Origin of the sequence: Massilia sp. ST3, assembly GCF_018119405.1 — a bacterium.
In the GTDB taxonomy this organism is placed as follows: Bacteria; Pseudomonadota; Gammaproteobacteria; order Burkholderiales; family Burkholderiaceae_D; genus Telluria.
Window position 1 is genome coordinate 1 of record NZ_JAGPWC010000031.1, and the last position, 57,671, is coordinate 57,671.

Annotated in this window: 44 protein-coding genes, 1 tRNA gene and 1 pseudogene (1 of these 46 running past the window's edge); 23 read left to right on the plus strand and 23 right to left on the minus strand. The window is 66.5% G+C overall.

The features are described 5' to 3' along the window. Nucleotides 1-512 precede the first annotated feature (512 nt). From galT to KBW98_RS12535, 4 genes are read left to right on the plus strand one after another with little or no spacing between them, the layout of a single operon-like run. Nucleotides 513-1,607, plus strand: coding sequence for a galactose-1-phosphate uridylyltransferase (galT, locus tag KBW98_RS12520; protein WP_211520478.1), 1,095 nt, complete (start codon nt 513-515; stop codon nt 1,605-1,607). Continuing rightward, nucleotides 1,604-2,695, plus strand: coding sequence for a Xaa-Pro peptidase family protein (locus KBW98_RS12525; protein WP_211520479.1), 1,092 nt, complete (start codon nt 1,604-1,606; stop codon nt 2,693-2,695). Before galT ends, KBW98_RS12525 begins: the two co-directional genes overlap by 4 nt. Nucleotides 2,696-2,697: 2 nt before the next feature. Beyond that, nucleotides 2,698-3,795: a galactokinase gene (gene galK / locus KBW98_RS12530; protein WP_211520480.1), complete on the plus strand. Its 1,098-nt coding sequence runs from the start codon at nt 2,698-2,700 to the stop codon at nt 3,793-3,795. Beyond that, a complete protein-coding gene (locus tag KBW98_RS12535) occupies nt 3,782-5,614 on the plus strand; it encodes a glycoside hydrolase family 2 protein (protein ID WP_229429153.1) in 1,833 nt (610 codons plus the stop codon). Before galK ends, KBW98_RS12535 begins: the two co-directional genes overlap by 14 nt. A 283-nt stretch (nt 5,615-5,897) precedes the next feature. On the opposite strand, the gene KBW98_RS12540 is transcribed toward KBW98_RS12535, so the two are convergent. The 7 genes from KBW98_RS12540 to KBW98_RS12570 all read right to left on the minus strand — a co-directional run bounded on the left by KBW98_RS12540 (nt 5,898) and on the right by KBW98_RS12570 (nt 11,034). Further along, entirely contained in the window at nt 5,898-6,407 is a 510-nt protein-coding gene (locus KBW98_RS12540; RefSeq protein WP_211520481.1) for a hypothetical protein, read from the minus strand. Between the two features lie 162 nt (nt 6,408-6,569). Continuing rightward, complete coding sequence (locus tag KBW98_RS12545) at nt 6,570-6,968, minus strand: VanZ family protein (RefSeq protein ID WP_211520482.1); 399 nt, start codon at nt 6,966-6,968, stop codon at nt 6,570-6,572. Between the two features lie 77 nt (nt 6,969-7,045). Continuing rightward, on the minus strand, nt 7,046-7,444 hold the full coding sequence (locus KBW98_RS12550) for a hypothetical protein (protein ID WP_229429154.1): 399 nt from the start codon (nt 7,442-7,444) through the stop codon (nt 7,046-7,048). A gap of 802 nt (nt 7,445-8,246) precedes the next feature. Then, on the minus strand, nt 8,247-9,014 hold the full coding sequence (locus tag KBW98_RS12555; RefSeq protein WP_211520483.1) for an SDR family NAD(P)-dependent oxidoreductase: 768 nt from the start codon (nt 9,012-9,014) through the stop codon (nt 8,247-8,249). 52 nt (nt 9,015-9,066) lie between these two features. After that, complete coding sequence (locus KBW98_RS12560) at nt 9,067-9,576, minus strand: TPM domain-containing protein (protein ID WP_211520484.1); 510 nt, start codon at nt 9,574-9,576, stop codon at nt 9,067-9,069. Further along, entirely contained in the window at nt 9,576-10,421 is an 846-nt protein-coding gene (locus KBW98_RS12565) for a YgcG family protein (RefSeq protein WP_211520485.1), read from the minus strand. Before KBW98_RS12565 ends, KBW98_RS12560 begins: the two co-directional genes overlap by 1 nt. A gap of 1 nt (nt 10,422) precedes the next feature. Next, nucleotides 10,423-11,034: a LemA family protein gene (locus KBW98_RS12570; RefSeq protein WP_211520486.1), complete on the minus strand. Its 612-nt coding sequence runs from the start codon at nt 11,032-11,034 to the stop codon at nt 10,423-10,425. 147 nt (nt 11,035-11,181) lie between these two features. Between KBW98_RS12570 and pyrF the strand changes: the two genes are divergently transcribed. Continuing rightward, on the plus strand, nt 11,182-12,003 hold the full coding sequence (gene pyrF, locus KBW98_RS12575) for an orotidine-5'-phosphate decarboxylase (RefSeq protein ID WP_211520487.1): 822 nt from the start codon (nt 11,182-11,184) through the stop codon (nt 12,001-12,003). 158 nt (nt 12,004-12,161) lie between these two features. Here the strand turns inward: pyrF and sbcB are convergent, their stop codons facing one another. The 4 genes and pseudogenes from sbcB to KBW98_RS12595 all read right to left on the minus strand — a co-directional run bounded on the left by sbcB (nt 12,162) and on the right by KBW98_RS12595 (nt 21,023). Further along, the gene (gene sbcB, locus KBW98_RS12580) at nt 12,162-13,610 is read right to left on the minus strand and encodes an exodeoxyribonuclease I (RefSeq protein WP_211520488.1); all 1,449 of its coding nucleotides are present in this window, start codon (nt 13,608-13,610) and stop codon (nt 12,162-12,164) included. Between the two features lie 66 nt (nt 13,611-13,676). Next, nucleotides 13,677-14,483, minus strand: a pseudogene (locus KBW98_RS12585) (GGDEF domain-containing protein); the annotation flags it as partial. Between the two features lie 101 nt (nt 14,484-14,584). After that, nucleotides 14,585-16,582 (minus strand): acetate--CoA ligase, encoded by a 1,998-nt coding sequence (gene acs, locus KBW98_RS12590; RefSeq protein ID WP_211520490.1) that lies wholly within the window; start codon nt 16,580-16,582, stop codon nt 14,585-14,587. A 145-nt stretch (nt 16,583-16,727) separates the two neighbouring features. After that, nucleotides 16,728-21,023 carry an EAL domain-containing protein gene (locus tag KBW98_RS12595; RefSeq protein ID WP_211520491.1) on the minus strand — a complete coding sequence of 1,432 codons (4,296 nt, stop codon included), beginning with the start codon at nt 21,021-21,023 and terminating at the stop codon, nt 16,728-16,730. A gap of 250 nt (nt 21,024-21,273) precedes the next feature. On the opposite strand from KBW98_RS12595, the gene KBW98_RS12600 reads away from it, so the two are divergent. From KBW98_RS12600 to KBW98_RS12620, 5 genes are all read left to right on the plus strand, one after another. Beyond that, the gene (locus KBW98_RS12600; RefSeq protein WP_211520492.1) at nt 21,274-21,879 is read left to right on the plus strand and encodes a TIGR00645 family protein; all 606 of its coding nucleotides are present in this window, start codon (nt 21,274-21,276) and stop codon (nt 21,877-21,879) included. Between the two features lie 22 nt (nt 21,880-21,901). After that, nucleotides 21,902-23,437: a fumarate hydratase gene (locus KBW98_RS12605; RefSeq protein WP_211520493.1), complete on the plus strand. Its 1,536-nt coding sequence runs from the start codon at nt 21,902-21,904 to the stop codon at nt 23,435-23,437. A gap of 61 nt (nt 23,438-23,498) precedes the next feature. Next, the gene (gene murI / locus KBW98_RS12610) at nt 23,499-24,350 is read left to right on the plus strand and encodes a glutamate racemase (RefSeq protein ID WP_211520494.1); all 852 of its coding nucleotides are present in this window, start codon (nt 23,499-23,501) and stop codon (nt 24,348-24,350) included. A 170-nt stretch (nt 24,351-24,520) separates the two neighbouring features. Next, nucleotides 24,521-24,596 (plus strand) — tRNA-His (locus KBW98_RS12615). A gap of 150 nt (nt 24,597-24,746) precedes the next feature. Then, nucleotides 24,747-26,384: a sensor domain-containing diguanylate cyclase gene (locus tag KBW98_RS12620; RefSeq protein ID WP_211520495.1), complete on the plus strand. Its 1,638-nt coding sequence runs from the start codon at nt 24,747-24,749 to the stop codon at nt 26,382-26,384. A gap of 11 nt (nt 26,385-26,395) precedes the next feature. Here KBW98_RS12620 and KBW98_RS12625 read toward each other — a convergent pair whose 3' ends face one another. The 5 genes from KBW98_RS12625 to KBW98_RS12645 form a co-directional block, all read right to left on the minus strand. Continuing rightward, nucleotides 26,396-26,797, minus strand: coding sequence for a YXWGXW repeat-containing protein (locus KBW98_RS12625; RefSeq protein ID WP_211520496.1), 402 nt, complete (start codon nt 26,795-26,797; stop codon nt 26,396-26,398). Between the two features lie 273 nt (nt 26,798-27,070). Next, entirely contained in the window at nt 27,071-27,415 is a 345-nt protein-coding gene (locus KBW98_RS12630) for an energy transducer TonB (RefSeq protein ID WP_211520497.1), read from the minus strand. Between the two features lie 73 nt (nt 27,416-27,488). Further along, entirely contained in the window at nt 27,489-29,264 is a 1,776-nt protein-coding gene (locus KBW98_RS12635) for a methyl-accepting chemotaxis protein (RefSeq protein ID WP_229429155.1), read from the minus strand. 356 nt (nt 29,265-29,620) lie between these two features. Then, nucleotides 29,621-30,610, minus strand: coding sequence for a tRNA dihydrouridine(20/20a) synthase DusA (gene dusA / locus KBW98_RS12640; RefSeq protein WP_211520498.1), 990 nt, complete (start codon nt 30,608-30,610; stop codon nt 29,621-29,623). Nucleotides 30,611-30,754: 144 nt separating this feature from the next. Beyond that, complete coding sequence (locus KBW98_RS12645; RefSeq protein WP_211520499.1) at nt 30,755-37,495, minus strand: DUF4214 domain-containing protein; 6,741 nt, start codon at nt 37,493-37,495, stop codon at nt 30,755-30,757. Between the two features lie 473 nt (nt 37,496-37,968). Here KBW98_RS12645 and KBW98_RS12650 point away from each other — a divergent pair, with 473 nt between their 5' ends. The 9 genes from KBW98_RS12650 to KBW98_RS12690 all read left to right on the plus strand — a co-directional run bounded on the left by KBW98_RS12650 (nt 37,969) and on the right by KBW98_RS12690 (nt 47,233). Continuing rightward, on the plus strand, nt 37,969-38,706 hold the full coding sequence (locus KBW98_RS12650; RefSeq protein WP_373888936.1) for a WbqC family protein: 738 nt from the start codon (nt 37,969-37,971) through the stop codon (nt 38,704-38,706). 3 nt (nt 38,707-38,709) lie between these two features. Then, on the plus strand, nt 38,710-39,672 hold the full coding sequence (locus KBW98_RS12655; RefSeq protein WP_211520500.1) for a hypothetical protein: 963 nt from the start codon (nt 38,710-38,712) through the stop codon (nt 39,670-39,672). Nucleotides 39,673-39,676: 4 nt separating this feature from the next. After that, complete coding sequence (locus KBW98_RS12660) at nt 39,677-40,633, plus strand: hypothetical protein (protein WP_211520501.1); 957 nt, start codon at nt 39,677-39,679, stop codon at nt 40,631-40,633. Then, nucleotides 40,630-41,091 carry a GNAT family N-acetyltransferase gene (locus KBW98_RS12665; RefSeq protein WP_211520502.1) on the plus strand — a complete coding sequence of 154 codons (462 nt, stop codon included), beginning with the start codon at nt 40,630-40,632 and terminating at the stop codon, nt 41,089-41,091. Before KBW98_RS12660 ends, KBW98_RS12665 begins: the two co-directional genes overlap by 4 nt. Beyond that, a complete protein-coding gene (locus tag KBW98_RS12670; RefSeq protein ID WP_211520503.1) occupies nt 41,088-41,846 on the plus strand; it encodes a bifunctional 2-polyprenyl-6-hydroxyphenol methylase/3-demethylubiquinol 3-O-methyltransferase UbiG in 759 nt (252 codons plus the stop codon). Before KBW98_RS12665 ends, KBW98_RS12670 begins: the two co-directional genes overlap by 4 nt. Nucleotides 41,847-41,852: 6 nt before the next feature. Then, a complete protein-coding gene (locus KBW98_RS12675) occupies nt 41,853-44,045 on the plus strand; it encodes a glycosyltransferase family 41 protein (RefSeq protein ID WP_211520504.1) in 2,193 nt (730 codons plus the stop codon). Beyond that, entirely contained in the window at nt 44,042-45,214 is a 1,173-nt protein-coding gene (locus KBW98_RS12680; RefSeq protein ID WP_211520505.1) for a DegT/DnrJ/EryC1/StrS aminotransferase family protein, read from the plus strand. The genes KBW98_RS12675 and KBW98_RS12680 overlap by 4 nt, the downstream gene beginning before the upstream one ends. A gap of 224 nt (nt 45,215-45,438) precedes the next feature. Continuing rightward, nucleotides 45,439-46,290 (plus strand): flagellin, encoded by an 852-nt coding sequence (locus KBW98_RS12685; protein WP_211520506.1) that lies wholly within the window; start codon nt 45,439-45,441, stop codon nt 46,288-46,290. A 91-nt stretch (nt 46,291-46,381) separates the two neighbouring features. Continuing rightward, nucleotides 46,382-47,233 carry a hypothetical protein gene (locus KBW98_RS12690; RefSeq protein WP_211520507.1) on the plus strand — a complete coding sequence of 284 codons (852 nt, stop codon included), beginning with the start codon at nt 46,382-46,384 and terminating at the stop codon, nt 47,231-47,233. Between the two features lie 103 nt (nt 47,234-47,336). On the opposite strand, the gene KBW98_RS12695 is transcribed toward KBW98_RS12690, so the two are convergent. The 7 genes from KBW98_RS12695 to KBW98_RS12725 are packed head-to-tail and all read right to left on the minus strand — an operon-like array spanning nt 47,337 to nt 53,634. Further along, entirely contained in the window at nt 47,337-49,430 is a 2,094-nt protein-coding gene (locus KBW98_RS12695; protein ID WP_211520508.1) for a flagellar biosynthesis protein FlhA, read from the minus strand. Continuing rightward, a complete protein-coding gene (flhB, locus tag KBW98_RS12700) occupies nt 49,427-50,560 on the minus strand; it encodes a flagellar type III secretion system protein FlhB (RefSeq protein WP_211520509.1) in 1,134 nt (377 codons plus the stop codon). Before flhB ends, KBW98_RS12695 begins: the two co-directional genes overlap by 4 nt. Next, on the minus strand, nt 50,550-51,329 hold the full coding sequence (gene fliR / locus KBW98_RS12705) for a flagellar biosynthetic protein FliR (protein WP_211520510.1): 780 nt from the start codon (nt 51,327-51,329) through the stop codon (nt 50,550-50,552). The genes flhB and fliR overlap by 11 nt, the downstream gene beginning before the upstream one ends. Nucleotides 51,330-51,343: 14 nt before the next feature. Beyond that, nucleotides 51,344-51,613 carry a flagellar biosynthesis protein FliQ gene (fliQ, locus tag KBW98_RS12710; RefSeq protein WP_211520511.1) on the minus strand — a complete coding sequence of 90 codons (270 nt, stop codon included), beginning with the start codon at nt 51,611-51,613 and terminating at the stop codon, nt 51,344-51,346. A gap of 18 nt (nt 51,614-51,631) precedes the next feature. Further along, entirely contained in the window at nt 51,632-52,408 is a 777-nt protein-coding gene (fliP, locus tag KBW98_RS12715; protein ID WP_211520512.1) for a flagellar type III secretion system pore protein FliP, read from the minus strand. Continuing rightward, nucleotides 52,405-52,764 carry a FliM/FliN family flagellar motor switch protein gene (locus KBW98_RS12720; protein WP_211520513.1) on the minus strand — a complete coding sequence of 120 codons (360 nt, stop codon included), beginning with the start codon at nt 52,762-52,764 and terminating at the stop codon, nt 52,405-52,407. Before KBW98_RS12720 ends, fliP begins: the two co-directional genes overlap by 4 nt. Next, nucleotides 52,765-53,634 (minus strand): flagellar motor switch protein FliM, encoded by an 870-nt coding sequence (locus tag KBW98_RS12725; RefSeq protein WP_211520514.1) that lies wholly within the window; start codon nt 53,632-53,634, stop codon nt 52,765-52,767. A gap of 319 nt (nt 53,635-53,953) precedes the next feature. On the opposite strand from KBW98_RS12725, the gene KBW98_RS12730 reads away from it, so the two are divergent. The 4 genes in view from KBW98_RS12730 to fliH are tightly spaced (at most 28 nt apart) and all read left to right on the plus strand, a layout consistent with a single transcriptional unit that may run on beyond the window. Beyond that, the gene (locus KBW98_RS12730; protein ID WP_211520515.1) at nt 53,954-54,301 is read left to right on the plus strand and encodes a flagellar hook-basal body complex protein FliE; all 348 of its coding nucleotides are present in this window, start codon (nt 53,954-53,956) and stop codon (nt 54,299-54,301) included. A gap of 28 nt (nt 54,302-54,329) precedes the next feature. Continuing rightward, nucleotides 54,330-56,063, plus strand: coding sequence for a flagellar basal-body MS-ring/collar protein FliF (gene fliF, locus KBW98_RS12735; protein WP_211520516.1), 1,734 nt, complete (start codon nt 54,330-54,332; stop codon nt 56,061-56,063). Then, on the plus strand, nt 56,047-57,072 hold the full coding sequence (locus KBW98_RS12740) for a FliG C-terminal domain-containing protein (protein ID WP_211520517.1): 1,026 nt from the start codon (nt 56,047-56,049) through the stop codon (nt 57,070-57,072). The genes fliF and KBW98_RS12740 overlap by 17 nt, the downstream gene beginning before the upstream one ends. Further along, nucleotides 57,069-57,671 carry the 5' portion of a flagellar assembly protein FliH gene (gene fliH / locus KBW98_RS12745; protein ID WP_211520518.1) on the plus strand. The gene runs 90 nt beyond the window's last position, so 603 of the gene's 693 nt are visible here — the first part of the coding sequence; it begins with the start codon at nt 57,069-57,071; its stop codon lies off the right edge, out of view. The genes KBW98_RS12740 and fliH overlap by 4 nt, the downstream gene beginning before the upstream one ends.

Here is a 57,671-nt window from a genome sequence, read left to right on the forward strand (position 1 = left end):
CCCCACCCCCCCCCCCCCCCCCGCCCCCCCCCCCCCCACCCCCCCGGGGGGGGGGGGCGCCCCCCCCCACCACCATCCGGCACCGCCAATGCTCATCGTTCACCTGTTTGAATTGGGTCCTCCACCCACTGAAGATCCTCACTCTTCATCGCCTGTACCGCCGCCGAGCCACTGCTCAGCCTGTAAGCGTTTGGCTCGCCAAAATGTGTAAATTTTTCTAATCGTCGTGTAGGAATTGAACTACACTGGAGGTGTGTGTTAGCGCTACCTTTCGCGTTCTCCTAGGAGAGTCAAGCAGTTGCACGAAGGGGGCCGACCGCTCTGCGGACAGGGTCATTGACGCTCGGAAAATGCCTCGTGTCTGTACAGAAAATGTGGCGAAAACAGCATGTTAGGATCGGTTCTCACTCGCGAGGGCATCGATCGACATGCCTCGATCGGACGTGCTCGATCCACGTGCTCGATACGATGTGCTGTTCGCGCCGGACGTGACCGACAATTTATTGATTGCCATGCATAGCAAAGACCTCAAGAAACCGGACGGACGCAATCTCACTCTCTACAGCAACCAGCCGATTCCGGACGGGCTCGTCGCGCCCAGTCCCTTCGCCGAACCCCAGCATGCGAATCCGCACCTGCGCTGGCATCCGCTGCGCGGCGAATGGGTGACCTACGCGGCCTTCCGCCAGAACCGCACCTACCAGCCGCCGCCGCAGTACAACCCGCTGGCGCCGACCAGGGATCCGGAGCATCCCACCGAGATGCCGGCCGGCGACTACGAGATCGCGGTATTCGACAACCGCTTCCCGTCGCTGGCCCTGGAGTCGCACGACCCGCCGACCGTGACGGTGCCGACCGCGCCCGCCAACGGTCATTGCGAGGTGGTGGTGTTCACCCAGAACCCGGACCGCGGGCTGGCCCACCTGCCGCTGTCGCGCATCTCGCTGCTGCTGGCCGTGTGGGGCGACCGCACCGTGCGCATCGGCAGCCAGCCGCACATCCATTACGTGCTGCCTTTCGAGAACCGCGGCGCCGAAGTGGGCGTGACCCTGCACCATCCGCACGGCCAGATCTATTCCTATCCTTTCGTACCGGCCGTGCCGGCGCGCATGCTGGCCCAGGAACGCGAGTACTTCCTCCAGCACGGCACCAGCCTGCTGTGCGACATGGCGCGCGACGAAGCCGCCGACGGCAAGCGCGTGCTCTACCAGGACGACTATGCGATCGCCTTCGTCCCGGCCTGCGCCCGCTATCCCTACGAGGTGTGGGTGATGCCGACCGCGCCCTGCAAGGACTTCGCGGCCCTGACGCCGCCCCAGCGCGACGGCCTGGCGCGCGCGCTCAAGACCGTGCTGCTCAAGTTCGAGAACCTGTGGAACCGGCCTTTCCCTTACCTGATGGCCTGGTACCAGGCGCCGACCGACGGCGCCGAGCATCCGGAAACCCAGTTGCACTGCCAGTTCTATCCGCCTTACCGCACCCGCGACCGCCTCAAGTACCTGGCCGGCACCGAGCTGGCGGCGGGCATGTTCGCCATGGACGTGCTGCCCGAAACCACCGCTTACGAGCTGCAGCAGGTGGAGGTCAACCTGGAGGAAGCCGAATGATGGGCGTACAAGCGCGCACCGCCGAGGTCAGCGACAAGCTGGCCGTGCTGCGCGCCGCGCTCCAGCAGGCGGGCGCCGGCGCCATCCGGCTGCGCGGCATGGACTGGTTCGCCTGGGTCACCGGGGGCGGGTCGAGCGCGGTGCTGCACGCCGCCGAGACCGGCGTGGCCGAGGTGCTGGTGACGCAGGACGAAGCCTGCGTGCTCACCGACGAGATCGAGGCCGAGCGCCTGCGCAACGAGGAAGTGCCGCCGGGTTTCACCTTCCACATCGAGCCCTGGGCCGAGCCCGAGCTGCGCGCGCGCTTTGTGGCGAACGCCGCCGGCGGCCGCGCGGTGCTGTCGGACCGGCCGGCGAACGGCGACCAGCCGCTGCCGCTGGGCCTGCGCCAGCACCGCATGGTGCTGGGGCCGGCGGAACAGGACCGCTATCGCACCCTGGGCCGCGAGGCGGCCGAGGCCATGAGCGAAGTGCTGCGGCGCGCCCGTCCGGACTGGACCGAGTACGAGCTGGCCGGCGCCGGCGCCGACGCCCTGTGGCGGCGCGGCATCCACCCGGCCCTGGTGCTGGCTGCCGGCGAACGGCGGCTGCCGCTGTACCGCCATCCGACGCCGTCGCACGAACGCATCGGCAGGCGGGCGATGCTGGTGTTCTGCGCGCGCCGCCACGGCCTGTATGCGAACCTGACCCGCTTCGTCAGCTTCGGCGCCGCGCCCGAGGCCCAGCGCGCGCTGATGGACGTGGAGGCGACCGGCCTGGCGTCGGTGGTGCCGGGCAAGTCGCTGTCGGCGGTGTACCACGCGCTGGCCCAGGCCTACCGCCATGCCGACCGCGACGAGGCCATCCGCGAGCACCACCAGGGCGGCATCACCGGCTACCTGGCGCGCGAGATCGTCGCCACCGCCAGTACCGCCACCCAGCTGGAGCCCGGCATGGCGTTCGCGTTCAACCCCAGCTTCGAGGGCCTGAAAATCGAAGACACTTTCCTGCTCGGCCCCGATGGGCTCGAGAATCTCACGTTCGACCCGGCCTGGCCGGCGCTGGACGTACATGGCCGCAAGCGGCCGCTTTGGCTGGAGGCGCAATAACGATGCTTACGACTGACACCTTTTTTGGCGGCGCGCCCGAGGTGAATGCCTCGGCCCCCGGACGTGTCAACCTGCTGGGCGAGCACACCGACTACAACGACGGCTTCATGCTGCCGGCCGCCACGCCGCAGCGCACGCTGGTGGCGATGAGCCGCAGCGGCGACGACCATTTCCACTTCTATTCGCCGACCTTCGACGCGACCGTCACCTTCGCCCGCGACGGCAGTGCGCCGCAGGGCTACGGCAGCTATATCGAGGGCTGCATCCGCCTGGTGCAGGCGGAGGGTATCGAGGTGCCGCCGCTGCGCATCTATGTCGAGACCAACCTGCCGGTCGGCTCCGGCCTGTCGTCCTCGGCCGCGCTCGAGGTGGCGACCCTTCGCGCGCTGCGTTCGCTGCTGGGCTTCGAGCTCGACGATGTCAGGCTGGCGCAGATCGCCCAGCGCGCCGAGATCGAGTACGCGCACGTGAACTGCGGGATCATGGACCAGATGGCGTCCAGCCTGGCCGACCAGGAGACCATGCTCTTCATCGACGCGCGTTCGCTCGAGCACCGCCTGGTGCCGCTGCCGCCGGACGCCGAGGTGATCGTGATCGACTCGGGCGTGGCGCGCAAGCTGGCCGCCAGCAAGTACAACGAGCGCCGCGCCGAGTGCGAGGAAGCGGCGCGCAAGCTGGGCGTGCCGGCGCTGCGCGACGTCACCGATCCCGGTTCCGTGGAAAGCCTGCCGTCGCCGCTGCGCGAGCGGGCCCGCCACGTGGTGCAGGAAAACCTGCGCGTGCTGGAAGCCGCCGGCGGCGTGAGCGCCGAGCGTTTCGGCGAACTGATGGACGCGTCGCACTTCAGCCTGCGCGACGACTACGAAGTATCGATTCCCGAACTCGACGAGCTGTGCGCGGCCTTGCGCGCGGCGCCGGGCGTGCTCGGGGCGCGCCTGACCGGCGCCGGTTTCGGCGGCGCCTGCGTGGCCCTGTGCCGGGCCGGACAGGCCCAGGAAGCCGCCGCCATCGCGCTGGCGGCCTACAACAAGCATGGACGACAGGGCCGGATCCTGGTTCCGGTTCCGACTGACAGAAAGGACAACAATGAATCAGTTTGAATATCCCCGTCCCCAGCTGGTGCGCGACCAGTGGCTGAACCTGAACGGCAAGTGGCGCTTCTGCTTCGACGACGAAGGCCGCTACAGCATGCCGGAAGGCGTCGCCGAATGGACCCATGAGATCACCGTGCCCTTCGCGGTGGAAACCGAAATGAGCGGCATCCAGGACACCGGCTTCCACCGGGTGGTCTGGTACGAGCGCGATTTCGAGATGATGCCCAACGGCTCCCGCACCATCCTGCACTTCGGCGCGGTCGACTACATCGCGCGGGTGTGGGTCAACGGCCAGCTGGTGGCCGAGCACGAGGGCGGGCACACCCCGTTCTCGGCCGACATCACCGGCGCCATGAAGGCGGACGGCAAGCAGACCGTCACCGTGTGGGTCGAGGACGACCCGGCCGACCTGGCCAAGCCGCGCGGCAAGCAGGACTGGCTGCTCGAACCGCACTCGATCTGGTATCCGCGCACCACCGGCATCTGGCAGACCGTGTGGGTGGAGCAGGTGGCCCAGACCTACATCGCCTCGCTGCGCTGGACCCCGATCTTCGAAACCTACGAGATCGGCTGCGAGGTGTTTGCCGCCGGCGACATCCAGCAGGAACTGTTCGTCGAGGTCAAGATCTGGCATGGCGAGCAATTGCTTGCGGACGATTACTACAAACTGCTGGCCGGCGAGGCGAACCGCAAGATCGCGCTGTCCGACCCCGGCATCGACGACTCGCGCAACGAGATCCTGTGGAGCCCGGAACGTCCGACCCTGCTCGACGCCGAGGTCACCCTGCGCTGCGGCGACGTGGTGCTGGACCGCATCCGTTCGTACACGGCGCTGCGCTCGGTCTCGATCAACCGCGACCGCTTCATGCTCAACGGCCGTCCCTACCAGCTGCGCCTGGTGCTCGACCAGGGCTACTGGCCGGAATCCTTCATGACGGCGCCGTCCGACCAGCACCTCAAGCGCGACGTCGAACTGGTCAAGCTGATGGGCTTCAACGGCGTGCGCAAGCACCAGAAGATCGAGGATCCGCGCTTCCTGTACTGGGCCGACCGCCTGGGCCTGCTGGTGTGGGAGGAAATGCCCTCGGCCTACCGCTTCAGCTCGCGGGCCATCACGCGCATGGTGCGCGAATGGACCGAGGCGATCCAACGCGACTACAGCCATCCCTGCATCATCGTGTGGGTGGCCTTCAACGAGTCCTGGGGCGTGCCGAACCTGACGCTCACCCAGGCGCACCGCAACGCGGTGGAGGCCTTGTACCACCTGACGCGTACGCTTGACTCGACGCGCCCGGTGATCGGTAACGATGGCTGGGAAGCCTCGGCCACCGACATCCTCGGCATCCACGACTACGATGCCGATCCGGAGAAGCTGCAGGCGCGCTATGCGGTCACCGATCCGGTGCGCACCCTGTTCGATCAGCGGCGTCCGGGCGGCCGCATCCTGACCCTGGACGGCTTCCCGCACCGCGGCCAGCCGATCGTGCTGACCGAGTTCGGCGGCATCGCCTACGATCAGAAGCAGGATCCGGAAGCGGACAAGACCACCTGGGGCTACACCCGCGCGCACACTTCGGAAAGCTTCCTGGTCTCGTACCGGCGCCTGTTGCAGGTGGTGAACGAAACCTTCATGTTCAGCGGATTCTGCTACACCCAGTTCACCGACACCTTCCAGGAGGCGAACGGGCTGTTGAACGCGGACCGTACGCCGAAGCTGCCGCTGGAAATCATCAGCGCGGCCACTCGCAACGTCAGCCTGCAGCCGCGCGATCCGGAGGAGACGGGCGATCCGGCCATGCCGGCGGGGACGCAGTCGCATCCCTGAGCGGGCGGGGGCCTCGCGGCCCTTGCCACGCCTGCAGGCATCAGCGCAGGCATGAGCGGAGGCGCGGTCTAGTCCAGGGCCACGGATAACGGCCCCGTCTGTCGCACGACTGTCGTCGGCGGCAGGCGGGGCCTTTGCACGTGGGGCAGCAGAGGGCGCAGCGGGCTGCCTGGCTTGACCGGATGAATGCGCGCGGGCTTACGCACGCCTGCGCAAGCCTGCGCACGCCTCGGCAGCAGCCGGAGGCGTGGGCGGGACGCGCGCGATGGAATGGGGCTGCCTGCTAGCGGTGGATGGCGCCGCCGTCCACGTGCACCCGGTCGCCGCTGCGGAAGTCGGGGATGCTGTCCTGGGTGAGCACCTGGGTGCTGCCGTCGTCCATGCGCACGGTGATGCGGTAGGCCTCGCTGGAGCCGGTGGCGCCGGCTGCACCACTGCTGCCGACGGCGCCGGCCGCGGCCGGCTTGGGCACGGTCTCGATGGCCAGCACGGTGCTGTTCGGCGTGCCCATGGCGCCTTGCCTGGCCTGGGCCTGGGCCTGTCCGGTGCTGCCGATGGCGCCGCTGCTGCCGCTCGCACCCATGGCCCCGCTGCTGCCCGAGCCGCCGCCGGTGCCGGCGCCGTAGTCGCCCTTGTCGCCGGCGCCCGCCTGGCCGCTGCCGGTGGAACTGCCCAGGGTGCCGCCGCCGGTCTCGCCGGCCGCGTCGCTGCTCTGCATCCCCTTGCAGCCGGACAGGGCCAGCGCCACCGCCAGCATGCCCGCCAGGACCACGCTCTGTTGTTTTCCATTCATGATCTCGCTCCTTGTTCTATGGGTTCAGTGGGTGTGCGTGACGATGCAGCGTGCCACGCTGTTAAGAGGCACGAACTCGGCAGGCGTTCCAGCTGACTCGGGCTGGAGCGGGACTGGATCAAGAAGAAGGCGAACGCACGGAACTTAGTCCGCGCGTTTGGGTCACTGTTGTGGTACGGCCGCGGCTTTCGGCAGGCAGGCGGCGAGCAGGAGGGAAGCGATGGTGGCAGCGGTGACGTCGATCATCCAGTCGCGGATGTCGCCCGAGCGGTAGGGCAGGAAGCTCTGCACCAGCTCGTCCAAGGCCCCCATCAGGGCGATCGCCAGCACGGCCTTGAGCGCGCGCGCGGCGGTGTTGCCGCTGCTGCCCAGGAACCACAGGATCGCCAGGAAAGCGTAGGTCAGGCCGTGCAGCACCAGGCCCGTCACGTACAGGCCGACCTCGGCGCGGGCGCCCGGGATGGAGCCGGCGATGACCACGCCGGCAAACAGGACGAGCGCAATGGAGCGGAAGGCAAGTCGGTACTTGGGGTCGTGCAGGAGCGAGAGCAGGGCAGGCATGGCAGGCGTGGCGGGCAGGACGGGAAAACGCCTAGCTTAGCACGCCGTCCAGCCTGTTGCCCACGCGCTGCTACCGCTCAAATAGTCAGCGCGGAAACGCCGTTATCGTAGTGGGCGTCGAAGCAGGCTTCGCAGTCCGCGCAGAACAGATGGGCCATGCGCACGCTGGTCTGGCGCAGCACGAGCTTGAGATGGGTGTGCCGGCATTTCGGGCAGACTTCGCGCACGTTGCCGAAGGTCAGCAGATTGAGTGGCACAGTGTCGCCGTCGAGCTGGTCGACCACGGCATGCGGATTCAGTTCACTAAGGATGAGATCGCCAGCCTGGTGATGGCGCCGGCCAGGCGTAGGGTCGTTTCCGGGCGAAGGCGATGGGGTATGGGTGGCACGCAGATTCATAGGACAAGCTCCCTGTATCGTTTCGTCGACGCCGCTCCGCTTTGCTACTGATGAGAGAATCGGGAGGGCGAGCTTCATGATAGCCAAATCAGGGGCGGCTTCAAGCTATACCGCAACTATTTTTCCGCATGTTTCTCATCAGCAGAAAAAAATGCCCGCCAGCAATCGGCGGGCACAACCCAAGATCGGGCCAAGAGACGCGTAACCGGTTGGTGTGCTGCGCCCGCGGCGCACCACACCTGCTGCAATCACGCATATCGGTTGCGTGTACTGCAGGTGAGTTCAAGTATAGGGACGGATTGTGACGAACCTATGACGAGCATCAAACGTGCGGAAGTCGATGAGAACCGAATCTAGGGTATACGGTCGAGTTGCGCTGGGGCGGCGTGCAGGTCCGGAGGGGCCTTCACCCCAAGCGGTGATGCTTAGCAGCAAGCTCATTCGGCCCCCAAAACGGCGCCACCAACAACCATCGCGTCAGAATTCGCTTGGCTGCGCGTACGGCCGCTGCCTGGGGAAACAGCCGCACCCTAGGGTTGGCGGCTACGCCGCCGACGCGTTCAAACACCGCGTGACGGGCAAGGAAGCCGCTCAAACACGCGGCCGCGACCGATCGGACGCGAACCCACCGGCCGTGCCTCATGGCACAGCGAGCTAGATACCCTTGGCCAGCCTGCAAGCGCCTGAACCAAGGCCACATTCACTCACCGGACCGCCGGCCAAAAAAAAAGCCCGCATTGCGCGGGCTTGAAGACTATTTTCTTGGAGGAGAATAGTGGAGACAGGTGCCATTATGTTGCGTTGCCGAATATGCGTCCAATTTAGAATACGGATACCAGACATTCGATTCGGAAATATCTTATAGGCCCCTCATCTTTTCCTACTCGCGTACAGGGACCGTGTAGTTCAGCGCCATGCGGCCGCCATCGGCGTACAAGGTCTGTCCGGTCATGTAGGAAGCATCGTCGCTGGCCAGGAAGGCGCAGATCGAAGCGATCTCCTCCGGTTCGCCGCAGCGCCCCAGCGGCGTGCGCGACAGGATGGTGCGGCGCGCTTCCGGGCTGCCGAGCACGGCCTGCTTGGCCAGCTCGGTCAGGATGGTGCCGGGACCGATGGCGTTGACGCGGATGCCGTACTGGGCCAGGCTGATCGAGGCGACCCGGGTCAGCTGGTTGACGCCGCCTTTCGACACGACGTAGGGCACCTGGTTCGGGATGGTCAGCTCGGCGTTGACGCTGGACATGTTGATGATGCAGCCGCCTTCGCCACGCTTCACCATCTCGCGCGCCACGGCCTGGCTGCACAGGAACATGGATTTCAAATTGATGCGCAGCACGCGGTCGAAGTCTTCTTCCTGCAGGTCGAGGAAGTCGGCGGCGTGGGTCACGCCGGCATTATTGACCAGGATGTCGACGCGCCCAAAAGCGTCCAGGGTAGCTTGCAGCAGGGCTTCGACCTCGGCCTTCTGGCTGACGTCGGCGCGGAAGAAGCGCGCAGCGTCGCCCAGTTGGGCGGCGGCCTCGGCGCCTTCCGGGCGCAGGTCGGCCAGCATGACGCGCGCGCCTTCCTGCACCAGGCGCTGGGCGCAGGCCAGGCCGATGCCCTGGCTGGCCCCGGTGACGATGGCGATCTTCTGTTGGAGTTTCATGGCGGCCTTTCGCAGTGTCGGAAAAATCGCCATTGTACCGATGACAAGACGCTTAGAGCATCAGCGGTTTGTCAGGCAATTCGTTCGGCCGGGCGCCCTCGGCGGGGAAATGCTGGCGCAGCAGTTCGTTGACCTGGCCGATGGCGCTCAAGCTGGCTTCGTGGAACTTGCCCTGCTTGAAGCCGTCCGTCATCGTCTGGCAGACGGTTTGCCAGGTGGCGCTGCCGATCTTGCGGTCGATGCCGCGGTCGGCCACGATGTCGACCTTGTGCTCGGCCAGGTTCACGTAGATCAGCACGCCGCAATTGTCCTCGGTGTCCCACACGCCGCAGTCGGCGAACAGGGCGATCGCGCGCTGGCGGTTGGTGACGCCGTCCCAGGCGCAGTCGAAGGGCAGGGCCCGTTCGACCACCAGGCGCACTTCGCCGCGGTGGGTCTGCTCGCCGGCCGTGATGGCGTCGGCAATCGCCTGCAAGGTGGCGTCGGGGAAGGCGCGCTTGGCCTCGGCCTTGCTGCTGGTGAGGTGGCGCCATGCCCGGCTCAGTTTTTCTCCAAATCTCATTACCAATCTCCCGAAGCGCCGCCGCCGTCGAAACTACCTCCGCCGCCGGAAAATCCGCCGCCCCCGAATCCGCCACCGCCGCCGCCGAATCCGCCGCCGCCACCGCCGCGGCCCATGCCGCCGATGATGTTGCCGAGGATGAAGCCGGTTGTGGCGCTGCCCAGGCCGCTATGGCCCCAGCCCGGCGCCAGGCGCGAGCGGCGGCGCGGGCGGAACATCGAACGCAGCAGCATGAAGCCGAACACGATCGCCATGATGCCGAACAGCGAGAAGCCGCCGCCGTCGTCCGCCGCCTGGCGCTGCGGCGCCTGTTGCTGCTGCGGCGGGACGGGGAAGGATTCCTTGTCGAGCAGGGTCGCGATGGCGCCCACGCCGGCCACCAGGCCCTCGTAATAGTGGTTCTGGCGGAAGTGCGGGGCGATCACGTCCTGCAGGATGCGTTTCGATTGCGCATCCGTGAGGACGCCCTGCACGCCGCGGCCCGCCTCGATGCGCAGGCGCCGCAGCGCGCTCGGGTTGTCGCGCGCCACCAGCAGCAGCACGCCGTCGTCCACGCCCTTGCGGCCCAGCTTCCAGGCGTCGGCGACGCGGATGCCGTACTGCTCGATCGCTTCCGGTTCCGTGGATTTGACCAGCAGGACCACGATCTGGCTCCCGGTTCTGGTCTCGTACTCGGCCAGTACCGCTTCCAGGCGCTGGCGCTGGGTCGCGTCCAGCATGCCGGCCTGGTCGGTGACGCGCGCGCCCAGCGGCGGCACTTCCTTGAGCTGCGCAAAGGCCGGGCCGGCCAGCGCCAGCATCATGGTGAGGGCCAGGGCCCATAGGGTGCGCAGCGGGCTACGCATCTTACTTGCCGAAGTCCACGGTCGGCGCGGTCGAGATCGCTTTTTCGTTCTCGACCGTGAACGAGGGCTTGGTCTCGTAGCCGAACACCATGGCGGTCAGGTTGTTCGGGAACTTGCGCACGGTGACGTTGTAGTCCTGGACCGCCGCGATGTAGCGCTGGCGCGCCACGGTGATGCGGTTTTCCGTGCCTTCCAGCTGCGACTGCAGGTCGCGGAAGCTGGTGTCGGCCTTCAGGTCCGGGTATTTCTCGGACACGACCATCAGGCGCGACAGGGCGCCGGACAGTTCGCCTTGCACCTGCTGGAACTTCTGGAAGGCTTCCGGATTGTTCAGCACTTCGGGCGTGATCTGGAAGCTGGTCGCGGCGGCGCGGGCGCGCGTCACCGCCTCGAGGGTTTCGCGCTCGTGCGAGGCATAGCCCTTGACGGTGTTGACCAGGTTCGGGATCAGGTCTGCGCGGCGCTGGTACTGGTTCACCACTTCGCCCCAGGCCGCCTTGGTGGCTTCGTCCTTGGTCTGGAATTCGTTATAGCCGCAGCCGGTCAGCAGGGTGCCGGCCATCACGAGAAGGCCGAGGAACCGGGTCCAGCGGGAGAGGAGGGAGTGCGTCATGATGGCTTTGTCCATACAAGTTGTTGAATAGTCAAAATATACATGAAACAAACACCGGCTGGCGCGTCCTGCCGTCGGAGGATGAACCCGCGATGGCTGCCGGGTACAATATTGGGTTTGCAATGACATCCCAACGAGAGGCCCGACGTGAATTTCATCAATAAACTTTCCGCAGCCTGGACCCGCAACAATTCGCTGCTGTGCGTCGGGCTGGATCCGGATCTGTCGCGCTTCCCGGCCCACCTGCAGGGCCAGCCGGACGCCATCGTCCAGTTCTGCAAGGCCATCATCGACGCCACCGCCGACCTGGCCTGCGCCTTCAAGCCGCAGATCGCCTACTTCGCGGCGCTGGGCGCGGAAGACCAGCTGGAGGAGATCTGCCGCTACCTGCGCGACACCTACCCGCACATCCCGCTGGTGCTGGACGCCAAGCGAGGCGACATCGGCGCCACTGCGCACCAGTATGCGCGCGAAGCCTTCGACCGCTACGGCGCCGATGCGGTGACGGTGAATCCCTACATGGGCTTCGACTCGGTCGAGCCCTACATGGAATGGGCGGACCGCGGCGTGATCGTGCTGTGCCGCACCTCGAACGCGGGCGGCTCGGACCTGCAGTTCCTGGACGTGGGCGGGCAGCCGCTGTACCAGCATGTCGCGCGCCTGGTGGCGGAGAAGTGGAACCGCAACGGACAGTGCGCGCTGGTGGTGGGGGCGACCTTCCCGGAAGAAATCGCGCAGGTGCGCAAGCTGGTGGGCGACATGCCGCTGCTCATTCCGGGCGTCGGCGCGCAGGGCGGGGATGTGGAGGCGACCGTCAAGGCGGGGCGCACGGCAGGCGGCGCGGGGATGATGATCAATTCGTCGCGGGCGATCCTGTATGCGAAGCCGCTGGAGGGGGAAGACTTCGCGGCGGCGGCGCGCAGGGTGGCGCTGGAGACGCGGGATGCGATCAACGCGGCGCGTGGCTGAGTGAACGGTGATGGTGGCGCGGTGGAACTTGGGTCCCGGGCTTCGCCGGGACGACGGTTTTTAGGTGGCGGGCAACAAATACGCCCGTGGCCCGCACAACATGCACGTCATCCCGGCGAAGGCCGGGATCCAAGTTCGCACCTCAGCCATTAAGCTGATCAGTACCTCTCCGGCGCCACCATCTCCACATAATCATAGAGCGCCCCCAGGATCTCCTCGGCCCGCTCATCCGCCGTTTCCGACAGCGCATCGATCTCCCCGAACAGCTGGTCCACCGTCCTGGCCCCCGCCGCCCCGTCGAACAGGCGCGCCGCGCGGTGGTCTTCCCAGCGCTGCTGCTCCTGCTCCGACAAGGTGTGCGGGAAATTGCGCGCGCGGTAGCGGAATAGCAGTTCGCTGAGGCGCTCGTCCTCGAAGCTCGGGCGCTGGCCCGCCAGCACCGCCGGCGTTTCCCGGCGCAACGATTCCAGCTTGCGGCGGTCGCCAGTGCTCACAAAACCGCCGTACAGGTCCTCGTCCACGTCCACCTCGGCCGCCGCTGCGGGCTTCTGGAACACTTGCGCCCACACGGCCTTCATGTCGCGCCCGCCCGCGGCCAGGGCGGCATGGGCGCGGCCCCGCTCCAGGTCGATCTCCCAGCGCGCGGCCTGTGCCGGGCTCAGGGTCTTCAGGTTCCCGACCAGCATCGGCGATTTGTTCAGGTGCACGCTCTTGATCGGCAGGCGCGTCATCCCCTCGGGCATGTCGGCGCTGCGCGTGAACATGCGGGTGCGGATCGTCTCCACGTCGAGGGTAAACAGCTCGGACGGATCGTGGCGGCAGTCCCAGACCAAGATTTCGTTCTTGTTGGTGGGGTGCTGGGCCAGCGGCCACACCAGGCCCAGGCAGCCGTATTCCACCGGGAACATGCCCGAGACGTGCAGGAAGGGCTGGCGCTGGGACGGGTCCAGGTGCAGGCCCATCTCGGCCGCCACCCGGTCCTTGCGGCGCAGTTCCAGGCAGAAGTCGAACAGGCGCGGCTGCTTGGTGCGGATCAGGCGCGCCAGCGCGATGGTGGCGCGCACGTCGGACAGCGCGTCGTGGGCGGCGTCGTGCGACAGACCGTTGGCGGCGGTCAGGTGTTCCAGGCGGAAGCTGGGCTTGCCGTCCTCGCGGCGCGGCCACTCGATGCCCTCGGGACGCAGCGCGTACACCATGCGCACGACGTCCAGCAGGTCCCAGCGTCCACAATTGTTCTGCCATTCGCGCGCATACGGATCGATCAGGTTGCGCCAGAACAGGAAGCGCGTCACCTCGTCGTCGAAGCGGATCGTGTTGTAGCCGACGCCGATGGTGCCGGGCTCGCTGAAGGCGGCCTCGATGGCCTGCGCGAAGGCGTGCTCGGGCACGCCCTGTTCCAGGCAATGCTGGGGCGTGATGCCGGTGATCAGGCAAGACTGCGGGTCGGGCAGGAAATCGTTGGCCGGCTGGCAGTACAGCATGATCGGCTCGCCGATTTCGTTCAGCTCGGCATCCGTGCGGATGGCGGCGAACTGGGCCGGGCGGTCGCGGCGCGGGGTGGCGCCAAAAGTTTCGTAGTCGTGCCAGAGAAAAGTATGCGTGCTCATGCGTGTTCTTGTTGTGTTGTGCGGTCCGGCGCCATGGTGGCACAGTTCGCGTGCGCCGTCAGCCGATCAGAAGCATACCCGGTCGCGGCCGGCTTCCTTGGCGCGGTAGAGCGCGGCGTCGGCGGCGGCGACCAGGACGCGTTCGTCGGCGCCCGGCGCCAGGCTGGCCACGCCGAAGGAGCCGGTCATGTGGGGCAGGGGCAGGCGCATGTCCGGGAACACCACCGCTTCACGCAGGCGCTGGCACAGGCGCTCGGCCACCATGGTGGCCAGTTGGGCGCTGGTATCCGGCAGCACCGCCATCATTTCCTCGCCACCATAGCGCACGGCAAAGTCGGACGGGCGCAGCGCGCCCCGGATCACGCTGGCGGCGGCCGCCAGGGCGGCGTCGCCGGCCACGTGGCCGTGGGTGTCGTTGAAGCGCTTGAAATGGTCGAGGTCGATCATCACCAGCGACAGCGGGCTGCCGTCCTGGCTGGCGCGCGCCACCAGCTTGGGCAGCATCTCGTTCAGCCAGGCGCGGTTATACAGGCCGGTCAGGCCGTCGTTGAGCGACAGCTGGCGGTAGAACTCGCCCAGCTTCTGGCGCCGGCGCAGCAGGGCGTTGGCGGCGCGGATGCGGAAGGACATCAGGCGCAGCAGGTTGCGCGCCAGGACATTCGAGCGGTCGATCAGTTCCCACACCAGCTCCGGCTCGACGATCAGGAGTTCGCTGTCCTCGACCGCGGTCATGGCGGCCAGGTTGACGGCGTCGTCCAGCACCGCCTGCTCGCCCGCGCTCTCGCCCGGCAGGATGCGGCTGGTGCCGCTGTCGTCGCCGGCATGGGCGTCGGGAGCGACTTCCAGCAGGCCGGAGAGCACGATATAGAGCCGCGGGGGGGGGGGGGGGGGGGGGGGGGGGGGGGGCGCCCCCCCCCCCCCCACCCTACGGCGTGCCCGCTCCTTTTGCGAGGAGCGGGCATTCGCACGGGAGCTTAGGCGCTTTCCTTCAGCTGCTCCAGGATTGCAGGGTTTTCCAGAGTGGACACGTCCTGGGTGATCGCCTCGCCCTTGGCCAGCACGCGCAGCAGGCGGCGCATGATCTTGCCGGAGCGGGTCTTGGGCAGGTTGTCGCCGAAGCGGATTTCCTTGGGCTTGGCGATCGGGCCGATTTCCTTGGCCACCCAGTTGCGCAGCTCGGTCGCCAGTTTCTTGGCTTCCTCGCCGCTCGGGCGCGCCTGCTTCAGCACCACGAAGGCGCAGATCGATTCGCCGGTGGTTTCGTCAGGCTTGCCCACCACCGCGGCTTCGGCCACGATCGGGTTTGCCACCAGGGCCGATTCGATCTCCATCGTGCCCATGCGGTGGCCCGAGACGTTCAGCACGTCGTCGATGCGGCCCGTGATCGTGAAGTAGCCCGTGTCCTTGTTGCGGATTGCGCCGTCGCCGGCCAGGTAGTATTTGCCGCCCAGTTCTTCCGGGAAGTAACTGGTGCGGAAGCGGTCCGGGTTGTTCCAGATGGTGCGGATCATCGACGGCCACGGACGCTTGACGACCAGGATGCCGCCCTGCCCGTTCGGCACGTCGGCGCCGGCTTCGTCCACGATGGCGGCCATGATGCCCGGCAGCGGCAGGGTACAGGAACCCGGCACCATCGGGGTCGCGCCCGGCAGCGGGGTGATCATGTGGCCGCCGGTCTCGGTCTGCCAGAAGGTGTCGACGATCGGGCAGCGCTCGCCGCCGACGTTCTTGTAGTACCACATCCAGGCTTCCGGGTTGATCGGCTCACCGACCGAACCCAGCAGGCGCAGGCTGGACAGGTCATAGTTCTTCGGATGTACCTTGGCGTCCACGTCCGAGGCCTTGATCAGCGAACGGATCGCGGTCGGGGCGGTGTAGAAGATCGAGACGCGGTGCTTGGCGATGGTTTCCCAGAAGCGGCCGGCGTTCGGGAAGGTCGGCACGCCTTCGAACACGATCTGGGTCGCGCCCACGGCCAGCGGGCCATAGGCGATGTAGCTGTGGCCGGTGACCCAGCCGATGTCGGCGGTGCACCAGTAGACGTCGTCCGGCTTGATGTCGAAGGTCCATTTCATCGTCATCGCGGCCCACAGCAGGAAGCCGCCGGTCGAATGCTGCACGCCCTTCGGCGTGCCGGTTGAACCCGAGGTGTAGAGGATGAACAGCGGGTGCTCGGCGTCGACCCATTCCGGTTCGCATTCGGCGCTTTGGCCTTCGACCAGCTCGTGAAGCCAGATGTCGCGGCCTTCCTTGAAGGCGATGTTGCCGCCGGTGCGCTTGTAGACGATGACGTCCTTGATGGTGTCGCAGCCGCCCATGGCCAGGGCTTCGTCGACGATCGACTTCAGGGGCAGCGCCTTGCCGCCGCGCTGCTGCTCGTCGGCGGTGATGACGGCCACGGCCCCGGCGTCGATGATGCGTTCCTGCAGCGACTTGGCCGAGAAGCCGCCGAACACCACCGAGTGGGTGGCGCCGATGCGGGCGCAGGCCTGCATCGCGGTCACGCCTTCGATCGACATCGACATGTAGATGACGACGCGGTCGCCCTTCTTGATGCCGCGCGACTTGAGCGCGTTGGCGAACTTGCAGGTGCGCTCGTACAGCTCGCGGTAGCTGGCCTTGGTGACCGTGCCGTCGTCCGCCTCGAAGATGATGGCGGTCTTGTCGGCGTTTCCGTTCTTGAGGTTGCGGTCCAGGCAGTTGTACGAGGCGTTCAGCTGGCCGTCCTTGAACCACTGGTAGAAAGGCGCATTCGATTCGTCGAGCACGCTGGTGAAGGGCTTGTGCCACTCGATGTGCTCGCGGCCCTGGCGGCCCCAGAAGCCTTCGTAGTCGCTGGCCGCCTCGGCGCACAGCCTGTCGTACTCGGCCATTCCCTTGACCGCCGCCTTGTCGGCGAAGGCGGCCGGCGGCGGGAACACGCGGTTTTCCTGCAGCGTGAATTCTTCGTGACTCGTCTCTTTCTCAGCCATGCCAGTCTCCATAGTTAGTAGTAGGTTTTATCAGACACCTTAGGGGTGCTCGCTTACTGAGCCCTTACAGGGCTGTCGGCCCAGCGAGCATTCTACCAACGCCTGTTGCAAACAGTTCAAGCACGGACAAGGCAGGCCTGCGCGGCTAGGACCGGGCAATCTCCGCGTCCCGCCGCAGCAGGGTCTCGATCTGGTCGGCCGGCAGTGGCCGGCTGTAAAGATAGCCCTGCATCTCGTCGCATCCATAGCCCTTCAGGATGTTGGCCTGCTCGTGCGTCTCGACGCCTTCGGCCACCACCGAGAAATTGAAGGCGCGCGCCAGCCGGGTGATGGCGTCGACGATGGCCGATTCGGTGCTGCTGTCCGTCAGGACGCGCACGAAGGACTGGTCGATCTTGAGCACGTCGAAGGGGAAGCGCTGCAGGTAGCCCAGGCTTGAATAGCCGGTGCCGAAATCGTCGATCGCCACCTTGACCCCGAGGGCGTTGATGCCGCGGATCAGGGTTTCGAAGAGTTCGGTATCGTGCAGCATCTGGCTTTCGGTCAGTTCGATCTGCAGGCAACTGGGCGACAGCCCGGTGCGCCGCAATACGCCCGCCAGGTAGGCCGGGAACTGCTCGATCTGGGCGTTCGCGGCCGACAGGTTGACGGCCACCGGCACCACGGGCAGGCCGGCCTCCTGCCAGGCGCGGTTCTGGCGGCAGGCGGTTTCCAGCACCCAGCGGTCGATGCGGCCGATCAGGCCGCTGTCCTCGGCCACCTCGATGAACTCGCCCGGCATCACCAGGCGCCCGCCCGGCTCCTGCCAGCGCACCAGCGCTTCCATGCCGGTCAGCGCGCCGGTGCTGGGGGCCACCTTGGGCTGGTAGTGCAGCACCAGCTCGTCGTTGCGCAGCGCCTGGTGCAGCGCGCTCTCGATCGCCAGGCGGCGGTCGGCGCGCTCGCTGATCTCGCGGGTGAAGAAGTGATAGTGGTTGCGCCCGCTCAGCTTGGCCCGGTGCATGGCCGCGTCGGCGTGCTTCAGCAGGATCCCTGGCTCGGCGCCGTCGGCCGGATACAGGGCGATGCCCACGCTCGCCGTCAGGTTCAGTTCCGCTTCGCCGATATGGAAAGGCTGGCCGACGGCCTGCAGGATGTGCTCGGCGACGCGCACCGCGTCGCTGCTGCTGCGGATCTCGGGCTGCAGGATGGTGAATTCGTCGCCGCCCTGGCGGCTGACCGTGTCGACCGCGCGCACGCAGTCCAGCAGGCGCTGGGTCACCATCTGCAGCAGCAGGTCGCCCACTTCGTGGCCGAGCGAATCGTTGACATGCTTGAAGCCGTCCAGGTCGATGTACAGCAGGGCCAGCTCGCCATGGTGCTCGCGCGCCTGGCCGATCGCGTGCGCCAGGCGTTCGTGCAGCAAGGCCCGGTTGGGCAGGCCGGTCAGGTGGTCGTGGCGGGTCAGGTGCGACATCTTCATCTGCATCGCGCGCGCTTCGCTCACATCGTGGAACACCACCACCCCGCCCACCACTTCGCCGTCGCGGTCGTGCACCGGGGCGGCCGCGTCCTCCACGGCGCGGCGCCCGCCGTCACGCCGCACCAGTTCGGTGTCGATACTCAGGCCCACGCGGCGGTTGGCGCGGATCGCCAGGGTCAGCGGGCAAGGCAGCGCGGCGCCGTCGGAATGGGCGACCAGGCTGAATACCTCTTCCACCTGCCGCCCTTCGGCCTGCGCCAGGCTCCATCCGGTGAGAGCTTCGGCCACCGGATTGAGGTAGGTCACCCGGCCGGCGAGGTCGGTCACGACCACGCCGTCGCCGATCGAGCTGAGCGTGACCTGGGCGCGCTCCTTCTCCTCGAACAGCGCGGCCTCGGCGCGGCGCCGCGCCACGAACTGGCCGAGCAGGCTGCCGACGGTTTCCATCATCTTGAGCAGGCCTGGGTCGGGCTCCGCGACATGGTGCGAGAAGAATTCGACCACGCCCAGCAGGTCGTCGCCGGCGGTGACGGGAAAGGCAAAGGCGGCATGCAGGCCCGCCTCGAGCGCCTCCTGCTGGCGCGGGAAAGCGGGATCGGCGGCGATGTCGCGGATCCACACCGGCTGGCGACTGTCCCAGACGCGCCCCGGCAGGCCTTCGCCGCATACCATGCGGCGCAGGCGCGACGTGGTCTCGAAAGGCGCGGTGTCCTGTTCGCGGCTCCAGAATTCGCAGCAGTGCAGGTGGTCGTGCTCGGTATCGATCATCCAGATCGAGCCTACGCACCAGCCGATGGCGTCGCACACCGCCTGCAGCACCTTCGGGGCCGCCTCGGCCAGGGTCGCCGATTCTACCAGCGCCGCGGCGGCGGCCTGCTGCGCGGCCAGGCGCCGCAGCGCCTTGCGGCGGCTGCTGATGTCGTGCAGGAAGGCATGGAAGCGCTGGCCCTGCCCGCGCCCCGTGGTCCAGACCGTAAGCTCCACCGGCAGCGTGCTGCCGTCGCGGCGCAGCGCGGTGGTTTCGATCCGGCGGTTCAGCAGGCGGCTGCGGCCGCTGGCCAGCTGGCGGATGATGCGGCCGGCGCGCGGACGGTTGGGCCGGGCGGGCAGCAGCAGCTCGGGCAGGCTGCGCCCGATCGCCTCGGCGCGCTGCCAGCCGAAGGTCGACTCGGCCTCGCGGTTCCAGGCAACGATCCGGCCATCGGCGTCCATCGCGACATACGCGTCGCGCGCGGTCTCCAGGATGCTGCGGGCCTGCTCCTCGCTTTCGCGCAGGGCCTGCTCGCTGTCGGCCAGGTCGGCGTTCGAGGTTTGCAGCGCCGTGTTGCTGTCGCGCAGTTCGGCGGTGCGTTCCTGCACCTGCCGTTCGATGGTCACGTTGCGGCTGACCATGATCAGCATGAAGACGCTGAACAAGGCCGTGAACATCAGGCCCATCACCCGCACGCTCCATGCCATGGCCGAGCGCTGCGGCAATGGATTGCTGCTGTCGAGCATGAAGCTGAATTCCCAAGGGCGGTCGCCCACCAGCATGGTTGCCCGGTGCACGACGTTCATCCGTTCGGCGGCGAGCTCGGTGAAATCGTTGTGCCGGGCCGCGGCGAATCGCGGCGTCTCGGCCAGTATCGTCGCGGCGCCGTTGGCGCGGTCGGTGAGCCGGATACGGATGCCGGTCAGGTCGATACCGCGCAGGAAGTCGCTCATCATCACCTCGACCCGCAGCACGACCGAGACATAGCCGCGCAGCGCGGCCCGGCGCTCCTCCACCGTCGCGCGCGGCATGCCCGCCCGGTAGGCGGGGGCCACGATCAGCACTCCCCCGCGCTCGCTTTCCAGCTGCACCAGGCGCACGGGCGCGGTGGTGGCCGCACGCCCCGTGTCGCGCGCCCGTCGCAGGGCGGCGTTGCGCACCGGCTCCGAGCTCAGGTCGAAGCCGAGGGCGCGCAGGTTGTCGCGCAAGGGCTCCATGTAGGTGACCGGGACGTACTCGGGGCGCTCCCCCGCCGGCACCAGCTCCTCGCGCCGGTCGAGCACGCGGATGCCGGCCGGGGCGACGCCGTCCGCGCGCATCGCGCGCTCGTAGGCCGGGCGCTCCTCCGCCGTGACGAGCGGGTTCCACGACATGGCGAACAGGTTGGGATGGCGGCGCAGCATGTCGTCGACCAGGCGGCGGAAGCCATCCCGGCGCAAGGGAGCATCGCTGACCGAGAGAAAGCCGGCGAGCGCATGCAGCCCTTCGGTGTATTCGGCCAGCGTCTGCTCCAGGTTATGGGCGATCAGTTCGCTGCGGCTGGTGAACTCGGCTTCGACCCGTTCACGGTCGAGCGCGGCGGTGCGCGTGAACAGCAGGGCGACCACGCCCAGCAGCACCAGCATCGGCAAGGTGGCCAGGAGACGGCTGCGCGGGCTGATGTAGCGTGGATCGCGGGTCCAGACGAGGTAGAGGGGCAGCGCGATCAGGACGCCGATGGTATCGCCCACCCACCAGGTGAACCAGTTGAAGCCGGCATCGGCGGGCGCCAGCAGGCCCAGCGCCCACAGGGTGCCGGCGCCGACCGAGGCGGCCACCAGGCAGGCCAGCGGGCCGCCGAGCAGCAGCATGGCCACGATGCGCCCTACTCCGCCGGCGTCGGCCGTGTCCGCCGCGGGGCCGCAGCAGCGGCGCACCAGCGCCGCCGCCAGCAGCCCCTGGAGGGTGGCGCCGGCGGCGATGCCCAGGGCGGTCAGGGCCGCGGGTGCGGTGACGCCGGTGGTGCCGAGGGTGACCTGCAGGCTGAGGACGAAGGAAGCGAGCGCGATGCCGGGCCAGGCGCGGTAGCCGAGATGCAGCAGACCGGCGAGCGCCAGCCCCGCGGGCGGCCAGACCGACGCCGCGTAGCTGGGCGGAACCGCCGACAGCAGCGCCAACCGCCCGAGCAGGTAGTAGAGCACCGCCAGCATCGCGATGCCCGCGATGCGCTGCCAAACCGAGGTGGCCATGGCCATTCGATTCCATGAAGGAGATGCCAGTATAGCGCTCCCGCTTTCGACAGATGGTGTTTTTACAATCGAACGCCGTATGGAACCGGACGATTCCTGCCCGGCTTGGCCGTGCGCTGGAAAAGATGTTGCTTCCGCACCAAGAACGCTACTTTTGGGCATGCAAAGCGGATCCCGGGCCCGGACATGAAGACGGCTGCCGGTGTAGAATGCTCAGCTGTTTTGTCGCATTCCTGGAGTCTCTTTCCCGATGTCCCAGCTTTCTCCGAACGATCCAGCTCCCAAGCTGACCCCGCTGAACAACCTGATTTTCGCCAGCCGCTGGCTGCAGTTGCCGCTCTATCTCGGCCTGATCCTGGCGCAGTGCGTCTACGTCTTCCATTTCTGGGTCGAGCTGAAGGACCTGATCGGCGCCGCGATGGGCAACGTCGCCTCGCTCCAGCACATCCTCGACGCCGTCACCGTGCCGGGCGCGGTCCGTCCGACCAAGCTGACCGAGACCACCATCATGCTGGTGGTGCTGGGCCTGATCGACGTGGTCATGATTTCGAACCTCCTGATCATGGTGATCGTCGGCGGCTACGAGACGTTTGTCTCGCGCATGCACCTGGAAGGCCACCCCGACCAGCCGGAATGGCTGTCGCATGTGAACGCCTCGGTGCTGAAGACCAAGCTGGCGATGGCGATCATCGGCATCTCGTCGATCCACCTGCTGAAAACCTTCATCAACGCAGCGAATTACGAATGGCAGACCTTGATGTTCCAGACCATCATCCACTGCGCCTTCCTGCTGTCGGCCATGGCCATCGCCTACACCGACCGCATCGTCATGACCACGCACCAGGCCAAGCACTAATTTCCATCTTTAGAGAACTATCATGGCAACCGTCATCACCCAGAGCGACCTGATCGAATCCGTCGCGGCAGCACTCCAGTACATCAGCTACTACCACCCGGCCGACTACATCCAGCACCTGGCCCGCGCCTATGAAGCGGAACAGAGCCCGGCGGCCAAGGACGCGATCGCCCAGATCCTGACCAACTCGCGCATGTGCGCCGAAGGCAAGCGCCCGATCTGCCAGGACACCGGCATCGTCAACGTGTTCCTGAAAGTGGGCATGGGCGTGCGCTTCGAGGGCTTCACCGGTTCCGTCACCGACGCCGTCAACGAAGGCGTGCGCCGCGCGTACAACTTCGCCGACAACAAGCTGCGCGCCTCGATCGTGGCCGACCCGCACTTCGAGCGCAAGAACACCAAGGACAACACCCCGGCCGTGGTCCACATGGAACTGGTCGAGGGCGACACGGTCGACGTCAAGCTGGCCGCCAAGGGCGGCGGCTCGGAGAACAAGACCAAGTTCGTCATGCTGAACCCGTCCGACTCGCTGGTCGACTGGGTCATCAAGACCGTGCCCCTGATGGGCGCCGGCTGGTGCCCGCCGGGCATGCTGGGCATCGGCATTGGCGGCACCGCCGAGAAGGCGATGCTGATGGCGAAAGAGTCGCTGATGGAAGACATCGACATGTACGAGCTCAAGCAACGCGGCCCGCAGAACAAGCTGGAAGAGCTGCGCATCGAGCTGTGCGACAAGATCAACGCGCTGGGCATCGGCGCCCAGGGCCTGGGCGGCCTGACCACCGTGCTGGACGTGAAGATCAACATGTACCCGACCCACGCGGCCTCGAAGCCGGTGGCGATGATCCCGAACTGCGCCGCCACCCGCCACGCCCACTTCGTGCTGGACGGCTCGGGCCCGGCCTACATCGAACCGCCGGCGCTGTCGACCTGGCCGGAAGTGCACTGGACCCCGGACACCGAGAAGTCGCAGCGCGTCGACCTGAACACCCTGACCAAGGAACAGGTCGCCGCCTGGAAGCCGGGCCAGACCCTGCTCCTGAACGGCAAGATGCTGACCGGCCGCGACGCCGCCCACAAGCGTATCCAGGACATGCTGGCCAAGGGCGAGAAGCTGCCGGTGGACTTCACCAACCGCGTGATCTACTACGTCGGCCCGGTCGATCCGGTGCGCGAAGAAGTCGTCGGCCCGGCCGGCCCGACCACCGCGACCCGCATGGACAAGTTCACCGACATGATGCTGGAGCAGACCGGCCTGATCGCCATGATTGGTAAAGCAGAGCGCGGCCCGGCGGCGATCGAATCGATCCAGAAGCACCAGTCGGCCTACCTGATGGCGGTCGGCGGCTCGGCCTACCTGGTGTCGAAGGCGATCAAGTCGGCCAAGGTGGTCGGCTTCGAGGACCTGGGCATGGAAGCGATCTACGAGTTCGAAGTCACCGACATGCCGGTGACCGTGGCCGTCGATTCGACCGGCACCTCGGTGCACATCACTGGTCCGAAGGAATGGGCCGCCAAGATCGAGTCGCTGAAAGGCATCCCGGTCGCCACCGCCTGATAGGCCACGCGGGCGTCCTGGTGCGCCCGCGCGTTTCAATGAACCTTCGCGCCGCCCGAACATGACTTCCATGCTCTCCCCAGACGCCCCGATCGGCATCTTCGACTCGGGGGTCGGCGGCCTTTCGGTGCTGCGCCACATCCAGGCGCAGCTGCCGCACGAACACCTCCTCTACTTCGCCGACTCCGGCTTCGCTCCCTACGGCGACAAGCCCGAGGAGGTGGTCGTCGCGCGCGTGCTGTCGATCGCCGAGTACCTCACCACCTACCAGGTCAAGGCCCTGGTCGTGGCCTGCAACACGGCCACCGTGGCCGCCGTGCGCGAACTGCGCGAACGCTATCCTTCGATGCCCATCGTCGGCGTCGAGCCGGGCCTGAAGCCTGGCGCGGCCAGCACCCGCAACGGCAAGGTCGGCGTGCTGGCGACCGAGCGCACCCTGCTCGGCTCCAAGTTCCTGGCCCTGCGCGACCAGATCGTGGACGCCACCGGCGCCGCCTTCCTGCTCCAGCCCTGCGTGGGGCTGGCCGACCAGATCGAGTTCGGCGAGCTCGATTCGAGCGAGACCGCGGCCATGCTGGAACGCTACCTGCAGCCCCTGATCGAGCAAGGCGCGGACACGCTGGTGCTGGGCTGCACCCACTACCCGCTGGTGCGCGCCTCGATCGAGCGCGTGCTGGCGCGGATGGGGAAGTCGGACGTGGTCCTGATCGATACCGGCGACGCGGTGGCCAGGCAGCTGGCGCGCCTGCTCGAAGCGGAAAGCCTGCTGCGGGCGGCGGATGGCGGGCCGGCGCAGTTGCGGGCGTTTACCAGCGCCAGCAGCACGGCCTTGCGGGCGGCGTTTTCCAGTTTGCTGGGGGTGGAGCCGGAGGTGCGGGAGGTGGGGGTTGCGGTGCCGGAAGGGTGGGAATAGGCGCTGGTGGTATGCGTCGAAACTTGGGTTCCCGCCTTCGCGGGAACCCAAGTTTGCCCGCCCACCCGCGCCCTCAACCCCCACCCCACATTTAAATTTGCCACATTGCCGAGGACTTTGTATAATCTTGTTCTGTCTCGACAACAGCGGGACAGAAAAGCAAGACAATGGTGGCTGTAGCTCAGTTGGTAGAGTCCAGGATTGTGATTCCTGTTGTCGTGGGTTCGAGTCCCATCAGCCACCCCAAGAATTCAAGCGAAAGCCCAGTCCCCGGACTGGGCTTTTTGCTTTCCGGCGCCGGGGCGCGAAGGTAGTTCCAGATGGCAACGCAGCTTTCCGCGCCCTCCCCGCCGAACGGGTGATATGCTTGCAGGGCACCGTCCAACCGTGACCTCCATGCGCCCCGACCGCTCCTCCGATCCCCATATCTCGAGCCTCACCGCCAAGAAGCGTCCGGCCGTGCGCTACGTGATCGCCGTGCTGGTCTCGTTCTGCATGCTCCTGATCGGTTTCGTGACCTGGGACGCCTGGCACTCGCGCCAGCAGCGCCTGGCTGACACCGCCACCGTCACCGCCAACATGGCGCTGGCGCTGGCGACCCAGGGCGAAGGGACGATCCGCGTGGTCGACAGCGTGCTCGCCGGCGTGGTCGAACGCATCGAGCACGACGGCATGGTCGGCACCGACCGCGAGCGCCTGCGCCTCCACCTGCGCAACATGGTCTCCAGCGTCGAGGAACTGCATGGCCTGTTCGTGTATGGCGCCGACGGCAGCTGGGTGGTGACCTCGCTCGAACAGCCGATCCGGGGCAACAACTCGGACCGCGAGTACTTCCGCTACCACCGCGTCAACAAGGACCGCAGCGTGCACGTGGGCCTGCCCGTGCGCAGCCGCTCGAGCGGGGTGTGGATCCTGCCCGTCTCGCGGCGCCTGGACAATCCGGACGGCAGCTTTGCCGGCGTGGTGCTCGGCACCATCCGCGTGGATTATTTCTCCAGCATCTACGAGCGCTTCGATACCGGCGCCTCCGGCACCATCGTGCTGATGCACGACCAAGGCAGGCTGATCTATCGCCATCCCTTCGACGAGAAGCTGGTCGACAACGACGTTACCAAGGGAACCATCTACGCCCTCTACAAGCGCAGTCCCACGGCCGGCACGGCCATGATCCGCTCCTACATCGACGGCGTCGAGCGCCTGTACAGCTACCGGCACTTCGACGGCTTCCCATTGATCGTCGCCACCGCCCAGGCCAAGGACGAAATCCTGGCCAAGTGGTGGCAGTCGACCTCGATCCTGGCGGCGGCGCTGCTCGTGGTGCTCGCACTCCTGTGCGGCGGCGCCTGGCGGCTGGTGCGCCAGATCATGATCCGCGACCGCCTCGAGCAGGAGCTGGTGAGCGCCCGCGCGGTGCTCCAGCAGGACAACCGCGAGCTAGCCCACCTGGCAGACAATGATGTCCTGACCGGCATCGCCAACCGGCGCCGCTTCGAACACCTGCTGCAGGTGGAGAAGAGCCGCGCCGGACGCAGCGGCAAGCCGCTGTCGCTGGTCATGGTCGACGTGGACTACTTCAAGAAGTACAACGACACCTATGGCCACGTGGCGGGCGACGAGTGCCTGCGCCAGGTGGCGGCGGCCCTGCGCGACAGCCTGGGGCGGCCGACCGACCTGGCGGCGCGCTACGGGGGCGAGGAATTCGCGATCCTGCTGCCCGACACCGACCCGCGCGGCGCACGCAACGTGGCGGAACACCTGCGCATCGCGGTGATGCGCGCCGCGATTCCGCATGCGGCGAATCCGCCCGGTGTGGTGACGATCAGCGCCGGCGTGTGCACGATGCGCTTCGCCACCGGCGACGATACCGACCCCACCCTGCTGGTGGAACGCGCGGACGCCCTGCTCTATCGGGCCAAGCAGAGCGGCCGCAACCGGGTGCGTTCCGACGAGGACGAGGACAGCAGCGACACCGGGATGGACAGGGACAGGGACAAAAAAAACGCGCAGCCTGGTTCGGCTGCGCGTCATGCCTAGATCAAGAATGCTTAGTAGCGGTTCGGATTGCGCGGACGCTCGTCGTAGCGGTTCGGGACGCCATCGCCGTCGCGGTCGCGGCGGGCCGCAACGCGTTCGCCGTGGCGCCAGCCGCCGCGTTCCAGCTGCCATCCGTTGGCGTCGCGGCGCCATTCCGGACGCTGGTAGGCATAGCCCGGGCGGTCGCGCTCCCAGTGGCCGCTGACCCACACGTGGCGGCGACCGTTCCAGTCCCAGTAGCCCGGCACCCAGTCGTAGCCGCGGCGTGCGGCCGGGACGGCTTCGTGACGCGGCGCCGGCGGCGCCTTGTGCACCACGACGACTTCGGTACGGATCGCGGCCTCGGCCTGGGCCGGTGCGAAGGCGGCGGCGCTGATCAGGACGGCGGCGGTGGCGGCGAGAATGCTTTTCATGGTGCTCTCCTTTCGGTTGGTGTGAGACCACTATAGCGAGCCCGGCCCTTGCAATGGGCGAATGAAGGAAGTTATTACAGCCGATACATGAGGCCACAAAGATGTAACAGCGGCGGCAAATGTAAATCGGTGTGAAGCGGCGGCGCTGCGGCCGGGGAAACGATGCGGGGAGTGCGGGGAATGCTGCAGGGGGCGATGCGGAAACGACAACCGGCCCGAAGGCCGGCGGGGTACTGCGGTGCAGCCGGCGACGGACCGGCTGCAGGAGATGAATCAGTCCAGCTTCCAGGCGTAGTCGACCTTGGTCCAGGTCTGGGCCGGTGCGCCGTCCTTGGTGCCCGGCTTGAACTTGCAGCCGCTCAGGCCCTTGATCAGCGCCTTGTCCAGGTTCTTGAAGCCGCTCGACTTGTCGACCTTGGAGTCGGTCACGGTGCCGTCAGCGCTGACCAGGAACGACGCCGAGGTCGTGCCCTGCTCTTCGTTCATCAGCGAGGCCTTCGGGTATTCGATCGCGCACTTCTTCGGGTCGAACGACGCCGGGACTTCGGCGGCGAAGGTCGAGGCGCAGGCGCCGGTCAGGGCCAGGGCTGCGAACAGCTTGACGGTCAGGTTTTTCATGTGATTTCCCCAGTAAGTTGATAAAGTTTTTCAGTCTCAAGCCGGCTCGCTCGCCGGCGCACTGCTTCAAATCCTAGAATTCTTCCCACTCGTCGTTGCCGACGGTCGCGGTGCTTTTCTTCGGCTTGGCGACGGTCTCTTCGCCGCCCTGGTCCGCTGCTTTCGCGGCGGCCTTCATGGCCGGTTTCTTCAGCGCCGGCGGGGCCGGACGCTTGGCTGCCGGACGCGCCACCACCGCGGTGGTGACTGCCGCCGGAGCAGCCGGTTCGAACTGGAACTGCTCGCCTTCTTCCAGCTTGAAGATGCTGACCACGCGCGCCAGTTCGCCGGCCTGGTCCTGCAGGCTCTGGGCGGCGGCTGCCGCTTCTTCCACCAGCGCGGCGTTCTGCTGGGTCATGCTGTCCATCTCGATGATCGACATGTTGACCTGCTCGATGCCGGCGCTCTGCTCGGCGCTGGCGTTGGCGATCTCGCTCATGATGTCGGTCACGCGGCGCACGCTGGACACCACTTCGTCCATCGTCACGCCGGCCTGGCCGACCAGCTTGGTGCCGCGCTCGACCTTCTCGACCGAGTCGCCGATCAGGGTCTTGATTTCTTTTGCCGCCGCTGCCGAACGCTGCGCCAGGTTACGCACTTCCGATGCCACGACCGCGAAGCCGCGGCCCTGTTCGCCGGCACGCGCCGCTTCCACCGCGGCGTTCAGCGCCAGGATGTTGGTCTGGAAGGCGATGCCGTCGATGACGCCGATGATGTCGGCGATCTTGCTGGCCGAGTTGTTGATCTCGCCCATGGTGCCCACCACTTGCGACACCACGTCGCCGCCCTTGCGGGCCACGTCCGAGGCGGTTGCCGCCAGGGCGTTCGCTTCACGGGCGTTGTCGGCGTTCTGCTTGACGGTCGAGGTCAGTTCTTCCATCGCCGACGCGGTCTTTTCCAGCGAGCTGGCCTGCAGTTCGGTACGCGAGGACAGGTCGATGTTGCCGGCCGCGATTTCACGCGAGGCGGTGCCGATGGTCTCGGTGCCGCGGCGCACCTGTTCGACGATGTCGACCAGGCTGTTGCGCATTTCCTTCATCTCGACCAGCAGGCTGCCGCGATCGGATTCCTTGGTCTCGATGGCGATCGACAGGTCGCCGTGGGCGATGCTGCCGGCGATCTTGGCGGTGTAGCCAGGCTCGGCGCCGAGCTGCTTGAGCAGGCTGCGGGTGATCACATACGCTGCCACGCCGCCCATCACGAGGGCCAGGGCCAGCAGCATCAGCATGAAGTTACGGGCGTTGACGAAGGCGGACTGGGCGTCGGTCGCGCTCTGCGCGTTCTGCTTCTCTTCCAGGACGGCCAGCTGGTCCAGCGCTTCGGTCCACTTCTTCTGGACCGGACGCACTTCCTTGATCATCACACGGGTCGCGTCCATGGCGTTGTTCGCCAGGTAGAGCTCAGCCGCCTTGGCGATCGCCGGCATGGCGGCCGCTTCGTGTTCCTTGATCTGGGCCAGCAGCTTCTTTTCGTTGTCGCTGGCGTGTTCCGCGAAGATGGCCGACAGCTTGCGCTGGGCTTCGTTGTATTTCTCGGTCTGGGCCTTGAACTTGTTCATTTCCGGCTCCATGTCGGCCGGGTCGGTCATCAGGGTCAGGACGCGCAGCGAAGCGACACGTTCGGCGACGTTATTGCGCATGTCGACCACCAGGGCGGTCGAGACGTTGTTCACGCTCACCACCTGGTCCAGGCGATCCTGGATCTGCGCCATGCGCAGGATGCCTACGACCGTCACCGCGACCAGCAGGACCAGCACCAGTGCAAAACCGAGCGCCAGGCGGGTGCCGACCTTCATGTTGTTCAAATTCATTCGCTTCTTCCCTGTGTATCTATTGATCGGACTCGCCCGGGGTGGAGTGCGCCGTGCGACGCATCGCAGAAGCTTGCTCAGCAGCTCTGCATATTTCCGACAGGATAAATCAAAACTTTGGGCCAACAGTCAGAAATTGTCCTGGCCATCCGATCTGTTTCGACGGAACAACAGCGTTGATGTCATGCAATCTCTGAATTAGAGGGAATTATCAGTTCTTACTTGCTATCGGGCAAGCTTAGAGCAACATTGCGTAGCAGAAATGTTAACAATGTGTGGCAATTTGCCGACAAGAAACGAAAAAGGGCGCGCCGGAGCACGCCCTCTTGATGACTAAAAGATAAATACTGCCGCAATCAGGCGGCGACCGGCATCTTCGCGGCGGCCTCCAGCAGCAGGCGCGGATCGCCTGCAGCGAGCTTCTTCGAATCCGACAGCACCTGGCGGAAAGCGCGCGCGCCCGGCAAACCGGTCATCAGGCCCAGCATGTGGCGGGTAATGCTGTTGAGCTTCAGGCCGAGAGGACCGTAGCGGCGCAACTGCTCTTCGATATACGGGATCATCGCTTCCAGCACCTCGGTGCGCGAGCGCGGCCGCCCTTCCTGCCCATAGAAGCGCGCATCCCAGTTCGCCATCACCCAGGGGTTGTGATAGGCCTCGCGGCCCAGCATCACGCCATCGACGTGTTCCAGGTGCAGGGCGATCTCGTCGTCGGATTTGACGCCGCCGTTGATCAGGATTTCCAGGTCGGGGAATTCGCGCTTGAGCTGGTAGGCCACTTCGTAGCGCAGCGGCGGGATCTCGCGGTTTTCCTTGGGCGACAGGCCCTTGAGCACGGCGTTGCGGGCGTGGACGATGAAGGTCTGGCAGCCGGCGTCGGCGATCGTGCCGACGAAGTCGCGCACGAAGCCGTACTCCTCGTTGTAGTCGATGCCGATGCGGTGCTTGACGGTGACGTCGATGGACACCGCGTCGCGCATGGCCTTGACGCAGTCGGCCACCAGCTGCGGCTCGCTCATCAGGCAGGCGCCGAAGGCGCCCTTCTGCACCCGCTCGGAGGGGCAGCCGCAATTCAGGTTGATCTCGTCGTAGCCATATTGTTCGCCCAGCTTGGCGCTCTTGGCCAGGTCGGCCGGATCGCTGCCGCCCAGCTGCAGGGCGACCGGATGCTCGACCTCGTCGTAGCGCAGGTGGCGTTCGACGTCGCCGTAGACCAGCGCGCCGGTGGTGACCATTTCGGTGTACAGCCAGGTGTGCTGGGTGATCTGGCGGTGGAAGACGCGGCAGTGGCGGTCGGTCCAGTCCATCATCGGCGCGACACTTAAGGTTCTCTTGCGGTATTTCATACTATCGACAAATTATCTGCTCAGTTCCAGACGAGGCTTGAACCCGGACCCTTGGCATCGCAATGGCCTTTCGTCCAGTCACTATCGAGGCCATTATACCTGCCGGCGGGGCGCTGGCTCCGCAGCACCCCGCCGGCCAATGGCTCAGATCGAGAACAGGTAATCCGCCAGCACCGTCGAGGATGTGCCGATGAGGCGCACGACTTCCATCAACTCGCCCGACGACACCTGGGCATCGGTCCCATCGGAAGTAAAGAGATAGGCCGCGCTGTCGCTGCCGTTGTCGACCACGAATAGCGCAGTCGCCCCCGCGGCATAGTTCGCGGCGGCGGAGCCGATGGCCAGCGCGGCGGACTCCGCGTCCAGCTCGCCCATGATGTTAGCCGTAAATATGACCAGTTCGGCACTGGCGCCGAATCCGCCTGCGCCGGAGCGGACCAGTCCGCCTTCGAGTGCTGCATCGCCATCGCCCACGCGGAACGCGCCCTGGACGATGCGGATCTTGTCCGCACCCGACACGAAATCGGTCACGGTATCCACGCCTGAGTCACTGTCCACGACGAACACGTCCTTGCCGGCGCCACCGGTCAGGATGTCCGCACCATGCCCCCCTGCGAGTACATTCGCCGCTCCATTGCCTTTGATCACGTTGTCCAGTGCATTGCCAGTGACATTGACAGCGAGCGTCGCGGCCGACGTGATGCTTGCGTTTTCGACGTTGTCGGCCAAGACGTAGTTTCCCTTGGCAGTGAACGCCACCTCGACCGTATCGACGCCTTCGCCGTCCAGCTCGACCACCATGTCCGTGGCGGCACTGACGACATAGCGGTCGTCGCCAAGGCCACCGGACATGAGGTCGGTGCCGGCGCCCCCGTCGAGCAAGTCCTCACCGTCCGTGCCGGTCAGAACGTCGTTGGCCGTGGTGCCCCGGTCCGCCAGTAGCTGTGCCAGCGTTTTGGTGGTGTCGGAGAAATCGACATGTTCGACGTTGCGCAGGGTAATGCTCTCGCCAGTGAGCTTATTCACCAGCATCAGGTCGGTCGCGTTGACGCGGGTGCGCGCGTAATCCGCATGCGCGCCCAGCACCTGCAGCCGGTCCTCGTCGGCGCCGCCATCGACGATGTCGGCGCCGGTGCCGGCCTGCAGGAGGTCGGCGCCGGCGCCGCCTTGCAAGCTGTCGTTTCCGATCCCGCCGAGCAGTGTGTCGTCGCCTGCTCCGCCGTCGAGGCTGTCGTTGCCGCTCCCCCCTTCAAGGAAATCGCTGCCGAGTGCTCCCGCAAGCCTGTCGTTGCCCGCCCCGCCGGCAAGCACGTTATCCATGCTGTTGCCGGTGCCTGCGAAGGCCTTGGCCCCCGCGTAGACGAGGTTCTCGACCTCGGCGCCGAGCGTATAGGACGCCAGGCTCGTGCGCACGGTATCGTCGCCACCGTCGACCGCCTCGATCACGAGATCCCCGACGATGTCGACGACATAGATGTCGTCACCGGCTCCGCCACTCATGCTGTCCTTGCCCCCGCGTCCATCGAGCAGGTCGTCACCGTTGCCGCCGGTGAGCGCATTGACCGCGGCATTACCGGTCAACACGTTGTCGAGTCCATTGCCGACCAGGTTGACGGCGCCCGTGCCAGTGACAATGGCATTCTCGACGTACACACCGAGGACGTAGGTTCCCGGCGCCTTGAATCCAAGTTCGACCGTATCGCGACCTCCCCCCGCCTCTTCCACCACCACGTCAGTGGCAAGGTCCAGCAGGTAATGGTCATCTCCGTCGCCGCCGCTGAGGTGGTCGCTACCCGCGCCGCCGTCCATCACATCGTCGCCCGCGGTGCCGACCAGGGTGTCGGCACCAACGCTGGCGACATTGTGGTGCAACTGGCTCAGGTCCACCGTACTCCATTCGCCGTAGGCATGTTCAACCAGTTCGACGTCACGCATGGTGATGCGCACCTTGAGCGCTTCGTTGATCAGGATGGTATCGGTCAGGTTCGGACGCTGGATGACATAGTCCTCGAGCGCCCCCTCGAGCAGCAGCGTATCGGTGCCGGCGCCGCCGTTGACCACATCGATACCTGTCCCGGGGAACAGCAAGTCGTCGCCGTCGCCACCATCGAGGGTGTCGTTCCCTGTCCAGCCGGTCAGGAGATCATTGCCGAGCCCGCCGAAGAGCTTGTCGTCGCCCCCGTTCTCGCTGCCCGAGATATGGTTGCCCAGCGTATTGCCGGTTCCGGAGAAGCCCTTCGTCCCGGTATAGAACAGTCCCTCGACGTCGGCTCCCAGGATATAGGCGGCCAGCGAGGTCAGCACCGTGTCGTGACCTGCGCCAGCCTCTTCGCGCACGATCTCGCCGACGGCATCGACGACGTAGGTGTCATTGCCGGCACCACCAACCAGGGTATCCTTGCCGGCGCCGCCGTCAAGGAGATCCCGTCCGTCACCGCCTTCGAGCACGTTCGCGGCTCCATTTCCGATGAGGATGTTATCGAGCGCATTGCCGATCAGGTTGACGGCCACGCCCGCGCCTGCGACGACCGTGGCCCTTTCCACATGCTGGCCGAGGGTGTACACCCCCTTGACCGTGTAGGCGACATCGACCTGGTCGATGCCCTCGCCTTCGCGCTCGATGACCGTATCGCCCGTGCTATTGACCACGTAGCGGTCGTTCCCCAGTCCACCCGCCATGCTGTCATTGCCCAGTCCGCCGTCGATCAGGTCGTTTCCGGTGCCGCCCTCGAGCACGTCATCTCCCGCGCTCGGCAGGTTGACCTGGACCTGGGCGATGGTCTTGATGCCGTCGTCGAACCTTATCTGCTCGACGTTGCGAAGCGTATAGGTCTCGCCAGTCGTCTTCCGCACGAGGACCGTGTCGGTCGCGTTCGGGCGCGCGCGCTCGTAGTCGGCAAAGTCGCCGCCCATCACAGCGAGGTCGTCGCCGGCGCCGCCATCCATGACATCGCTGCCGGCCTCGCCTTGCAGCACGTCATTCCCGTCGCCACCAAGCAACGTGTCGTTGCCAGCGCCGCCAAACAGCCTGTCGTCGCCGGCGCCGCCGTCGAGACCGTCATTGCCTTCATGTCCAAAGAGCCAGTCGTTGCCGCCCTTGCCCGCCAGCTTGTCGGCACCGCTGCCGCCACGAAGCTCGTTAGCCTGCTCGTTCCCGGTGCCGGCAAACGCCTGGCTGCCCGAATACACCAGGTTCTCGACGTTTGCCGCGAGGGTCAGGCTCGCGAGTGCCGTGCGTACCGTGTCGCGGCCGCCGTCGACGGCTTCCACCACCACGTCGGTCGCCACGTCGACCACGTACACATCGTCGCCGCCCCCGCCGACCATGGTGTCCTTACCGGCCTTGCCGTCGAGGATGTCGTTGCCCTCCCCGCCTATCAGGGTATTTGCGCCGCCATTTCCGATTAGTTCATTGTCCAGGGCATTGCCGGTCAGGTGGACCGCCATCGTTCCCGCGGAAAGGACCTGCGCATGCTCGACATGCGCGGGCAGCTGGTACGTGCCTGGCGCGCTGAATGCCACCTCTACGCGGTCGATTCCCTGTTCCGCCAATTCGACCACGATGTCGTCGGGGCGGTCGACGCGGTACGAGTCGTCGCCCCTTCCGCCGGCGAGGGTGTCGCGTCCGATCGTGCCCACGAGCCGGTCCTGACCGGACTCCACCGCATCGCTGGTGAAGCTGGACGTAAAACCGCGCCCGTCCACGAAACTCGCACGCACCGTGATCGCCTGCCCGATGAGGGTCGGGGTCACGAGCAGCGTCGTACCGGTCGCGCCCTGGACCGGCACGCCATCGGCAAGCCATTGCAGGGTGGCGCGCGCCAGGCCGTCAGCGTCGATGCGCAGGTAGGTGGCGCTCAAGGTCTCGCCAGGCGAGACCTTGCCGGAAATCGACAGCTGGACTGCGGCGGGGCTGTCGGGCGCCAGCTGCTCCAGCGCGCGGATGCTGTCGTGCCGCATGTTGATGGCTGCTGCGGCCGTTGCCATGCTCACGACACCGGCGAGATACGCGCGCCCCAGATCCATGGCGTCCCATCCGTTGTACGACGCGGTTTCCCGCACGGTGTCGATCGACGCCGTGAATAGTCCCGCGGCCCCCACCTTGGCATTCAGGACGACGGCGTCATTGCCCTGCGCACTTCGGGCAAGGGTGTGGATGAGATCTGGCAGGTTCAACTGGCCGTTTGCCAGCAGGCCGCTCCAGAATGCGAGTCCGGCGGCATCAGGATCGCGGCCAAACAGGGTTTGGTAGACGCGCGCCACGTTCTCCTGCGCCGTCCCGTCATACAGGCGTGCGAATTCGAGCGAGCCGGTCAGTGAGGCCCGCAGCGCCGCCAACGCGGACGGCAGGCCGGACTGCGCCGCTTCGCCCATCCAATGGACCAGGACGGCGGGTTCGGCAGGACGTCCGAGGAAAGTCACGAAAAGCTGCTGCATGGCCTGGAAGCCGCTGTCGGACCGCACGATTGGCGCCGGCGTGACCGGTGAGGCCTGCACCGCTTCCAGGTTCCCCTGCCCGTCCGTATAGCGTGCGGCGACGCTGATCGAACGCGCGGCCATGTCCTCGGTCAGCACCAGGCTTGCCCCCGTGGCGCCATCGATCGGCTGGCCGTCGGCATACCACTGAAAATCGAAGGAGCCCAGGCCATCCGGATCCGCCAGCTCCGGCACGGCCGTCAGCACTTGCCCGATCTCCGCCCGGCCCTCGATGCGGACTTCGCCGGTCGGCGAGGCATTGGGAATGACCGGCACGCCTTCCTGCAGTTCGCCGATTGTCATTCCATCGCCGGCAAAAAGGACGTACTCGACGTTGCGCAGGACGACCGTATCCGACGTGGATGTGTGACGCAGGACGGTATCGGTGGCATTGGGCCGGGACACCTGGTACGCATCGAATGCATGGTCGAGGATCACGCGGTCCCATCCGGCGCCGCCGTCGGCCAGGTCGCGTCCGCTTCCGGCGAGCAGCGTGTCGTCGCCTGCGCCGCCCAGCAGCACGTCGTCGCCCGCGGCGCCATACAACACATCGCGCCCCGCGCCGCCGTCGAGGACATTGGCGCCATTGTTTCCCACGAGTTCGTTGGCGAGCTCATTTCCGCTCAGATTGCCGGCGGCAAAACCGGCCAGCCTGCCGTCTTCCACATTGGCGGGCAACACATAACTGGAGCCGCCTGGAAGCGACACCATGACCCTGTCGGCACCCTGGGAGGCCTGCTCGACGACGATGTCGCCCGGATGGTTGACGGTATAGATATCGATGCCGGCGCCGCCAGCGAGCGTATCCGCCCCGGCTGTCCCCTCATGGTAGTCCTGCGCCTCGATCGGACGGCTGGTGAGGGTTTCAAGGAAACCGCGGCCGTCCGTATAACTGACCCGCACCGTGATCGCCTTGCCGAGCTCGGCTTCGGTGATGCGGAAGCTCGGGTCGCTGGCGCCGGCGATATCGCTGCCATCCGCCATCCACTGGTAATGCAGGGGCCCCACGCCATCCGCATCCGTGAACGTCGGTGAGATGGACAACAGATTACCGACACCGAAAGTCCCGCTCATCCCATAGCTGGCGCGCATCGGATGGTTCGGTTCGAGCGCGTGCAAGGCCATGATGGCGTCCCCGATCCCGGCGATGGCAGCCGTGGAGGAAGCTTCATCGCCAATCGTTGCCAGGTAATCGCGGGCTTCGTCGAATGCTTCGTAGCCGGCAAAGACATCGCCCGCGTCTGCGGCAGCGCCCGTATAGGCTTCGGCGACGCGGAGCTTGTTCGCCAGGACCTCGCGGTCAAGGCCTTGCGCGCCGGCCGCGACCGTCTCGGCCAGGTCGGCGATGGAGAGCGTCCCGCTCGCAAGCTGGCCGCTGAAGAACTCGATCGCGGCGGTGTCCGGCTCGCGGCCGAAAAGCGTTTGGAAGACCAGCTGCACGGCTGCCGCTGGAGTCTTGCCGGCATACAGCGCGGCAAACTCACTGGAAGCGAGCAGGGTTTCCTTCAGCACCTCCAGGCCGCCCTCTCCCGCCGTAGCAAGGCGCTCGATCCAGTCCTGAAATGCCGCGGGATCGGCGGGCCGTCCGAGGCAGCTGACGAACATGCGCTCGATGGCCTGGCCCGCCGACGACATCGACACCACACCGCTCAGTTCGCTGTTCACGCTGACGACAGCGCCCCGGCCGTCGATGAAGGCAGCCTCGACCCACACGGTCTTGCCGCCATGCGCCTCGGACAGGACCAGCGACGGACCGCTCACACCGTCGACCAGGCGTCCCCCCACATACCACCGGTAGCTGACGGGTCCCATGCCGTCGGCATCGTACAGATCGTGCGCGGCAAGGACAGTTCCTCCGACAGCGAGCATTCCCTCGATATGCACGGTCCCGGAAGCCTGCGCGTTCGCCGGCAGCGCCGCCATCTGCGTCATCAGCTCCGCCAAGGAAGCGACGGCTTGTTGCGCGGTTTCAGGACCGGTGACGGCATCCAGAAACGACAATGCCATGCTTGCGTCGGCCCGCCCATAAAGGCCGGAGCTGCCGGCGAGCGCTTCGGTGAACGACATCGCGGCATCCAACTTGCTCTCGTACGCGAGTTTGTCGGCCCCTTGCGCGCCGGTCACGAGCGCATTGGCCAGCGCGGCCGGAGTCATGCTGCCCTGCTCCAGGGCGTGCGACCAGAACGCGAGCCCGGCCGCGTCGGCGCCATGGCCGAACAGCTGCCGGTACAGATGTTCGACGACCTGCTCGTTGGTCTTGCCGGCAAGCCGGACGACGAACTCGGCCGAGCTCCCGAAAAAATCATGCCCCAGGTCATCGATTCCATGCTCGAGCGCACCTTCCATGTTGGTCGTCCAGTTGCTCAGTTCGAATGTATTTGCCGGTCGACCATAATAGGTGACGAACATAGCTTGCGCCATGCGCGCCGCAGTCGATGAGGAAGGCTCGACAGTGCTTTCGCTGGTATTGGAAATGACGGCGTCGGCTGGCGCCGGGGAAGAAACAGTAGCGGACATGGGAGTGAGTAGAGGGAGGGCTGTCGTCAAGTGGGGAGACTCTCCATTGCCGAAATTGCAATAGAGAAACATTATTGAGCGATGGTAACATGCTCCAAATCGGTGAATGTCCGGGAGTTGCGGAAAAACCGCAGTAATGAGGGCGATATCCGCTACTTCGTATTCCTGAGCACCGGCAGGTTATCAAGATCGCCATGGCGCAGGGGCCTTATTCATCTACTCCATGTATTTTTGCCAACGGGAAATTTTTTGCTGCATATGTGTATTGCTCGAGCTGCCCCGGCGTTACAATCCGTGGTGTGCACACCACTGATTCAGCAACTGGCCCTGCAAGCCCGCCACCGCCCGCCGCGCAAACCGGCGGCGTGGGCGACGTCGCGCGCGCGGCCGGCCCGGCACACCCAGTGCTCGCCATCATGCAGCCCTACTTCCTGCCCTACATCGGCTACTTCCAGCTGATCGCCGCCAGCGACGTGTTCGTCGTCTACGACAACATCAAGTACACCAAGAAGGGCTGGATCAACCGCAACCGCATGCTGCGCAACGGCGAGGACGCGATGTTCTCGCTGCCGCTGCAGGCCGGCGCCGACCAGCTGGACGTGGTCGAGCGCTTCCTCGCCGCCGGCAAGGAGCGTCACAAATGGCTGGCCCAGCTCAAGGGCGCCTACGGCCGCGCCCCCCATTACGCACAGACCCTGCCGCTGCTGGAGCGCATCGCCGCCTGCCCCGAGGACAAGCTGTTCCGCTTCCTGCACGCGGCCCTGTTGGCCACCTGCGAACACCTGGCGATCACGACGCCGATCCGCGTGTCCTCGACCGTGAACATCGACCACGGCCTGAAAAGCCAGGACAAGGTGCTGGCGCTGTGCGAGGCGCTGGGGGCGCGCAGCTATGTCAATCCCATCGGCGGCACGGAGCTCTACGCGCGCGAGGATTTCGCCGCGCGCGGCATCGATTTGCGCTTCCTGCGCGTCCGGCCGCTCGACTATCCCCAGCTGGACGGCAAGCCCCACGTGCCCTGGCTGTCGATCGTCGACGTCCTCATGTTCAACCCGCTCGACACGGTGCGCGCCTGGGTGCGTACCCACTACGACCTGATCTAGCCTATGTACAAATGGATAAAACTGGGGAAGGTGTTCACCCCGCAGGACGTACCCGACCGGCCCTGGCTCAAGGAATTCGCCCAGGCCCCCGCCACCCTGGTGTGCGACGATTACGTGCGCGTGTATTTCTCCTGCCGCCCGGCTCCGGATGCGAACGGCCAGTACGTCAGCTACTCGAGCTGGGTCGACCTCGACCGGCGCGACCTCACCCGCGTGCTGCGCGTGGCCGAGCAGCCCATCCTGGCGCTGGGCGACCTGGGCGAGTTCGACGAATTCGGCACCTATCCGGTCTCGGTGACCCGCGAAGGCGATGAGGTGCGCGCCTACTACGCCGGCTGGACGCGCTGCGAGTCGGTCCCCTTCAATACCGCCATCGGCATGGCCACCAGCCTGGATGGCGGCGCGACGTTCAGGAAAGCCGGACGCGGCCCGGTGCTGCCCTATACCCTGGACGAACCCTTCGTGCTGAGCGGACCGAAAGTGCGCCGCTTCGAAGGCCAGTGGCAGCTGTTCTACATCGCCGGGCGCAAGTGGAAGCTGGTCGAGGGCCGCGCCGAGCCGGTCTACAAGATCCGCATGGCGACATCAAGCGACGGCGTCCACTGGACCAAGTTGAACCGCGACCTGGTCGAGAGCCGCATCGAGGACGACGAAGCCCAGGCCAGCCCGGACGTCATTTACGCCAAGGGCAAGTACCACATGTTCTTCTGCTACCGCTACAGCAGCAACTACCGCGGCAAGCAGTTCGGCTACCGCATCGGCTATGCCTCCAGCACCGACCTGAAACACTGGACGCGCGACGACGCCAGGGCCGGCCTGGACGTCTCGGCGGAAGGCTGGGACGACGAGATGGTCAGCTACCCGCATGTGTTCGAACTCGATGGCCGCATCTACATGGCCTACCTCGGCAACGGCGTCGGCCGCTACGGCTTTGGCCTGGCGGTGCTGGACGGCGAACTGGAGTGACAGCATGAAGTGGACCAAACTCGGCAAGATCTTCGACCCGTCCCAGCACACGCTTCCCAACGGTTGCGAGCTGTTCGCGCAATCGCCCCAGACCCTCGTCTGCGACGAGCACGTGCGCATCTATTTCTCCACCCGCGCCAAGGACGCCAGCGGCAAGTTCCTCAGCCATGTGGCCTATGTCGACATGGACCGCAGCCTGTCGGCCATCCTGCGCGTGGCCGACCACACGGTGCTGCCGCTGGGCGAACTGGGCGCCTTCGACGAGCACGGGATCTTCCCCATCAATGTGCTGCGCCACGGCGGCCAGGTGCTGGCCTACACCACCGGCTGGAACCGTCGCGTGTCGGTCTCGGTCGATACCGCGATCGGCCTGGCCGTCAGCAAGGACGAGGGCCGCACTTTCCAGCGCCTGGGCAGCGGCCCGGTGCTGGCCCAGTCGCTGCACGAGCCCTGCCTGGTGGGCGACGGCTTCGTCCTGCACGCGGGCGGCCAGTTCCACATGTGGTACATCTTCGGCACCGGCTGGAAGCGCTATAGCGCGGACGCGGCGCCCGACCGCACGTATAAGATCGGGCACGCGACCTCGCCCGACGGCATCCACTGGACCAAGGAAGAAGCACGGCAAATCGTCGCCGACCGCCTGGGCCCGGACGAGAGCCAGGCCCTGCCCACCGTGGTCGAGGTCGACGGCCGCTGGCACATGTTCTTCTGCTACCGCCAGTCCTTCGACTTCCGCAGCAATCCGGACCGCGGCTACCGCATCGGCCACGCCTGGTCCGACGACCTGGTGGACTGGACCCGCGACGACGACATGATCCCCCTCGCCGTCGAGCCGGGCGCCTGGGACGGCGAGATGCAGTGCTATCCCCACGTCTTCAAGCTGGACGGCAAGGTCTATTTGCTCTACAACGGCAATGCCTTCGGGCGCGACGGCTTCGGCCTGGCGGTGCTGGAGCCATGAACCTGGTCGACCTGCGCCGCGACAGCGCCTCGGCCGCCCAGGTCGAGGCCCTGCTGCGCGCCTGCGACGCGGCCTTCGTGCCGCCGCTCAGCAGGCGGGTGGCGCTCGGCGCCTATGCCGCCAAGCTTGCGGGACAGGCGCGCCTGCTCGAGGCATGGCAGGATGAGGCCTTGATCGGCCTGGTGGCGATCTACTGCAACGACCCCGGCGGCGTGGCCTATGTCAGCAATGTCAGCGTGGCGCCCGGCCATGCGCGGCGCGGCATCGCCGGCCGGCTGTTGCACGAGGCGCTCGATGTGGCGCTCCGGAGCGGCATGCGCGAAGCCGCGCTCGAGGTGGGCACGGACAACGCCGCCGCCGTCGCGCTGTACCGGAAACACGGCTTCGCCGAGGATGGCGAAGCAAACCAGGACCGCATGCTGCGCATGCGCCTGCCCCTACTACTGGAACGACCATGACCAACGACCGCGACTACAACGCCGAAGCAAAAGACAGCCAGGGCCACCAGTACGCCTACGGCTTCGACTTCGATGTCATGCACCCCTACATGCTGCAGAGCTTCCAGCCCTTCTTCCGCCCCGGCAGCCTGCTGGAACTGGGCTGCTTCCAGGGTGCGCTGACGCGCCGCCTGCTGGCCCACTTCGACGACGTCACCTGCGTCGAGGCCTCGAGCGAGGCGCTGGACGCGGCGCGCGCGCTGGTCGGCGACAAGGCGACCTTCTTCCACGCGCGCTTCGAGGAGGTCCAGCTGCCGCGCCGCTACGACAACATCGTGCTGACCCATGTGCTGGAGCACCTGGACGACGCGGTCGGCCTGCTGCGCCGGATCAACGACGAATGGCTGGCGCCGGGCGGCCGTCTGTTCCTGGTATGCCCGAACGCCAACGCGCCCTCGCGCCAGATCGCGGTCAAGATGGGCCTGATCGAGCACAACGCGGCCGTCACCCCGGCCGAGCTCGACCACGGCCACCGCCGCACCTACAGCCTCGACACGTTGGAACGCGACGCCGTCGCCGGCGGCCTGGCGGTGCGCCACCGCTCCGGCATCTTCTTCAAGGCGCTGGCCAACTTCCAGTGGGACCGCCTGCTCCAGACCGACATCATCTCGCCGGCCTACCTGGACGGCTGCTACGCCCTGGGCCAGCACTACCCGGACCTGTGCGCCAGCATCTTCCTGCTGTGCGAGCAGGGTCCCTCGACCAAACAATCCTGAGCCGCCATGAGCAACCTCCCTGCCAGCATCACCCACCCCGAGATCGAGCAGCACCGCAAGGCCGTGCGCAACAGCCCGCGCAACGCCCAGGCCCACGCCCTGCTCGGCCTGGCCCTGCAGCGCCACGGCATGCTGGCCGAGGCCGTGGCCAGCCAGCGCCGCGCGCTCGAGCTCGACCCCAAGCTGACCGGCCTGTACGCCGTGCTGGGCCCCGCCCTGTTCGACCTGAAGCGCTACCCGGAATCGGTCGAGAGCTACCGCCGCGCGGTGGCGCTGCAGCCGAACGAGCCCGAGCTGCGCAAGGGCCTGTCGGATGCGCTGCGCCATGCCGGCCAGCTGCCGCAGGCGCTGGAACAGGCGCAGCAGGCGCTGGCGCTCCGCCCGGACGACCTCGACCTGCTCTTCACCCTGGCCGCCTGCCAGCACGGCATGCGCGACCATGCGGCGGCCGCCGACACCTTCGGGCGCGTGCTGGAACTCGTGCCCGACCACGTCAATGCGCGCCTGGACCTGGGCCAGTGCCTGCTGCACCTGCACCGGCACGACGCGGCCGAAGCGGCCTATCGCGGCGTGATCGCGCGCGACCCCGGCCACGTGCGCGCCCACATCAGCCTGGGCAGCACCCTGCGCGAACTACGCCGTTTCGACGAAGCGGTCAGCTGCTTCGAACGCGCGCTGGAGCTCGATCCGCAGCACGCGGACGCGCTCTACGAACTGGGCGTGGCCCTGCAGCTGCAGGGCAAGATCGGCCCGGCCCGCGCCGTGCTGGAGCAAGGCCTGGCGCTGGCCCCCGACCATGAACTGATCCTGCGCGCGCTGGCGCACAGCTGCTTCGAGCTGGGTCAGTGGGAGCAGGCGCTGGCGCACGCGCGCCGCGGCCTGGAGGTGGCGCCCAGTCCCACCTCGCACAGCGCCATGCTGTTCATCCTCAGCCACTGCTGCAACGACGGCGCCCAGCTCACCGCCGAGCACTTCGAATTCAGCCGGCGCTGGGAGCAGCCCCTCAGCGCGCTGCGCCAGCCGCACGCCAACCCGCGCGACCCCAACAAGCGCCTGAACATCGGCATCGTCTCGGCCGACCTGTACCACCATGCGGTGACGCGCTTCATCGAGCCGATCATGTCGCTGCTGAAGGACAGCCAGCAACTGCGCCTGCACGTCTACTACAACAACACGGTCAGCGACGAGATGACCGGCCAGCTGCGCGGCTACGTGGCCGAGTGGCGCCAGATCGCCCACCTCGAGGACGACGCGGTCGAGCGCATGATCCGCGAGGACGGCATCGACATCCTGATCGACCTGAACGGCCACTCGGCGCGCAACCGCCTGGCGCTGTTCGCACGCAAGCCGGCGCCGGTGCAGGCCAGCTGGATCGGCTATGCCGGCACCACGGGCCTGGAAGCCATGGATTACTACCTGTCCGACCAGTTCCACCTGCCGGAAGGCCGCTACGACGAGCAGTTCTCGGAAAAGATCGTGCGCCTGCCGCTGTCGGCGCCCTTCATGCCCGACCCGAACGCGCCGCCGGTGAACGACTTGCCGGCCCGGACCAACGGCTACCTGACCTTCGCCAGCTTCCACCGCACGAGCAAGGTCAGCCGCGACGTGATCGCGCTCTGGGCCAAGCTGCTGCGCTCCCTGCCGACCTCGAAGATGCTGCTGGGCGGCCTGCAGCAGGGCACCGACGACACCCTGCTCGGCTGGTTCGACGAGGAAGGCATCGCGCGCGAACGCCTGATCCTGCGCGAGCGCACCACGGTGCACGGTTACCTGACCCAGCACCACGAGGTCGACATCTGCCTCAGTCCCTTCCCCTACTCCGGCTCGACCACGATCTGCCACGCGCTGTGGATGGGCGTGCCGACCCTGGCCACGATCGGCCCGACCAACCCGAGCCACTCGGCGGTCTGCTACCTGGCCCACCTGGGCCTGAGCTCCTTCATCGCCGACGACGAAGAGACCTTCCTGCGCCTGGGCGCCTTCCTGAACGAGAACCTGGACACCCTGGCCGCCCTGCGCGCCAGCATGCGCGAGCGCTTCACCAATTCGGTGGTGGGCTATCCGGGCGTGGCCGCGGCCAGCGTGGAGTACGCGCTGCGCCTGATGTGGCTGCACTGGTGCGAGGGCCAGCCGGCTGCCCCGCTACGGGTGCGCCTGTCGGACCTCACCGACGGCTCCGAACAAGGAGAAGCCCAATGAAGACCATCCGGACCCGCGCCGACCTGGCCGTGAACGGCGCCGCGCCGGCTTTTGAAGAACTGCTGCACGTGGGCCGGCCGAACATCGGCGACCGCGAGGCCTTCCTGCGTTATGCGAACGACATCTTCGACCGCCGCTGGCTGAGCAACGACGGCCCGCTGCTGCAGGAATTCGAGGCGCGCATCGCCGCCCACCTGGGCGTGCGCCACTGCGTCGCCATGTGCAACGGCACCATCGCGCTCGAGATCGCGATCCGGGCCATGGGCCTGCAGGGCGAGGTCATCGTGCCTTCATACACCTTCGTGGCCACCGCCCACGCGCTGCAGTGGCAGGGCATCACGCCGGTGTTCGCCGACGTCGACCCGGCCACTCACAATATCTCGCCCGAGGCGGTGCGGCGCATGATCACCCCGCGCACCACCGGCATCATCGGGGTGCACCTGTGGGGCCGCGCGGCCCCGGTCGAGGAGCTGCAGGCGATCGCCGACGAGCACAAGCTGGGCCTGCTGTACGACGCCGCCCACGCCTTCTCGTGCACCCACCAGGGCAAGATGATCGGCAACTTCGGCGCCTGCGAAGTGCTGAGCTTCCATGCCACCAAGTTCTTCAACAGCTTCGAGGGCGGCGCCGTGGTCACCAACGACGACGCCCTGGCCGACCGCATGCGCCTGATGCGCAACTTCGGCTTCTCGGGCCTGGACCAGGTCAGCCACCCCGGCACCAACGGCAAGATGATCGAGATCGCCGCCGCAATGGGCCTGGTCAACCTGGACGCCATCGACGAGGTGATCGCCGCCAACCGCGCCAATTACGACTGCTACCGCGCGGTGCTGGCCGATCTCCCGGGCGTGCGCCTGATCGACTACGACGCGGGCGAGCGCAACAACTACCAGTATGTGATCCTGGAGGTGGCCCCGGACTGCGCCGCCGGCCGCGACGAGATCGTCACCGCCCTGCGCGCCGAGAACATCATGGCGCGCCGCTACTTCTGGCCCGGCTGCCACAAGATGGAGCCCTACCGCTCGCTGTTCCCGCATGCCAGGCTGGTGCTGCCCGACACCGAGCGGGTCGCCGCCAGCGTGATCGTGCTGCCGACCGGGCAGACCATGGACGCGGACAAGATCGCGGTCGTGGCCCAGGTGATCCGGACCGTCATCGGGGGCGCTTGAGGTTTTCGATTTAACAATGTCTTGGGGCGTGGCTTCTCCACTTTAGAGGGAGCCGCGCCCTTGTTTTTTATGCACGGCAAAAAATATTTAAAAAAATTTCCGCATGGCACTTAATGCCGGACTTAAACCTGTCGCCTTGTACTGATGAGAGCGAGTGACACACAGCAAGATAGTCCGCTCGAAACGACATACGAACCGAATTCTTCCTAGACCAGGAGTCCAACATGCTGAGCCTGCACACCAACAACGCTGCCCTGTCGGCACAAAACTCGATCTCCCGCACCCAGAGCAACCTGTCGACCTCGATGACCCGCCTGTCGACCGGCTACCGTGTCAACTCGGCAATGGACGACGCCGCCGGCCTGCAGATCGCCAGCCGCCTGAAGGCCCAGACCTCGGGCATGACCGTGGCAATGCGCAACACCCAGAACTCGACCTCGATGCTGCAGACCGCCGAAGGCGCGCTGGACGAAGTCGGCAACATGCTGGTCCGCATGAAGGACCTGGCCACCCAGGCAGCCGACGCTTCGTCGACCGCCAGCGACAAGACCGCGATGCAGTCGGAATACGACGCACTGGGCCTGGAACTGAAGAACATCCTGCAAAACACCACCTTCGCCGGCACCAAGCTGCTGGTCGGCGGTACCGTCGCTTCGTCGATGACCTTCCAGATCGGCGCCTCGTCGAGCGAAACCATGACCGTCAACCTGGGCGCCGACATGACCTCGATGGCCACCGACGTCGCTTCGGCCACCTCGAACTACACCACCACCGCCACCGGCGTGGAACTGACCGGCGCCGCCAACGCCACCATCGGCAAGCTGGAAACCGCGCTGAACTCGGTCAACAAGGTGCGTTCGGGCCTGGGCGCCGCGGCCAACCGTCTTGAGCACGTGTACAACAACCTGTCGAACATCAGCACCAACAGCAAGGCCGCCACCGGCCTGATCATGGACGTCGACTTCGCGACCGAAAGCGCGAACATGACTTCCAGCCAGATGCTGCTGCAAGCCGGCACCGCGATGCTCAAGCAGTCGAACAGCATGTCCTCGATGGTCATGTCGCTCCTGCAGTAATGGCTGCCTCCCGGGCCCGTCCCGGGGTATGATCGAGGGCCAGCCTGAACAGGCTGGCCCTTTTTGTTTGTTGAACCATCGGTAGACTGCCATGGCGAGTATCCCTTCCGTCGTCCCCCTTCTCCCTCCGCTCACGCCGCAGCTCAACGTGGGCGCGGTCGCGGCCGCGGCGCCGGTCGCCCTCACCGCCTTCGACGCCGGCGACCTGCCGCTGCCGGTGGCGCAGATGCTGTCACCCTCCCCAACGGCGCCGGCGGCGGCCGAAGCCGGTGCGGAAAGCGCCGCGATGCGCCCGGACCAGGTGTTCATGGCGCGCCAGCTGCACTTCTCGCAGGCCGACGGCCCCGCGCTGGCGGCGTCCTGGCGCGCGATGGTGCGCAATTACGGCACCCAGCTGATGAACCGCGAGCTGCGCGCCCACGCCGGCCAGCTGCCGCCGGCGGTGCTGGTGGCGAACCAGGACGGGCGCGTGCTGCGCCAGGCCGACGGCACGGTGCTGCCGGGCGACGCCTGGCGCTTCACGGTGCATGCGGGCGGCCCCAAGGACCAGCACCTGCGCGTGGTGCAGGACGGCGCCGACGCCCCGCCCGGACGGCGCAAGCGCGGCCGCGCGGCGCTCAGGCTGGAGCTGGAGCTGGCCGACGGCACGGCGGTCGTGGTGCAGGTGGAGCCGATGCCGGGCGGCGTGGCGCTGGAGTTATGCGCGCCGGACGCGCTGGCGCTGGGCAAGCTGCGGAGCTTGCAGCCGATGCTGGACCAAGCGGTGGAACGCGCGGGACTGAAGGTGCTGCGCTGGAGTTTCCGTGACCGGCTGCCGGTGGGGCCGGCGCATGCGCGGGTGGCCGCGGGCGATGCGTCGCAGGTGCTGACGCTGCCGGTGTTCCGCGCGGCGGCGGAGCTGGCGCTGGTGCTGCCGATGGAAGAAAATTTCAGGAGCGCGTAGGGCGCTTGAACGCGTGGGCGGGGAACCCGCCCACCCTACAGCAAGCGCCACGTAGGGTGGACGGCTCCGCCGTCCACGCGTTCAACCGGCGCTTGCGTACTGCTTAACCCACCGTCCCCACGATCGACACATCCCGGTTCTCGGGAATCTCGTTATACGACAGCACATGCAGCCCCGGCGCGAACAGGCGGGCGTAGCGCGCCAGCAGCGGGCGCACCTGGGGCAGCACCAGCAGCAGCGGCGGCGTGTGCGCCTGCTTCATCTGCTCGCGCGCCACCGGCATGTTGATCTGCAGCTGGGACAGCAGCTGCGGGTCGATCGGGTAGTTGTCCAGCGCCACCTTGCCGCCGCCGTTCTGGCGCGCCTGGTTCAGGGAACCGAGCAGCATGTTTTCCAGTTCGGCCGACAGGTTAAAGGCCGGCATGTCCTTCTTCTTGCCGTACAGGCTGGACACGATCTGGCGCCGCAGCGCGCAGCGCACCTCGGCCGCCAGCAGGATCGGGTCCTTGGTGGTTTCCGAGCTGTCCAGCAAGGTGGTGGCGATGACCACGATGTCCTTCAGCGACACGCTCTCGGCCAGCAGCACGCGGAACACGCGCAGCAGCTGGGTGTGGGTCAGCGCCTTGTCCAGCGCGCCGGCCAGCTTGGGCGACAAGGCGGTCAGGCGCTCCAGGATCGCCGGCACGTCCTCGTGGCGGAACAGCTCGTGCAGGTATTCGCGCACCACCTTCGAGGTGTGGGTGGCTATCGCGCTCGCCACCTCGACCACCTGGTAGCCCAGGCCCAGCGCATGCGCCTTCTGGTCCGGGGTGATCCAGGTGATCGCCATGCCGTAGGCCGGCTCGATGCCGGGAATGCCGTCCAGCTCGCCGTAGACGTTGGGCGACGGGATCGCCATCAGGTGTTCCGGCATGACCTCGGCCTCGGCCACCACGGTGCCCGACAGGCTGATCGAATACTGCGAGGGGCGCAGGGCCAGGTCGTCGCGCACGCCGATGGCGGGCAGCAGCATGCCCATCTGCTCCGACAGGCTCTGGCGCACGCCCTTGATGCGCTTGGTGAGCGGTTCGCCCTGGGCCGCATCGATCATGCCGACCAGCTTGTAGCCCACGGCCACGGTCACCGGCTGCACGACCGGCAGCGCCTGCCAATCGAGTTCCGGCGCGCGCTCTTCGCGCAGGGCGGCTTCGATGGCGGCCACGCCGGCATTGTCCGGGGCCTTGACGCGCTTGGTCAGCTTCCAGCCGACATAGCCGACCACGCCGGCGAAGATGAAGAAGGTGAAGGTGGGCATGCCCGGCACCAGGCCGAGGATGACCATCACGCCCGCGGCGGCGAACAGCACCGCCGGCTGGGCCAGCAGCTGGCCGCCGACCTGCTTTTCCAGGTCGCCCGACTCGCCGATACGGGTCACCAGGATCGCGGCGGCGGCCGACAGCAGCAGCGCCGGGATCTGGGCCACCAGGCCGTCACCGATGGTCAGCAGCGCGTAGACCTTGAAGGCCTCGCCCATCGGCAGGCCGTGCATCAGGGCGCCGATCGCGATACCGCCGACCAGGTTGATGATCAGGATCAGGATCGAGGCCACGGCGTCGCCGCGCACGAACTTCGAGGCGCCGTCCATGGCGCCGTAGAAGTCGGCTTCGGCCGCCACGTCCTTGCGGCGCTGGGTTGCCTGTTCCTGGTTGATCAGGCCGGCGTTCAGGTCGGCGTCGATCGCCATCTGCTTGCCCGGCAGCGCGTCCAGGGTGAAGCGCGCCGACACTTCCGAGATACGTTCCGCGCCCTTGGTCACCACGATGAAGTTGATGATCATGAGGATCACGAACACCACCAGGCCGACCACGAAGTTGCCGCCGATGACGACGTTGGCGAAGGATTCGATCACGTGGCCGGCCGCGTCCGGGCCGTTATGGCCGTTCAGCAGGACCACGCGGGTCGAGGCCACGTTCAGCGCCAGGCGCATCAGGGTGGTGCCCAGGATCACGGTCGGGAAGACCGAGAAGTCCAGCGGCCGCTTGGCCGAGACCGAGACCAGGATCACGATCAGGGCCAGCACGATGTTGAACGTGAACAGCACGTCCAGCAGGATCGGCGGCAGCGGCAGCATGATCATCGCCAGGAGCGCGATCAGGAACACCGGCGCGGCGAATTTCTGCCGCTTCAGCTCGCTGATGAAGGCGTTGATGGAATTCATGGAGAAACCTCACTCAGATGAGATGGGACCACCACCTCGTTGGGGAACCGTGGGGGCGCCTGGCGCCGGCCTGCACGGAACGCATTCAATTGCAAAACGTAGTTCAGCACCTGCGACACCGCCTGGTACAACTGGGCGGGAATCTGCTGCTGGACCTGGCTCGTGTTGTAGATGGCGCGGGCCAGCGGCGGCAGCTCCAGGGTCTCGACCTTGTGCTCGCGCGCCACCTGCTTGATGTACAGCGCCATCTCGTCCACGCCCTTGGCCACCACGAAGGGCGCCTCGGCGCGGTTGGTATCGTACTTCAGCGCCACGGCGTAGTGCTGCGGGTTGACGATCACCACATCCGCCGTCGGCACCGTCTTGCGCACGCTGCGCTGGGCCAGCTGGTGCTGCAGCTGGCGGATGCGCTGCTTCACCTCGGGACGGCCCTCGTTGCTCTTGTGCTCTTCCTTCATTTCCTGCTTGCTCATGCGCTGGTTACGCATGAACAGGAAGTGCTGCACCGGCACGTCGATCAGGGCGAAGATCACGAACACCATCACCATCGCCATCAGGGCGTCGAACATCAGGCCGGCGCCGTGCGCCATGGCCTCGCCCAGCGCCATGCGCTGCAGCTCCACATAGCCCTGGATCCCGCCGCGGCAGGCGAACCACAGCACGCAGCCGAGCACGATCGCCTTGAGGGCCGAGGTGGCGAAACCGATCCAGTGCTTTTGCGAGAACAGGTTGCCCAGGTTTTTCATGGGGCTCAGGCGGTCGAACTTCGGCGCCATGTTCTTGCTCGAGGCCACGAAGCCGCCCGGCACCACGCTGGCGACCACGATCGCCACCGGTACCGCGGCCAGGGGCAGCACCATCTTTATCAGCAGCATCGCGGCGCCGGTGAACACCACCGACATCGCGTTTTCCATCGCGCCCGCCTCGCCCAGCGGCACGAACACCATCCGGAACAGGGTGCGGAAGCTCTCCAGGTAATCCGGCAGCATCATGGAAAACACCTTGAGGCTGACCAGGATCCCGACCGCCGTCGACAGGTCGCGCGAGCGGACGACCTGCCCTTCCTCGCGCGCCTTCTTCAGCTTTTGCTGTGAGGGCTTTTCTGTCTTGTCGCCGGCGCTATCGGACATGGGCCATCCTCATCTGCTGGGTCAGCATCTCGAGCACCTGGTTGGTCATGGCGACGTAATGGTCGGGGATGAAGCGCACCAGCTGCACCAGCATCAGCAAGCCAAAGATCGTCACCAGCGAGAAGCCCAGCGAAAACAGGTTCAGGCTCGGCGCCACGCGGTTCAGGAAACCGAAGCCGATCTGCACCACCATCGTCGAAAACACGATCGGCAGGGCCAGCAGGACCGCGGCCGCGAACACCCAGCCCAGGTTCAGGGCCACGGTTTCCAGCAGCATCGGCCCGTAGCCGGCGCCCACCGGCCAGGCCTTGAAGCTCTGGCCCAGCACCGTCATCAGGATCAGATGGCCGTCGATGGCGAAGAAGACCAGCATCGCCACCAGCGACATCAGGCTCGACACCACGTCGGACACGGCGCCGTTGACCGGATCGTTCATCTGCGCCATCGAGAAGCCGATCTGGCTCGAGGCCAGGAAGCCCAGCATGGTGATCACGGCCATCGCGAACTGCAGGGCCAGGCCGATCACGGCGCCGATGATGGCCTGCTCGAACATGGCCACCACGCCCGCCAGCGAGAACGGGTCGGGCATGGCGCCGCCCTTGGTAATCGGCAGCATCAGGAAAGCCAGCACCACGGACAGCAGGGCCTTGACCGGCATCGGCACCGCGCCCTCGCCCAGCACCGGCGCGGTGACCATCATCGCCATGATGCGCGCGAAGGGCCACCACAGGGCGCCGAGCAGGGGCAGCAGGAAGCTGACCAGTTCCATCAGCGAAGTCGCGCCTAGGCGACCAGCGTCGCGGCGCGCTGGAAGACCGAGATGCAGTAATCCATCAGGGTCGTGGTCATCCAGTGGCCGGCCACGATCACGGCCAGCAGGGTCACCAGCAGGCGCGGCAGGAAGCTCAGGGTCTGCTCGTTGATCTGGGTGGCGGCCTGCACCAGCGCGACCACCAGGCCCATCAGCAGGCCGGGGATCACCAGCACCATCACCAGCAGCATCACGATCTGCAGGGCTTCGACCACCAGGTCGACGGCGATATCGGGACTCATTCGACGATTCTCTCTATCTTAATAGCCGTGGATGCTGCCGACCAGGGTGTTCACAGTCAGGGTCCAGCCATCGACCAGCACGAACAGCAGCAATTTGAAGGGCAGCGAAATCACCAGCGGGGATAGCATCATCATGCCCATCGCCATCAGCACCGACGACACCACCAGGTCGATGATCAGGAAGGGAATGAAGAGCATGGCGCCGATCTGGAAGGCGGTCTTCAGCTCGGACAGCACGAAGGCCGCCAGTTTCACCGTGAAGCCGCGCTGCTCGGGAGCCAGGTTGGCCGGTTCGCCCGCCAGGCGCGCGACCTGGGCCAGCGAGGTCTTGCTGGTCTGGGCCAGCATGAAGCGCGACACCGGTACTTCGGCGATCTTCAGGGCCTGCTCGAGGCCGATCTTGTCCTTGTCATAAGGCATGAATGCATCGCGCCAGACGGCTTCGCCGACTGGACGCATCACCAGCAGGGTCAGGATCAGGGCGATGCCGGTGATGATGCGGTTCGGCAAGCCCTGCTGCAGGCCGAGGGCCTGGCGCAGCAGCGACAGGATGATCACGAAACGGGTGAAGCTCGTCATCATCATGACCATGACGGGCAGCAGCCCGAGCAGGGTCATGAGAACCAGGATCTGCGACTTGACCGTCATCCCCTGGGTGGAACCGGGGATGATCCCGGGCAGCACGTCCTGTTGCTGGGCAGCGGCGGGCAGCGCGCACAGCAGCAGCGCACCGGCCAGCGGCAAGGAACGGTGAAACACGCGGCGCAGGGCTGCGCCGCGGGACAGACCCATCATGAAGCGAGCAGGTCCAGGTTCAGGCCGTCCAGGTCGACGACCTTGAGGCCATACTGTTCGCCGGCGACCACGACTTCGGCGCGGCCGATCGCGGTGCCGTTGACCTTGATGACCAGCGGTTCGCCGGCCAGGGCGTCGAGCGGCAGCACCGAGGACGGGCCGATCGACATCAGTTCCTGCAGCGAGACGCGGGCCGAGCCCACTTCCAGGGTCAGGGTGACGGGGATGCGGCGCATCATCTGCGGCAGCTGGCGGCCGGCCTTCTTGCCGGCGGCGGCGGTGGCCGCTTCCACACCGTCGAGGTCGTCGATGATGACGTCGGCGCCAGTCAGTTGCTCGTTGAGATTCATGTCCATTTATTCGGCATCTTCAAAAGAGGTTAAACACAACTTCCCTTTGTGTTCGGCCACGGCGGCCGTAAACAGGCGCGATTCGTCCAGCAGCACGTCGGCGCGCCCGACCGATACGGGGATCACGTCGCCGACCTTGAGGTCGAACAGCGCTGCGAGCGTGATCTCCTTGCTCACCAGACGGCCGTCGAGCTTGACGTGCAGGCTCGCGGCCAGCGGTTCGGAAGCGCCACGCGTACTGCGCGAGCTGCCCTTCTCCGCCATCAGTCCCTGAAGGATATGGCCCATCAGTTGCTGGTCCAGACCAATCCACAGCAGGCTGTCGGTCTCATCCTGGGCGACGCGCAGCGCCACCCGGATCACCCAGCCCGCCTTGCCCGGCGCCGCAGCCGGCGTCACCTGGCCAGGCGGCATCTCGGCCGGCGCTTGCGCACCCACCATCGCCAGCCCTTCCGCTACGCGGGCGTCGAGCATGCCGGCCAGCTGCTGGGTCAGGGTCGCCGCCAGCCGTTCCTCGGTGGCGGTGACTCTTTCATTCGCCAGGTCGCGCTGCGCCCCCGGGCTCGGGGTGCGGCGGGCGTAGCGCCCTTCCAGCAGGCCCAGCAGTAGGGAACGCTCGAAAGCGACGGCGGCCATGCCGAAACGCCCCTGGGCGCCCATCCAGCGCAAGCCAGCCTGTTCAGGTGCGCGTTCGAAGCTGAGCTCGGTCAAACGATAGGCGCCCCAATAGCGGCGCCCGGCCGGCGACGCCATGGCTTCGCCCAGCGTTTCGGCAAAGCGGGCGGCGAAGGTCGGCAGCAGATGCACCGGCCGGCCCAGGAGGGCCGGATCGAGCACTTGATAGTCACGCGAACGGTCGGGTGGATTGATGGGCATAGTTAATTGTTACAGAGTAACGAGAAATGACGTTTTTTCATTCCCACAAGCAACTATTATACAGGGATATTTGCGTACGACACTTTGAGATTCTCCTTTGATTTCCTACTTGCCCTACGGTAAGATCACTTCATCGCATCGCAGCTTCAAGGGCCCTCTCCCCTGCGTACAGAGGTAAATACGGCGTAAAGGGAGCAGAAACAAACGGGCGTTCGTAGACCAAGATTTAACAATTTAGGCCCTCACCGAGGCTGCGGGACAACAAAATAAGTCACATTTTGTCGTCTCCAAACAACATACAAACTGCATGGGAACCCCGATGGCAACTGAACTCGCCGGTTTGATCAAAGCCGACCTTGCACAACTGACCAACGAAGCGAGCCGCCTGGCGATTCAGCCGGCCGCCGACTTCGCGGCGCAAGGCACATTTAACAATTCGCAAGGCGGCTTCTCGTTTGCACAGACCATGAAGAACGCCATCGCCGGCGTCGACGCCGAAGACCGCGCCGCCGCCGACCGCATGGCGGCCGTCGATGCGGGCAAGAGCGACGACCTGGTGGGCGCCATGCTGGCGTCCCAGGAAGCCAGCCTGTCCTTCTCGATGCTGATGCAGGTCCGCAATAAAGTCATGGGCGCGGTCGACGAACTGCTCAAGCTTCCGGTCTGATCCTTTTTCTTCCTAACGAGACGTTCCAGTGATCTCTACCCTCAAGTCCGCTTTCGGCGGCAAGCTGGCAGCCCCGGCCTTGCCTCCGGCACTGCGCAACAACCTGCCCCTGCTGCTGGGCCTGGCCGTGGCCATCACGGCCGCCGTCATGATGTACCTGTGGCAAGACCAGTCGAGCTACAAGCCGGTCTTCGGCGCCCGCGAGAAGGTCTCCGCGAGCGACATGATGACCGTGCTCGAAGGCGAACAGATTCCCTACCGTGTCCACCCGGAAAGCGGCCAGGTGATGGTGCCGGCCGGCGAACTGGGCAAGGTGCGCATGCTGCTGGCCGCCAAGGGCGTGACCGCCCAGCTGCCGGCCGGCCTGGAACTGATGGACAAGAACGATCCGCTGGGCGTGTCGCAGTTCGTGCAGGACGTGCGCTTCCGCCGCGGCCTGGAAGGCGAGCTGGCGCAGAGCATCCTGACCATGGACGCCATCGCCTCGGCGCGCGTGCACCTGGCCATCGCCAAGACCAGCGCCTTCGTCACCGGCGCCGGCGACCAGTCCTCGGCCTCGGTCGTGATCGCGCTCAAGCCCGGCCGCAGCCTGTCGAACGAGCAGATCGCCGCCATCGTCAACATGGTCTCGAGCAGCGTCGCCAACCTGGCGCCGACCCGCGTGTCGCTGGTCGACCAGGCCGGCAACTACCTGTCCTCGCGCGTCGACCTGAGCGACGGCTTCGACGGCGCGGTCCAGGGCGACAGCGCCGCCAAGCGCTACACCGACGACGTGCGCCACAACGTCAACGAACTGCTGGCGCCGGTGCTGGGCGCCAACAACTTCAAGCTGAGCGTCACCGCCGACGTCGACAACGACAAGGTCGAGGAAACCCAGGAAAAATACGGCGAAGCGCCGAAGGTCACCAGCGAAGCGATGCGCGAAGAGATGGAGCGTAACCGCATGGCCCTGGGCGTGCCGGGCACCCTGTCGAACCGTCCGCCGCAGGCCGCGGATCCCGCAGCCGCCGACGGCCAGGCCGCCGACCCGGCAGCCGCAGCCGCCAAGCCGGACGACGGCAGCGCGCGCAAGAACGCCACCACCCGCCAGTACGCCTACGACCGCGCGATCACCCAGATCAAGCGTTCGCGCGGCCGCCTGAAGAAGCTGTCCGTCGCCGTGGTGCTGAACAATGCCAGCGCCGCCAATCCGAAAGTCGGCTATACCCCGGCCGAGCTGGCCAACATCGACAAGATCCTGCGCAGCGGCCTCGGCATCGATGCGGCGCGCGGCGACGTGCTGGCTGTTTCAAGCCTGACATTCCCGGCCGCGCCGGCCGCGCAGGAATGGTGGCAGGAACGCGACAACGTGGTCGACATGACGGGCTGGGGCGTCTATGCTATCGGTGCCCTGCTCGCCTACTTCCTGCTGGCCCGCCCGCTCCTGCGCGCGGTCACCACGCGCCTGGCGCCGCAGCCTCCGCTTGCCCCCGCCGCACCCGCCCTGCCGGGTTCGGGATCGGGTGGCGCAGCCGCTCTGCCGGGCAACGACGTCCAGCCCGCCCTGCCGGCAGGCGCCGTGGCCGCCCTCGGCGCCCCGCACTCCGCCGCCGGCGGTCCGGGCGCGGTGGTTCCCCTGCTCGAAAACTACGACCTGCCTCCGGCCGGTTCCCCTGTCGACGTCATGGTCGACCATTTGAAAGTCCTCGCCGGCAAAGAGCCTGAGCGCGTTGCCGAAGTCGTCAAACAATGGGTGCAGAAAAAACATGGCCGAACTGAATAACCTCGACGGCGCCGAAACCGGCGTCCTGACCCCGGTCGAACAAGCCGCCATCGTGCTGCTGTCGATCGGCGAAGAAGGCGCAGCCGCCGTGCTGCGCTGCCTCGAGCGCGACGAACTGCTGGAACTGACCCAGGTCATGTCGCGCATGAGCGGCATGAAGGTCGACACCGTCAAGACGGCCATCCAGAACTTCTTCGACGACTACCGCCAGCAGAGCGGCCTGCACGGCGCCTCGCGCAGCTACCTCAAGCGCTCGCTCGACCTGGCGCTCGGCAGCGACATCGCGAACAGCGTGCTGAACACGATCTACGGCGACGCGATCCGTCCGATGATGGCGCGCCTGCAGTACGCCTCGCCCAAGTGGCTGGCCGAATTCGTGTCGTCCGAGCACGTGCAGATGCAGGCCGTGTTCCTGGCCTTCCTGCCGCCGGCGCTGGCCTCGCAGATCCTGGAAGCCCTGCCGGCCGACGGCCGCGAACTGGTGCTGCTGAACATGGCGCGCCTGGACGAGATCGACCGCGACGTGCTGCACGAACTGGAAGACCTGGTGGGCCGCTGCCTGTCGGCGCTCGACACCCAGAGCGCCAGCGTGGAAGGCGTGCGCCAGGTCGCAGAAATCCTCAACCGCCTGCAGGACAACCGCGCCGGCATGGTGGAGCTGCTGCGCGCCCACGATCCGGAAGTCGTGTCGCAGATCGAGATGTCGATGTACGACTTCTTCATCCTGTCGCGCCAGACCGAACAGGTCATCACCCGCCTGCTCGACGAAGTGCCGCTGGAGCAGTGGGCGATCGCGCTCAAGGGCGCCGAGCCGGCCCTGCGCGACGCCGTCCTGAGCGCGATGCCGAAGCGCCAGGCGCAAAGCTTCGAGGACCTGATGCGCCGTTCCGGCCCGGTGCCGATGTCGCGCATCGAACAGACCCGCCGCGAAATCATGGTCACCGTGAAGGCGCTTGCCGACGCCGGTGAAATCGACATCCAGCTGTTTGCCGAGGCAACCGCCGAATGAAGCAATTCCGGTCCTATCACTTCCCGCCGCTGCACCAGTTCACGACGGCGCTGCCGCCCGGGACCACCGGTCCCGGCAACGGCGCCGGTTCGGCCGAGGAATGGCAGGCCGCGCTGGCCGACGGCTACCGCCAGGGCCAGCGCGAAGGCTATGAAGCCGGCCTGGACCAGGGCCGCGCCGACGGCTATCCGCTCGGCCAGTCCGAAGGCCTGCAGCGCGGCATCGAAGAAGGCCGCGCCATGGCCCTGGAGCAGCTGGAACAGATCGCCAAGCCGGTCGACGCCATGCTCAAGGGCCTGAAGAAGCTCAAGACCGACCTGCGCGCCGCGCAGCGCAAGGAAGTGGTGGACCTGGTGGGCAAGATCGCACGCCAGGTGATCCGCGCCGAACTGGCGCTGCAGCCGGTGCAGCTCCTGACCCTGGTCGAGGAAGCGCTGGCCGTGATGCCGCCTTCGCGCGAACAGGTCGAGGTCTTCCTCAATCCGGAAGAACTGCGCCGCGTGCTGGAACTCGATCCCAAGCGCGCCAAGAAGTGGACCCTGCTGCCCGACCCGGCGCTCGAGCCGGGCGAATGCCGCGTGCGTTCGGGCGACCATGAA

Excerpts from the sequence above, each read along its gene's own strand:
- KBW98_RS12730 (WP_211520515.1), top strand. The coding sequence starts at position 53,954 with ATGGCAACTGAACTCGCCGGTTTGATCAAAGCCGACCTTGCACAACTG.
- KBW98_RS12660 (WP_211520501.1), top strand. The coding sequence starts at position 39,677 with ATGAAGTGGACCAAACTCGGCAAGATCTTCGACCCGTCCCAGCACACG.
- KBW98_RS12535 (WP_229429153.1), top strand. The coding sequence starts at position 3,782 with ATGAATCAGTTTGAATATCCCCGTCCCCAGCTGGTGCGCGACCAGTGG.
- KBW98_RS12630 (WP_211520497.1), bottom strand. The coding sequence starts at position 27,415 with ATGAAAAACCTGACCGTCAAGCTGTTCGCAGCCCTGGCCCTGACCGGC.
- KBW98_RS12545 (WP_211520482.1), bottom strand. The coding sequence starts at position 6,968 with ATGCCTGCCCTGCTCTCGCTCCTGCACGACCCCAAGTACCGACTTGCC.
- KBW98_RS12670 (WP_211520503.1), top strand. The coding sequence starts at position 41,088 with ATGACCAACGACCGCGACTACAACGCCGAAGCAAAAGACAGCCAGGGC.
- fliR (WP_211520510.1), bottom strand. The coding sequence starts at position 51,329 with ATGGAACTGGTCAGCTTCCTGCTGCCCCTGCTCGGCGCCCTGTGGTGG.
- KBW98_RS12665 (WP_211520502.1), top strand. The coding sequence starts at position 40,630 with ATGAACCTGGTCGACCTGCGCCGCGACAGCGCCTCGGCCGCCCAGGTC.
- KBW98_RS12680 (WP_211520505.1), top strand. The coding sequence starts at position 44,042 with ATGAAGACCATCCGGACCCGCGCCGACCTGGCCGTGAACGGCGCCGCG.
- KBW98_RS12685 (WP_211520506.1), top strand. The coding sequence starts at position 45,439 with ATGCTGAGCCTGCACACCAACAACGCTGCCCTGTCGGCACAAAACTCG.
- KBW98_RS12620 (WP_211520495.1), top strand. The coding sequence starts at position 24,747 with ATGCGCCCCGACCGCTCCTCCGATCCCCATATCTCGAGCCTCACCGCC.
- KBW98_RS12560 (WP_211520484.1), bottom strand. The coding sequence starts at position 9,576 with ATGAGATTTGGAGAAAAACTGAGCCGGGCATGGCGCCACCTCACCAGC.
- KBW98_RS12605 (WP_211520493.1), top strand. The coding sequence starts at position 21,902 with ATGGCAACCGTCATCACCCAGAGCGACCTGATCGAATCCGTCGCGGCA.
- KBW98_RS12625 (WP_211520496.1), bottom strand. The coding sequence starts at position 26,797 with ATGAAAAGCATTCTCGCCGCCACCGCCGCCGTCCTGATCAGCGCCGCC.
- KBW98_RS12690 (WP_211520507.1), top strand. The coding sequence starts at position 46,382 with ATGGCGAGTATCCCTTCCGTCGTCCCCCTTCTCCCTCCGCTCACGCCG.
- flhB (WP_211520509.1), bottom strand. The coding sequence starts at position 50,560 with ATGTCCGATAGCGCCGGCGACAAGACAGAAAAGCCCTCACAGCAAAAG.
- KBW98_RS12725 (WP_211520514.1), bottom strand. The coding sequence starts at position 53,634 with ATGCCCATCAATCCACCCGACCGTTCGCGTGACTATCAAGTGCTCGAT.
- fliQ (WP_211520511.1), bottom strand. The coding sequence starts at position 51,613 with ATGAGTCCCGATATCGCCGTCGACCTGGTGGTCGAAGCCCTGCAGATC.
- KBW98_RS12695 (WP_211520508.1), bottom strand. The coding sequence starts at position 49,430 with ATGAATTCCATCAACGCCTTCATCAGCGAGCTGAAGCGGCAGAAATTC.
- dusA (WP_211520498.1), bottom strand. The coding sequence starts at position 30,610 with ATGAAATACCGCAAGAGAACCTTAAGTGTCGCGCCGATGATGGACTGG.
- galT (WP_211520478.1), top strand. The coding sequence starts at position 513 with ATGCATAGCAAAGACCTCAAGAAACCGGACGGACGCAATCTCACTCTC.
- KBW98_RS12555 (WP_211520483.1), bottom strand. The coding sequence starts at position 9,014 with ATGAAACTCCAACAGAAGATCGCCATCGTCACCGGGGCCAGCCAGGGC.
- KBW98_RS12645 (WP_211520499.1), bottom strand. The coding sequence starts at position 37,495 with ATGTTCGTCACCTATTATGGTCGACCGGCAAATACATTCGAACTGAGC.
- sbcB (WP_211520488.1), bottom strand. The coding sequence starts at position 13,610 with ATGAGCACGCATACTTTTCTCTGGCACGACTACGAAACTTTTGGCGCC.
- fliP (WP_211520512.1), bottom strand. The coding sequence starts at position 52,408 with ATGATGGGTCTGTCCCGCGGCGCAGCCCTGCGCCGCGTGTTTCACCGT.
- KBW98_RS12525 (WP_211520479.1), top strand. The coding sequence starts at position 1,604 with ATGATGGGCGTACAAGCGCGCACCGCCGAGGTCAGCGACAAGCTGGCC.
- KBW98_RS12600 (WP_211520492.1), top strand. The coding sequence starts at position 21,274 with ATGTCCCAGCTTTCTCCGAACGATCCAGCTCCCAAGCTGACCCCGCTG.
- KBW98_RS12635 (WP_229429155.1), bottom strand. The coding sequence starts at position 29,264 with ATGAATTTGAACAACATGAAGGTCGGCACCCGCCTGGCGCTCGGTTTT.
- KBW98_RS12565 (WP_211520485.1), bottom strand. The coding sequence starts at position 10,421 with ATGCGTAGCCCGCTGCGCACCCTATGGGCCCTGGCCCTCACCATGATG.
- KBW98_RS12570 (WP_211520486.1), bottom strand. The coding sequence starts at position 11,034 with ATGACGCACTCCCTCCTCTCCCGCTGGACCCGGTTCCTCGGCCTTCTC.
- acs (WP_211520490.1), bottom strand. The coding sequence starts at position 16,582 with ATGGCTGAGAAAGAGACGAGTCACGAAGAATTCACGCTGCAGGAAAAC.
- KBW98_RS12655 (WP_211520500.1), top strand. The coding sequence starts at position 38,710 with ATGTACAAATGGATAAAACTGGGGAAGGTGTTCACCCCGCAGGACGTA.
- KBW98_RS12675 (WP_211520504.1), top strand. The coding sequence starts at position 41,853 with ATGAGCAACCTCCCTGCCAGCATCACCCACCCCGAGATCGAGCAGCAC.
- KBW98_RS12550 (WP_229429154.1), bottom strand. The coding sequence starts at position 7,444 with ATGAAGCTCGCCCTCCCGATTCTCTCATCAGTAGCAAAGCGGAGCGGC.
- KBW98_RS12595 (WP_211520491.1), bottom strand. The coding sequence starts at position 21,023 with ATGGCCACCTCGGTTTGGCAGCGCATCGCGGGCATCGCGATGCTGGCG.
- KBW98_RS12720 (WP_211520513.1), bottom strand. The coding sequence starts at position 52,764 with ATGGACATGAATCTCAACGAGCAACTGACTGGCGCCGACGTCATCATC.
- galK (WP_211520480.1), top strand. The coding sequence starts at position 2,698 with ATGCTTACGACTGACACCTTTTTTGGCGGCGCGCCCGAGGTGAATGCC.
- KBW98_RS12740 (WP_211520517.1), top strand. The coding sequence starts at position 56,047 with ATGGCCGAACTGAATAACCTCGACGGCGCCGAAACCGGCGTCCTGACC.
- KBW98_RS12540 (WP_211520481.1), bottom strand. The coding sequence starts at position 6,407 with ATGAATGGAAAACAACAGAGCGTGGTCCTGGCGGGCATGCTGGCGGTG.
- murI (WP_211520494.1), top strand. The coding sequence starts at position 23,499 with ATGACTTCCATGCTCTCCCCAGACGCCCCGATCGGCATCTTCGACTCG.